Source organism: Mesorhizobium sp. M0701 (assembly GCF_040320365.1).
Taxonomy (GTDB): Bacteria; Pseudomonadota; Alphaproteobacteria; order Rhizobiales; family Rhizobiaceae; genus Mesorhizobium.
Genome location: NZ_JAMYPO010000024.1, coordinates 55,138 through 100,418 on the forward strand (window position 1 = coordinate 55,138; position 45,281 = coordinate 100,418).

The following is a 45,281-nucleotide window of genomic DNA, read 5'->3' on the forward strand; positions in this document are numbered from 1 at the left end:
CAACTTCGCTAGTGCAAACCGCCAAAAGAGACAAGCGCAAAGCCGCAGGCGCCGACGCGGCACAGGCCCGCACCTGCCGCGACGAACTGCGATAGCAGCTTGAAAATCGACCTGTCGGCAACCCGGCCGCCGTCACCTATGCCGTGGCGATGTAGGCCCTGATCTCCTCGGCCTCGCGCTCGACATCCTCGATGCGGCGCTTGACCACGTCGCCGATCGACACGATGCCGTCGAGCAGCCCGTTCTTTTCCACCGGCAGATGGCGGAAGCGGCCCTTGGTCATGATCTCCATGACCTCGTTGACGGTGTGGTTCTCATTGCAGATCTTCACCTTGGGCGTCATCGCCGAGCGGATGGCAAGGTCGAGCGCCGCCGCCCCCTCCTTGGCGAGAACCCGCACCACATCGCGCTCGGAAAGAATGCCGACGATCTTGTGATCGCCGTTGGTGATGACCAGCGCGCCGATCCTGTGTTCGGAAAGCATGCGGATGGCTTCGCTGAGCTTTTCGTTCGGCCCGAGCGTCACCACGCCGTGGCCTTTTGCCTCGAGAATTGCCTTAACAGTCATGGCGTCCTCCTCTGCATTTCCTGCCGGCTCCTGCCCTGGCCGGCTTTCCCTGGGATGAACATGGTGCGCCGCGATCGGTTGCTTTTCAAGTGCGGCGGTCTCAGGTCTCCGGCTCGTCCGCCTGCCGGGGCACCTGCTCTCGTCGATCAAAAAACCGCAGGCCGAAGAAGCCGGCAAGAAAGCCGCCAATATGGGCTTCCCAGGCGATCTGGCCGTCAATGCCAGGCGCCAGGCCGAAGAGGCCGGTCGCGAGGTTGATCACCATCCACATGGCGAGAAAGGTGACGACGCCGCGCGAGCGCAGCACCGCCGCCATCGGCAAAGGCCGGCCGGCGAAGGCGGCCTTGCCCGACGAGCGGTCGATGCGGAAGCCGTAGCGTGCCGCCGCGCCCATCATGCCGGAAATCGCGCCGGAGGCGCCGACCAGCGGCGCCTCGCCAAGCGGGTGCATGGCCCAGAACAGCGCCACCGCCGCCAGTCCGGTCGCGGCGAAGAACAGGCTGAAGCGCAGGGCGCCGAAGCGGTTGGCCAACGGTGAGCCGAAGGCCGCGAGCCACACCATGTTGATGGCAAGATGGGCAAAGCCGCCATGCAGGAAGGCATATGTAAAGGGCCGAGAAAACAGGAACCAGTCGAAGCCGTATTGGCCAGTGTAGAGAACAGGAATGAAGGCCCCGTCGTACAATAGTGTCAGCTGCTGGTCTTGGCTAAGCACATACTGCTGCATCAGAAAGACGACGACGCAGATGGCGATCACCGCCAGCACCACGGGCGGCAGGTTGAACACCGGCTCGCGGCGCTGCTCCGGTTCGCGGGCGACAGGCCCACCCTGGCCCTGCTCGATCTCCGGTGGGCTTTCTGGGTCGCTCATATGGCTTGCACTCAGTCGCTGGATTGGACTTGGCGAGCATGTAGATCACGGCCAACCGAATCACAAACGGCGAATCAGCAGCCCCGAATCAAAAAAGAAGCCGTCCAAGGTTTCCCTTGAACGGCTGGTCGAGCCCCCTTGCTCCCCCTGAACTCTTGACTGAAGTGCTGCCGATCGTCGCAAAACGACCGCTTCTGGAGTGGTTTTGGTGTGCCACAGGGCTGGCAGGCGCGCAACGTAAACCAGTTGTTAACCTTAACCGCCCCGACCCGTGAACAAGTATTAACGATGCTGGCACGCATCCTGCTCCGCAACGCATGTAGGTCTTCGGAGGGCGCCCTTCTGTTCACCGATGGGACATCAGAAGACAGAATGCGCGGAGCAGCATTAGCATGAACCAGACCGGATCGATCACGCTGTTCCATTATTGGAACCGGTTGCGTGACGGACGCCCTGCCCCGAAGCGCTCGGAAGTCGAACCGGCCGATATCAAGTCGCTGCTGGCCGACACGTTCATCCTGGAAAAGGACACGCGCGGCGAAGCGGTGTTCCGGCTCGCCGGCACCAGGCTCTGCGCGGTCTATGGCCGCGAACTCAAGGGGTTTTCATTCCCTTCGCTGTGGCGCGAGAAGGACCAGCGACTGATTTCGAAGCTGACCGATGGCGTCTTCGACCTGAAATCGGTGATGCTCATCACCTATGAGGGTTTCAGCCGCAACGGCCGGTCCAACAGGTTCGAGCTGCTCGCGCTGCCGCTCGACGGCGGTGTCGAGAGCCCGCGCTGCCTCGGCGTGATAAGCGCCGTCGAAAAACCTTTCTGGCTGGGTGCCGACCCGGTTCTCGACGCCTTGATCGATTCGATCCGTGTCGTCGATCCCGACAAGGAGCCGATGTTCCCGGGGAACCGGCCGGCGATAGAGGTTCCCTCGCTCGCCCCGTCGGAATTCGACCCGCCCGAGACGATTTCGGCGCTCGGCCAGGCCCGCCGCATCCGTCACCTGGTCGTCTTCGACGGCGGACGCGAGGAATGATGCCCAAAGCTTAAAGCAACAGCGCCGGGCTTTGCCCTTTGTTAACCTGCTTTGTTGTAGTTTTCCGCTGAAATTCCCCGCATCCATGCGCGGAATGCCGAACGGGGTATGGCAGTGATGAGGTCAGCGGCGGTCGACCATGCGCCGTCCCAAGCTGAAAGGCGTAACTTTCAGCGCGTCCGCGTGAAAATTTACGGACGTTTCATGCTGGAAGACCGCACCGAACATCCCTGCCAGGTGGTCGACATGTCGCCCGGCAACGTTGCGTTGCGCACCGAGCGCACCGGCCTGGCTGGCGAAAAGGTCATTGCCTATATCGATCACATCGGCCGCATCGAAGGCGTCATCACCCGCACTTTGCAGGATGGCTTTGCGATGACCGTCATCGCGTCGGAGCGCAAGAGGGACAAGCTCGCCGCGCAACTGACCTGGCTTGCCAACAAGCACGAGCTCGACCTGCCGGAAGACCGCCGCCATGAGCGCGTCGCACCGCGCAACCCGACGAGCGTGCTGCAGCTTGCCGACGGACGGCAGTACCAGTGCCGCATCATCGACCTGTCGCTGTCGGGCGCGGCGATCGAGATCGACGTCAAGCCGGCCATCGGCGTCCAGGTGATGCTGGGCACCATGCGCGGCCAGATAGTGCGGCATTTCGAAGATGGCGTCGCCATCGAGTTCGCCGTCATCCAGCGGCCGGAAACGCTCGATACCGAATTCAGCTCATCGCGCGGCTGACGCCGAAGCGTTAGCACTATCGGGAAGAGAGGCTGGCGATCCTTCGCGCCCCCTCTGTCCCGCCATCCCAGCTGTTCGAACGGTGCGACGAAGCATGGGAACATGGCCGGCTGGAATCCTTAAACAATTCTATATTCAATTGCGTCAAATTTTATGTTTATTCTATTGGCGTTTTACTTAATGTCTACTTCGCGCTTTTGCGTCAAATAAATCCAGCCGTGTCATTGTCTCCTCAAACGGGGAGACTGAATAATGAACAGGATGAGGGGCAAGCTGTTGCTGGCGGCAATAGCGATGCAGCTTTTCGGTTGGGGGACTGTAAACGCGGCGGAGCCGGCCTTCATGCACACCGGCGGCCGCACCACGCAGCCGGTCGGACACTACGAATTGTGCCAGCAGCTTCCGCAGGAATGCAATCAGAGGACGCCTGGCCGGGCACCCGTCGAGCTGACCCGCAAGCTGTGGGCGACGATCGTCAAGATCAACAATTCGGTCAACAGCAGGGTCGCGCCGCGCACCGACATGGAAATGTGGGGCAAGGAGGAAGTCTGGTCCTTTCCCAATAGCGGCTTCGGCGACTGCGAGGACTATGCGCTGGAAAAGCGCCGCGAGCTGATGAGCATCGGCGTGCCGGCCGGCGATCTGCTGATGACGGTGGTGCGCCAGCGCAATGGTGACGGCCATGCGGTGCTGACCGTGCGCACCAGCCTTGGCGAGTTCATCCTCGACAATCTCCAGCCCAAGGTGCTGTCCTGGACCAATACCGGCTACACCTACCTGAAGCGCCAGTCCGAGCGGAATTCCGGCGCCTGGGTGACGATCAACGACGGCCGCTCCGACGCGGTCGCCAGCGTCCGCTGAGGACGCCAAGGCATGTCGCCCAAAAGCGCGTAGCGGTTTTGGGCGACATGCATAAAGCAGAGGTTAAGTGCGTCGCATGACTTCGCGCTTTAGGAGAAACCCGGTCGAGTCCCCACCCTCCCCGTCCCCAACGACCGGGTTTAAGGAGCCGGCCCCGTCCCCGGGCCGGCTCCACCATTTCTGGCGGAACACATCTCGATACAGTTATCTCGGCTTTGCCTCCAACTGCGCTTCGTCATCCAAGCTGTCTCACGATCGTTTGTGGGATACGAGCTGCCGTTTGCCGTCGAAACGCTGTTACTTGCCCCTGATACGGAACGCGTCGACAAAGGCGGAAAACGCCGGAGAGGGATGGCGCCGGCTTGGATAGTACAGGTGGTAACCCTGGAACGTTGGGCACCATTTGGTCAGGACTTCCTGGAGAAGGCCACTCTCAATGTGTGGAAGGACGAGTTCGCGCGGCAGATAGGCCAAGCCCACTCCGTCAAGCGCGGCCTGGATCGCCGGCCCCATGTTGTTAAGCGTCAGTTGCCCCTCGACCCGAGCACTGAACTCGCGCGCTCCTTCCCGCAATTCCCAGGCATAGACCGATCCTGACGTCGGCAGCCGGTAGTTGATGCAGTTATGGTCGGTCAGCTCCTGCGGCGTCTCCGGCGGTGTCCGGTGGGCGAAGTAATGGGGTGAGCCGACCACAGTGTAGGTCACGTCGGCTCCGATGCGCACGGCTACCATATCCCGGGCAATGGACTCGCCCAGACGCACGCCGGCATCGAACTGGCGCTCGACGATGTTGGTGAAGGCGTTGTCGACCACCAACTCGACATTGATATCGGGGAAGTCGCTCAGGAACTTTGGCAGCCGGGCGCGGAAGACAATGTCGACCGAATCGTCGGTGCACACCAGGCGAATGTTGCCGGACGGCCTGTCGCGAAGGACGCCGAGAGCGCTGACCTCAGCCGCGATGCCTTCGAAATGCGGTTCGATGCCTTCCTTGAGGCGTTGACCGGCCGCCGTCGGGGCCACGTCGCGCGTGGTGCGAGACAGAAGACGGACGCCAAGCCGCGACTCCAGCGACTTGATGGTGTGGCTAAGGGCCGAAGGAGTGACCCCGAGCTTGGCGGCTGCTCGGGTGAAGCTCCGCGTCCGGGTGATCTCCAGGAACGCGCGCATTTCGGCGAACTCGTCGCGTGGCATTGATGAGCCTCATTCACAACCACATCAAAATTATACCCGCTAGTCGCATTTAGCCAGCCCGACTACTTAGTTCGGGAACGGACAGGAGACTGCCCTTATGACCATCGATTTCGTGCTGGACGAGGCCACTGCTGCTGACAGCGGGACGACCCCATGGTCTGCGGTGGTCTGCCTGTCGCTGCTGACCTTCCTTCTGGTCGGACTGGAGTTCCTGCCGGTGAGCCTGCTCACCCCGATCGCTCAGGATCTGGCCGTCTCCGAGGGTCAGGCAGGCCAGGCAATCGCGGTATCCGGATTCTTCGCCGTGGTTACCAGCCTCTTCGGCAACTCGCTGTTGCGAAACGTCGATCGACGGACGGTGGTTCTGGTCTATACGGCAGTGCTGGCCGCATCGAGCCTGGCGGTGGCGCTTGCTCCCAACTTCCTGGTCTTCCTGGCCGGGCGGGCGCTGGTCGGCACCGCGATCGGCGGTTTCTGGTCACTGTCGACGGCCATTCTGGCCCGCCTGGCCGCGGGACCCGACCTGCCCAAGGCCATTGCCTTGCTCCAGGGTGGCACTGCCTTCGCATTGGTGATCGCCGCGCCCGTCGGCAGCTTCCTCGGATCGCTGATCGGATGGCGGGCAACCTTTTTCGTCACTGTCCCCATCGGCCTTGCGGCGCTCGTGTGGCAGTTGGCCGTTCTCCCGAAGATGCCGCCGATAGAGATCGCCTCGGTGTCGAGCATGTTCGGCCTGCTGCGGAATCGCAGATTCGCCATCGGCATGGGCGCGACCGGGCTCGCTTTCATCGGGCAGAACGCGCTCTCGATCTATCTGCGGCCGTTTCTGGAAAACGTGACGGGCCTTGAGGTCAATACCCTCTCACTGGCTCTATTGGGCGTCGGCCTCGGTGGCGTGGCGGGACTGTCGATTGTCGGCTTCATACTCCGGCGGCACCTCACAGCCGTGCTGATCGGGCTGCCGAGTGCACTCGCGGTCTTCGCTCTACTGCTGATTGCCTTTGGACCGTTTGCACGCGCCACGGCCGGCCTGCTGGTTCTTTGGGGACTGTTCGCGACCCCGATCCCGGTGGCGTGGAACACCTGGATGACCACGCTCATCCCTGAAGACCTGGAGGCCGGGGGCGGACTCCAGGTCGCCCTGATCCAGTTCGCGATCGCAGGCGGCGCTATTGCAGGAGGCCTGCTGTTCGACGTGGCCGGCTGGTGGAGCGCCTTCCTTCTCGCCGCCGTCCTGCTCACGGGATCGGCCTTGCTCGCCGCCTCGGCCGGCCCCCACACCTGAAGTCTTTCAATTCTTGTCTAGGAGAATCTCATGTCCGAAGGAATCGAGAACAAGGTCGTCGTCATCACCGGTGCCAGCAGCGGCCTCGGTGAAGCGACGGCACGCCATCTTGCCGCACGAGGCGCTTCCGTGGTCCTGGGTGCACGCCGGTCACACCGCATCGACGCCCTTGTCCAGGAACTGACCGGCGCTGGGCACAAAGCCAAGGCCGTTACTACGGACGTCACCGATGCCGGCCAGGTCCAGAACCTGGTGAACACGGCGGTCCGGGAATTCGGCCGCATCGACGTGATGCTCAACAATGCGGGCCTCATGCCGTTGGCCCCGCTCGAACGGCTCAAGGTCGACGAATGGGACCGGATGATCGACGTCAACATCAAGGGCGTCCTTTACGGCATCGCGGCCGCGCTTCCGTACATGAAGGAGCAGCGATCGGGGCACATTATCAATGTCTCGTCCGTATACGGCCATGTGGTCGACCCGGGTGCGGCGGTCTATTGCGCCACCAAGTTCGCGGTGCGTGCGCTATCCGAGGGTCTGCGGAAAGAGGTGAAACCCTACAATATCCGTACCACGGTGATCTCGCCGGGCGCTGTCAGCACAGAGTTGCTCGAGCATATCAGCGAGAAGGATATCCAGCAGGGGACCAGGGACTTCGTGAGCAAGATCGCCGTGGGGCCAGATACGTTTGCCCGAACGGTCGCCTTCGCGATCAACGAGCCCGACGACGTCGATATCAACGAGATCTTGTTCCGGCCGACCACCCAGCCGGTTTGACTTGGAAGGGGTTATGCTTCGATATCTTGAGGCCCGGCTCCGCCATTTCCGGGTCGGCTAGACCTTCCTCAGCCCCGCCCTAAACCGCCTGCCGTTTGCCACATAATGCGCGGCCGAGGCGCGCAGCCTGGCGACTGCGTCCTCGTCGAGCATCCTGACGACGCGCGCGGGCGAGCCGACGATCAGCGAATTGTCGGGAAATTGCTTGCCTTCGGTGACCAGCGCGCCGGCACCGACCAGCGAGTTGTTGCCGATCTTCGCCCCATTCAGCACGATGGCGCCCATGCCGATCAGGCTGTTGTCGCCGATCGTGCATCCGTGCAGCAAGGCACGGTGGCCGATCGTGCAGCCTTGGCCGACGGTCAGCGGAAAGCCGGCGTCGGTGTGCATGATTGTGTGCTCCTGCACGTTTGTGTCGGCGCCGACGACGATCGGCTCGTCGTCGCCGCGGACGACGACGCCGAACCAGAAGCCGGCATTGCGGCCGATCCTGATATTGCCGATCAGGGTGGCATCGGGCGCGATCCAGTTGCTGTCGGCGTCCTCGAAGGCGGGCGCTTTTCCGTCAATCGCGTAGATCGGCATTGCTGTCTCCAAATCGTCTCACACCTACAAGCTGCCAGACCCTAGAAGCGAAGCCGCCCCGGACGCAATGGCGATCACCACCATGCCCAGCGCCAGCGCCCAGATGGTCGCCGTACAGCCGCAGGAGATCAGCCCCAGCACCGAGATGCGACGCTCGCGCCAGGCGTCCAGCGCCTCGTTGGCGAACATCAGCGGCCCGGCGCAAGCCGTCGCGGCGAGCGAGCGCAGCATGTGCTTCGACGATACATAGGGCTGGACGAAGGCAAGCTTGCGGCCGGCGATCAGCTCCATCGCCGATCCGGTCAGGCCGCAAGCCGTCAGCCCAGCCATAAAACTGAATATGATTTGTTCGACCGGGCCCATCTTTACCCTCCGTTTACCATGAAATCGCACAGTCGCCCGCAAAGCTGCGAAGCAAGAGCCGTGCCGCGCCGAGATGTGCCGCTCAGGCACACCCGATGGACGGCAAATGAGGGTCGCGATGAAGCAGGCAGCCGCCACAGGGGGCCCGCAACTCAGCGTTGTCGATTCGACGCTGATGAGGCGGGTGCTTTATGCATTCGCGACGCTGGCGCTGCTTTCGGTGGCGATCAGCCTTGGCGGCAAATGGTTCGGCCGCTCGATCGCCATGGCCGGGTACACCGACGACACCACGGTCCACAAGGTCGTCATCGGCAACAACGTCATAGCCGTGCCGGCCAATGTCATCCGCTTTGCCCAGGCCCGGCGCGACGGCATCGCCTCGCGACTCGACCTCTATCTGCGCTATCCCGAGATGGACGGCTACAGCGAGGCTGCCCGCAACGACTTCAACCACACCGGACCCAGCAAGGACATCGTCTTCCTGTCGTTCGAGCCGCAGATGATGTCGCGCGACATGAGCGGCCGCTTCGCGCCGATCTACAGCGCGCTGATCGCCAAGCCGGGTACGCCCGGCCCTGGCGGCACGACGCTTTACGCCTTCAGCGAAAAATCAGGCTATCTCAACGAAGTGCTGGCGGTGGCAAACCGCCCCGGCAAGGATCCGTTCGTCGCACGCTGCCTGAGCGGCCCGAGCGCGGACGAATCGCTGGCGCCCTGCGAACGCGACATCCTGGTCGGCGACAATCTCAGCCTTACCTACCGCTTCCCCCGGGAATTCCTGGGCGACTGGCAGGGGCTCGACGCGGCGATTTCTGCCGAAGCAGCGCGTGTGCTGAAGACCGGGCGGTAAGCAACGAAACGAGCCGTTCCGTAGCGATCCTTCGCGCCCCTCTCTGTCCTACCGGACATCTCCCCCACGAGGGGGGAGATCGGCCGTCATCTTGGCTTTCGCCAATCTCCAATGTTGCAGGAAGAGTGCAGCGCCGAGGCTGCCAATCTCCCCCTTCGTGGGGGAGATGGCCGGCAGGCCAGAGGAGGGCGCTGTCCCGCCGCCGTCCTGTAGGGTTCCGTACCGCCGCAGCGCTTGAGGCGTAGCGGCCAGCTAAACTCCCGACTCAGGCCAGGTCGATGTCGAGGATCGCCATCGAGAAATTATAGTCCCCGTCGTCCTCGTCCTTGAAGACGATGCCAAGGAACTCGTCGCCGACATAGACCTCGGCCGAATCTTCCTTGCGCGGCCGCGCCTTCACTTCGAGTTTAGGGTTCTGGAAGGTGCGCTTGAAATAGGCGTCCAGCTTTCTGATTTCGTCCGGCTTCAACAGTCTTCTCCGATCGTCGCTTGCTAAAGTGCGTCGCGTCTGAAGAGACGATGCGACGCGCTTTAAATCTTGCTTCATGCATGTCGCTATCCCAAAAACCGCTGGGCACTTTGGGCGACATGCATTGGTGAGCGCGCTTCTGGCACGTCGACAATGGCCATGTAAAGGCAAGCCGGCATGGGGGGCAGGAATTCAGCCCCTGCCCGAGCACTCAGATGTCGAAGCTGACGACGTGGTCCATCGTCTGCGATGGCAACAGCTGGTCCATCTGCCGCGAAGGCTGGTCGCAGCCGGTCTCGCCGACGACGCGGGCCGGCACGCCGGCAACCGTCTTGTTGTGCGGTACCGGCGACAGCACCACCGAGCCGGCCGCGATCTTCGAGCAATGGCCGATCTCGATGTTGCCGAGGATCTTGGCGCCGGCGCCGATCAGCACGCCGTAGCGGATCTTGGGATGGCGGTCGCCGCCGGCCTTGCCGGTGCCGCCCAGCGTCACGCCGTGCAGGATCGACACGTCGTCCTCGATCACCGCCGTCTGGCCGACGACGAGGCCGGTGGCGTGGTCGAGGAAGATGCCCTTGCCGATGCGGGCAGCCGGATTGATGTCGGTCTGGAACACCGAGGACGACCGGCTCTGCAAATACAGCGCGAAGTCCTGGCGGCCCTGGTTCCACAGCCAATGCGCCAGCCGGTGCGTCTGGATGGCGTGAAAACCCTTGAAGTAGAGCACCGGCATGATGAAGCGGTCGCAGGCCGGATCACGGTCGTAATAGGCCTGGATATCGACGCGCACCGTCGTCGACCAGTCCTTGTCGTCGGCCGCCATCGCCTTGAACGTCTGGCGGATGAGGTCGGAGCCGATGTCCTGATGGGCGAGGCGCTCGGCCAGCCGGTGAATGACCGCTTCTTCCAGGTTTTCCTGATTGAGGATGGTCGAATAGAGGAACGCCGCCAGCAGCGGATCGCGGTTGACCGCTTCCATCGCTTCGTCGCGGATCGAACGCCAGATCGGATCTACCGGCTGCACCCTGGTGGGACGGGAAATCGTAACGCTGTTCATCTGATGTCTCCGGCCATCCAATGTCTCGGCCATCCAATGTCTCGGTTGGCGGCTTGCCTATTCTCCGGCCGCACCTATAAGCCAGATCATAGCACGGGTGAACTCAATTTTCCTTAGTGCTTCGTGAAATGGATTTGGTTGGCGGAATTTCAAGCAGCCATGGAAAACGCAACCTTGATGGACGAGACCCTGAAGCGCGAGCTTTCCGCGCTCTATGAGGCCGAAGACCGCCACTACCATGACCTTGGCCACATCGAGGCGACGCTGGCGCTGGCCAATGATTACAAGGCGTTGTTGCATGATCCTGAAGCAGTCGAGGCAGCGATCTGGTTTCACGACGCGATCTACGACAGCCGCGCCAAGGACAATGAGGCGAGGAGTGCCGCACTTGCCGAGGAAAAGCTCGCCGGTCGCGCCGATGCACAACGCCTCGGCCACATCGCGGCGATGATCACTGCCACCGCCGGCCACGAATTGCCGCACCTTGGCGACCAGCATTCGGTTCGCGACGCGGCGCTGTTCCTCGACATGGACCTGGCGATCCTGGGTGCTGCGCCCGACGTGTTCGACGCCTACGAGCAGGCGGTCCGCCGCGAATATCAGTGGGTCGATGAGCCGATGTGGCGGGCCGGCCGTGCCGCAGTGCTAGAGGGCTTCCTCGCGCGTCCGCATATCTTCCACAGCGAGGAATTCCGCCGGCGCTTCGAAACCCAGGCCCGGCATAACATGGCGCGCTCGCTCAGGGCGTTGGGGCACAGCCCGCGCCGATCGTAGCCCGACGCGTCGGCCACTTGCGTCCGGAAGATTTGCCCGAAATCACGTAAACGCGCCTATGGTCGATGCCATGGCCCACAGCATAAACACCCCGGCGGCAAGCGACGCGCCGTTGACCACGATGCCAGCCAGGCCGAGCAAACGATTGTCGTTTGGACGACCCAGCGCCATCAGCCCGAAGACCGCGCCGGTAAGATGCGCCAATGGCCCGACCAGGAAAAATACCGCCATGAAGAAGCCCGTCACACTGTGCTGGATAAGCACGGACGCGTCGCTCGGCATTGCCATCAACGCGGTGATCGCTATCGCGCCTGCCACCAATGCAGCCAGCCCTAGAACAACGGACCATTCGCCGAACCTGCTTTTCGCAACGACGCCCAGCAAAGCGGCGTCGCTTCTTCCCCATTGTGCCATCGTACCCTCTGCCCCTCGTTCAGCGCGTGGCGGGTTTGAACCGATCCACACGTCACGCTTAGTTACCCCCGTATCGTTGCAAAACCGCTAAGAACCCCAGCTTCAGGCCCGATCGCCGCTTTTTGGGGAGCCATCCATCAGAGCGGATGCTCGGCATAAAACTCCAGCACACGCTGCTTGAAGGTCTTGTCGCCGACCGCCAGCATGTGGTCGCGACCTTCGATGTGAAACGCCCTGGCGCTCGGCATCAAGGCGGCGAGCTCATCCGGCGAGCCGCCGATGTCGTCCTTGGTGCCGACGGCGATCAGCGTCGGCTGGGCAATGCGGGCAAGATCGGCCTCGCTCAGCAATTCGCGGGAGGTGGCGATGCAGGCAGCGAGCGCCCGGCGATCGCTGCGGGTCTGATCGGCGAAGGCACGGAACGAGCGGCCGCGCGGATCGCTGGTGCCTGCCGGATCGTCGGCCAGAAGGGCGTCGGCTATCGGATCCCAGTCGCCGACGCCGTCGACCATGCCGATGCCGAGACCGCCGAAGACCAGCGTCGCCACCTTGTCCGGGTCGGAGAGCGCCAGGAAGGCCGATATGCGCGCGCCCATCGAGTAACCCATGACATGAGCGCGTTCGATGCCGAGATGGTTCAAAAGCGCTGCCGCGTCCGACGCCATTTTTGCCGGCGTGTAGTCGGCTTCGTCATAGCTCTTCGACGACGAGCCATGGCCGCGATTGTCAAAGGCGATGGCACGGTAGCCGGCATCGTTCAGCGTCTTGAACCAGCCGGGCGACACCCAGTTGACGTAGTGGCTCGAGGCAAAGCCGTGGATCATCAGCACCGGATCGCCCTGCCCCGATGCCGGCTGGCGGTCAAGGAAAGCAAGGTCGAAACCGTCATGGGAGAAGAACTGCATCGGCCGAAGATCCTGCCCGTTCAGTCGGAATCGACATTCGGCGCATCGCCCTTGTCGGGCGGCGGCATGGCCGGCCCCGGCGCCGTGCCGATGGCCGGATGGCGCAGCAGGTCGCCGTCCTCAATGCCCTTTTTGGCGGCCGTGCCCGCCTTGAGCTCGAGCACGAAGCGCACCGGTTCGTCCGGCGAGATGATCGCCTCCGACTGCGGCTCGCCTTGCCTGATCGCCCGGATCCGGCCGTCCTGGCCGACGAAGATCAGGTCGAGCGGCATCGGCGTGTTCTTCATCCAGAAACTCACATCCTGCGGCGCGCCGAACACGAACAGCATGCCGTGATTGTCGGCCATGTGGCGGCGGAACATCAGGCCGGCTTCGCGCTCGGCGGGCGTATCGGCGATTTCGACGGAAAAAGAACGCTCGCCGGCCTTCGTCACCGCGACCAGCGGCGCCGGATCGACGGGAAGGATCATCGCCTTGCCGTCGGCGGAACTCGGTTGCTGAAAATAGAAGAAGGCGCTTGCGGCGACGATGAGGAAAATCCCGGCGCAGAGCGCGCCCGCCGTCAGCCGGTTCCTGTGAGCCATATGAAATCCTCGGCCGGAACTAATGCGAGACCGGCAAGGTACCCATATCGGGGTGAATTTCGGCAGCCATAAGGCCTTTGTCGCCGCGCCCGAAGCGGACCAGCACCACCTGGCCCGGCCGGAGTTCGGTGATGCCGTAGCGGCGCAGCGTCTCCATGTGGACGAAAATGTCCTCGGTGCCCTCGCCCCGGGTCAGAAAGCCGAATCCCTTGGTGCGGTTGAACCATTTGACCAGCGCCCGTTCGAGGCCGCTTTCCGGCGTCACCGCGACATGGGTGCGCTGCTCCTGCAGCTCCGCCGGATGCACCGCTGTGGTGACATCCATCGAGAGCACGCGGAAGGCCTGCAGCCCGCGCTCGCCCTGCTTGACCAGGCAGACGACACGGGCGCCTTCCAGGGCGGTCTGAAAACCGTCCTTTCGAAGGCATGTCACATGGAGGAGGATGTCGCCCGAAGTACCATCATCGGGAAGGATGAAACCGTAGCCCTTGGCCACGTCGAACCATTTGATGGCGCCGGCGATTTCGACGAGATCGGCCGTATCGGCGCTCTCATCCCGCTTCAACGCATCGTTACCGGCCCCGTCCCGCCCCATGAAAGAGGCCTTTTCCCCCATAAGAACGCCCCCTTTTTTCAACAAACACCGCAACTGATTCTTGGTATCAGATTAACACCGCGGCTTCCGGTGTGTGCAAGACCTGACGTGCCTTTTTTCACGGTTCCATACAGGAATAGCGGATTTGCCGTTTGCCGGCGCCGCAAAACGTGGCCAATTGCCCTTTGGCCGGGCCGCCCCTATGTTGCGCCGCAACGCAACATAAGGAGGAAATCATGCGCTATCTGCACACCATGGTCCGTGTCGCCGACATCGATGCTTCGCTCGATTTCTACTGCAACAAGCTTGGCCTCAAGGAAGTGCGCCGCCATGAAAACGAGCAAGGCCGCTACACGCTGATCTTCCTCGCCGCCCCCGAAGACGAGCAAAGCGGCATCAGCGAGAAAGCGCCGCTGGTCGAGCTGACCTACAATTGGGACCCGGAAGACTACAAGGGCGGCCGCAATTTCGGCCATCTCGCCTATGAGGTCGACGACATCTACGCCACCTGTCAGCGGCTGATGGACAATGGCGTTACCATCAACCGGCCGCCGCGCGACGGCAACATGGCGTTCGTCAAATCGCCGGACGGCATCTCGATCGAGCTTTTGCAGAAAGGTCCGGCCAAGCCGAAGGCCGAGCCGTGGGCGTCGATGCCGAATACCGGCAACTGGTAACCGATCACGCCATGTTGAACGGACGCAGGCGGGCCCTGGTTCGGTTTTCGCGTCCGCATTCCCCAGGAGAATTCATTCATGCCGGCCAGCCATATCGACGTCGCCACCGAACATGCCAGCCGCTATCTGCAGCAGCTGTGCAAACATTGGGCGCACAAGTTTCCCGTCGAATTCGACCCGAACCACGGCACCATCGATCTGACGCTCGGCCGCACGGTTCTCGATGCCGACCCGGCTGCGCTGCACATTGCAGTGACGACCGATGAAGTCGGCTCGCTCGAGCGCCTGGAAACGGTCGTCGCCGAGCACATCAAGCGCTTCGCCTTCCGTGAAGAGCTGGCATTCGACTGGAAACGCGCTCCGGCCGCGTAGACGACCTGTCAACCGCCGGCCTTGGCCATGTCCAGCAGCATCAGCACGGTGCGCCAATTGCGCGCCGTGCCCGGCACCTTCAGAACGCGCGGAATGAGATTGGCAAACACCGATTTGCCGAGCCCGTCAGGCGCATGCAGGTAGAGCACGTCGCCCTTGATCTCGAAGCGTTCGGGCCCGGTGCATTTTTCCGCCAGCCGGGCGACCTCCTCGGCGGTCGGCCGGCGCTCCAGCGCATAGGCATGCAGCTTGGTCGGCTCGCCGGCCACTTCCGGATAGGGATTGTCCGCAGCCAGCCGCTCGAGCCAGCCGAGATCGCGCACCATGATGCGTGAATGGAACCCCCATTTCTTCTCGAATTCCGCTTCCAACCGCTTGGTCAGCGTCGCCGCATCGCCATCTGGCGACCGGAACACGGCGTTGCCGCTCTGCACATAGGTGGCGACATCGGAGAAGCCGAGCTGCTCGAAAAATGACCTGAGTTCCGCCATCTTGACGATGCGGTTGCCGCCGACATTGATGCCGGAAAACAGCGCAATAAAAACGTTCGCCGGAGCGTTCGGAAGATCGTTGCTGCTCATATGATGAACTCGGCGAGCGTCTCGTTGTCTGTGATGTCTTGGTAATGGACGCTCTCGGCGTCGAAATTCGCCTTGAGCAGGTCGAAATTGCGGCGGTCCTTGGTTTCGATACCGATCAGCACCGAACCGAAATTGCGCGCCGATTTCTTCAGATATTCGAAGCGGGCGATGTCGTCGTCGGGACCCAGCAATTCGAGGAAATCGCGCAGCGCGCCGGGCCGTTGCGGAAAGCGGATGATGAAGTATTTCTTCAAGCCCTCGAAACGCAGCGCCCGTTCCTTCACATCCGGCAGCCGCTCGAAATCGAAATTGCCGCCGGACACCACGGCGATGATGGTCTTGCCCCTGATTTCCTTCCTGGAAAAATCCTTGAGAGCATCGATCGCCAGCGCGCCGGCCGGCTCGAGCACGACGCCTTCGACATTGAGCATTTCGATCATGGTCGCGCAGAGCCGGTTTTCCGGGATCAGCCGCACGGTGTCGGCGGCAAACTCCCTGAGGTGGCGCAGCGGCTCGCGGCCGATCTCGGCCACCGCTGCGCCGTCGACGAAATTGTCGACCTTGGCGAGCTTGACCCGCTTTCCGGTGGCGAGGCTCTCGCTCAGGCTCGGGGCGCCGGCCGGCTCGCAAAAGACGAAACGTGTTTCTCGCTGCTGGTCGGCGAAATAATGGGTGACGCCGGCGGCCAGGCCGCCGCCGCCGACCGGCAGCATGACGATATCAGCCATGCGCGCACCGGGCATCTGGCCTGATATCTCGTAGGCGACGGTCGCCTGCCCTTCGATAATGTCCTTGTGGTCGAACGGCGGCACCATGTGGGCGCCGGCAGTTTCGGTGAATTCGAGTGCGGCGCGGTAGCAGTCGTCGAAAAAATCGCCGACCAGCCTGATCTCGACGAAGACGCCGCCGAACAGCCGCGTCTTGTCGATCTTCTGCTGCGGCGTGGTCACCGGCATGAAGACGACGCCCTTCTTGCCGAAATGGCGGCAGACGAAGGCAAAGCCCTGCGCATGATTGCCGGCCGAAGCGCAGACAAACAGCTCGGCAGCGTTGCCGGCGGCGAGCGCCTTGCGGAAGAAGTTGAAGGCGCCGCGGATCTTATAGGAGCGCACCGGCGTCAGGTCCTCGCGCTTCAGCAGCACCCGCGCGCCGGTCTTCTTCGACAGATAGTCGTTTTCCTGCAGCGGCGTCTCCGGAAGAATCTCGCGGATCGCCGCAGCGGCGGCAGCGACGCGAGAGGAGAAACTGGTCATGGCAAGAGCACCCCACAGGCTACGCGAGTTCGGTCCCGCTATTGCATATCCGGCCTCGCGAAGCCATTGTCCGGCCGCCCCGAAGGGGCATTTCCGGAATCAACGTAAGCATTTGGGGGCGTTTGCTCATGCCTGTCGCATCGGTTGCCCGGAAAACCGTGTCGCTGCCGGAGTTCGGCGAGCCGACGGTGATGCCGCTGGTTACGCGCGCCACCTATGAGGTCCGCATCGCGGCACTGGTCGCGCGCGGCGGGTTCGATGCCTTCGTCGTCTATGGCGACCGCGAACATGCGGCCAATGTCGCCTATCTCTGTGGCTACGATCCGCGCTTCGAGGAGACGCTGCTGGTCATCGTTCCCGGCAAGCCGCCGAAACTGCTGGTCGGCAATGAGGGCTGGGGCTATGCCGAGATCTGCGATGGGCCGTACGAGCGCGTGCTCTATCAGACGTTTTCGCTGCCGGCACAGCCGCGCGACCGCCCGCAGGCGCTTTCCGACATCCTTGCCGATTGCGGCCTGAAGACCGGCCAGCGTATCGGCGCCATCGGCTGGAAACCGCTCGGCCGCGGCGATGCCGGCTTTGGCGAAACGACGCTCGACCTGCCGTCCTTCATCGCCGACACGCTGCGTACCCTTGCCGGCGATAGGGGCACGGTCGTCAATGCGGCGAACCTTTTGATGAACCCCGCCGACGGCCTGCGCGCCATCAATGAGGCCGACCAACTGGCCGCGTTCGAATTCGCCGCGACCTATTCCTCGCAGGGCCTGCGCAACGTCCTGCAAGGCATCGAACCCGGCATGACCGAATTGCAGGCGGCGCGGCTGATGGGCATCAACGGCCTGCCGCAATGCTGTCATCCGATGCTGTCGGCCGGCAAGCGGGCGCCCTATGGCCTGCCAAGCCCGCGGCTCGAAATCATCAAGCGCGGCGACCCGATCACCATGGCCTATGGCATCCAGGGCTCGCTCAATGCCCGCGCCGGTTTTCTGGTCGAGGACGCGGCCGAGCTTCCAAGGGGCATCCAGGACTATGTCGAGAAACTGGTCGCGCCCTATTTCTGCGCCGTCGTCGACTGGTATGAGACGGTCGGCATCGGCGTTCCCGGCGGCGCGCTGTGGCAGGCGGTGCACGACCGCATCGGCGATCCGTTCTTCGGCGTGTCGCTCAATCCCGGCCATCTCATCCATATCGACGAATGGATGCATTCGCCGGTATTTTCCGGCTCCGACATCAGATTGAAGTCGGGCATGGCCTTGCAGGTCGACATCATCCCGGCGACCGGCACCGATTATTTCACCACAAACATCGAGGACGGCATCGCGCTGGCCGACGAGGCGCTGCGCGAAGAGATCGCCGCGCGCTATCCCGAAGCCTGGCGCCGCATCGAGGCGCGCCGCGCCTTCATGGCCGACGTGCTCGGCATAAGGCTGAAGCCGGAAGTGCTGCCGTTTTCCAACATTCCGGCGTTCCTGCCGCCGTTCTGGCTTTCGCGCAACAGTGCGATGGCAGTCGCGAGGCGCTGAGCGCATTTCGGCGCCTGCGACTTACTTCCGCCGCACTTGGCCTGTCCGGGAGGTGCGGCGGAGGTGGATGGGCCTTTGGTCAGGCCGGAGTGGAATTGCTTAAGTGCCCTTGAAGACGATTTGCATCATTCTCATTGCCGCGCTGCTCGCCGGCTGCGGCGGCCGCCAAACCGAGGAACTGCTCGGCAGCGCCATGATGGCGGTGCCGGTGACGGAAATCGCCGGCAATCACTCGATCTTCATCGCCACGACGCGCAAGCGCTCCGACGATCCCAACAAGGTCTTCGACGGCGAGCGTTCGGCGACGCTGAACTATGCCCGCGTCAACGTCACCGTCCCCGGCATCCACAAGACAGGCCAGATCGAGCGGCGCTCGCGCGGCAAGTCGGACGATCCGGCCAAATACTTCATGGCTTCCGAGGTCGTCGGCTACGACACCCAGCCGAAATTCTCCAGCGCCCTCAGCGCCGACATCGCGGCGCGCGGCGGCCGCGTCATGGTCTTCGTCCACGGCTATAACACCGGCTTCGACGACGCCGTCTACCGCGTCACCCAGATCACCCATGATTCCGGCTATCCGGGCACGCCGGTGCTGTTTTCCTGGGCGTCGGGCGCCAAGACCACCGATTATGTCTACGACAAAGAAAGCGCCAGCGTTGCCCGCGACCAGCTCGAAGTGACGCTGAGAATGCTGGCGCAGACCGGCGCGCGGCGCATCGACATCGTTGCCCATTCGCTGGGAACCTGGGTCACCATGGAGGCGCTGCGCCAGCTCGCCATCACCGGCGACCGCGATCTCGGCGGCAAGCTAGGCGACGTCGTGCTGGCCTCGCCCGATATCGACGTCGACGTGTTCAAGAGCCAGATGCGCCGCTACGGCAAGCCGGACAAGCCGTTCATCCTGCTGCTCTCCGACGACGACCGGGCGCTGCGGCTCTCCGGCCTGATCGCCGGCGCGCGGCCGCGCGTCGGCGACTACAAGGACGCCGCCGACCTCGCCAGCTATGGCGTGTCGGTCGTCGATCTCTCCAGCGTCAAGGGAGCCGACCGCTTCAACCACACCAAATTCGCCGATAATCCGGAATTGGTGCAGTTGATCGGCCAGAAGCTGCGCGAGGATGACGGGTTTGCCAGCGACCGCGAGGTGACAGACCGCATCGCCTCGGTCGGACAATAGCTGCATTGCGCGGCAGTGATTGTTGACCATTGCCGCACCATCGGAACAGTTTGAACTGGACCGTGCCGGCCTCTGCCTCTATCGAATAGGCCAAGACGTCTCCGGCTCGACGTCGCCTTTGCGGGAGCCCGCGTGACCGTGCCTTCGAAGATCTTTCTCGTCGTTGCGTTCGCGCTCGCGGTTACCGGCTGCGCCGGCCAGAACACGCACGATCTGCTCAACAAGACGACGATCACCGTGCCTGCTGCCGATATCGCGGCGACGCATCAAATCTTCGTCGCAACGACCCGGCAAAAGGCAATGAAAGCGCCCCGGCAGGTGTTCGACGGCGACCGTTCGCCGACCACCAGCTTTGCCAGCGTCGAGGTGACGGTGCCCAAAATCCACCAGCTCGGCGCCATCGAGCGGGTCAAGGGCTCGGCCAACAGCAATCCGGCGAAGGATTTCACGGCGACCGGCGTCACCTTCTACGAAGGCGCGCCGCAATTCGCCAAGGCGGTCGGCGCCGACATCGCCATGCGCGGCGACCGCGCGCTGGTTTTCGTGCACGGCTTCAACAACGGCTTCGATGACGGTATCTACCGGCTGACGCAGATCGCGCACGACACGAAATACCCAGGCACGCCGGTGCTGTTTTCGTGGGCGTCGAGCGGCAAGACGACCGGCTACATCTACGACAAGGAAAGCGCCAATGCGGCGCGCGACGATCTCGAAGCGACGCTGCGCATGCTCGCCAAGAGCCGCGCCAAGAGCATCGACATCATTGCCCATTCGATGGGGACCTGGGTGACCATGGAAGCGTTGCGCCAGCTTGCCATCACCGGCGACCGCGACCTCGGCGGCAAGCTCGGCTACGTCATCCTGGCCTCACCCGATATCGACGTCGACGTGTTCAAGAAGCAGATGATCCGCTACGGCAAGCCCGACAAGCCGTTCGCCGTGCTGCTTTCGGGCGACGACCGGGCGCTCAGGCTGTCGACCCTGATCTCCGGCGACAAGCCACGCGTCGGCGACTATGGCGACGCGGCCGACCTCGCCAGCTATGGCGTCTCGGTGGTCGACCTGACCAAGACCAAGGGCGGCGACCGGCTGAACCACGCCAAATTCGCCGACAACCCGTTCCTGGTGCAGCTGCTCGGCGACCGCCTGCGCGCCCCGGCGGGCCTCGCCTCCGAAGAGACCGCGCCGGCCCAGCTCGACAATCTCGGCCAGGGCCTCGGCAAGGCCGTCGGCTCGGTCGCCGAAATCGTCATCACCACGCCGTTCAAGGTGCTGACCATCGCCACCGGCGGGTGAGCGATCGCTGAGCGGTCACTGTTGACGTCAGTTCGGAACAAAGCGCACGGCAGCGATCCTTCGCGCCCCCCTCTGTCCTGCCGGACATCTCCCCCTCTAGTGGGGAGATTGGCCGCCACTTTCGGCTTTCGCCAATCTCCAACTCTGACGAACAACGCGCTGTCGACGAAACTGCCAATCTCCCCCCTTGAGGGGCAGATGTCCAGCAGGACAGAGGGGGGCGCTGTCCCTCCAGGGTTCAGTGATTCTTCAAACGAACAAATCAACCTTCTGAAAAGTTGTCACGTCGATCAGGCCGACGTCGGAAATTCTGAGCTCGGGGATGACGACCAGCGCCAGCAGCGAGTGCTGCATGTAGGCGTTGTTCAGCGAGCAGCCCATCTGGCGCATGGCGTCGCTGAGTTTGTCGGCCTTGGCGGCGACGATTTCGGCGCGCTCGTCCGACATCAGCCCGGCGATCCGCATTTCGACCAGCGCCAGCTCCTTGCCGTTGGAAAACAGCACGACGCCGCCGCCGACCTCGCCCAGCCGGTTCACGGCCAGAGCCATATCCTGCTTGTTGGTGCCGACGACGATGATGTGGTGGGCATCGTGGGCCACGCTCGACGCCATGGCGCAGTCGCCGATATAGCCGAAGCCTGAGACGAAGGCGTTGGTGACGCCGCCGGTGCCCTTGTGGCGTTCGACCAGCGCGATCTGGCAGACATCGTTGCGGCGGTCCATGGCGACCAGCCCGTCCTCGACGGCAAGATCGGCCTCGAGCGCCCGCGTCGGCGCCTGATTCTCGATGACGCCGATGACGCGCACCCGCACCTCGTTGGCGCCCAGGGGTGCGGCGATATCGAAATCGCCGGGCTTGAGCTTCCTGCCGAGCTTGACGGTGTTCTTCGCCGTCTTCGGATAGTCGTAGGCTGGAATGTCGATTTCGAGCTTGCCGCCCTTGGCCAGCCTGACGCCGCGGCCATAGACCTCGTCGATGGTCATTTCGGCGAGGTCGGAGACGATCAGCAGATCGGCGAGCCGTCCCGGCGCGATCGAGCCGATCTCGCGCTCCAGCCGGAAATGCTGGGCGGTGTTGAGCGTCGCCATCTGGATCGCCGTCACCGGCTTCAAACCCTGGCTGATGGCGTGGCGGACGACCCGGTCCATATGGCCTTCGTGCACCAGCGTGCCGGAATGGCTGTCGTCGGTGCATAGGATGAAGTTGCGCGGGTCGAGCCCGCTCTCCGTCACCGCCTTGATCTGCGAGGCCACGTCGTACCAGGCCGAGCCCAGCCGCAGCATTGCCTTCATGCCCTGGCGGACGCGCGCGATGGCGTCCTCGGCGCGCGTGCCTTCGTGGTCATCCTCGGGGCCGCCGGCGACATAGCCATGGAACGGCAGGCCGAGATCGCGCGAGGCATAATGCCCGCCGACGGTCTTGCCGGCCCTCACCGTCGCCGCGATCTCGCCCGACATCACCGGATCGTTGGCGGCGACGCCGGGAAAATTCATCACCTCGCCGAGCCCGATGATGTTTTCCCAGCTCATCGCCTCGGCAACGTCGGCGACGGTCAGCTCGGCGCCGGCATGCTCCAGCCCCGGTGCCGAAGGCACGCAGGACGGCATCTGCACAAGCACGTTGACCGGCATGGCAACGGCCTCGTCATGCATCAGCCGCACGCCCGGCAGGCCGAGCACATTGGCGATCTCATGCGGATCGATGAACATTGAGGTGGTGCCGTGCGGGATCACCGCGCGGCAGAATTCCGTCACCGTCACCATGCCGCTCTCGACATGCATATGCGCGTCGCAAAGCCCCGGCACCAGATAGCGGCCGCCGGCATCGACCACCTTGGTGCCCTGGCCGATGGCATGGCCGGCGTTCGGGCCGCAATAGGCAAAGCGGCCGCCGGCAATGGCGATGTCGGTGCCGGCGATGATCTCGCCCGAATGGACGTTGACCCAGCGCCCGTTGCGGATGACGAGATCGGCGGGCTTGCGGCCCATGGCGACATCGACCAGATGCGTCGCCATCTCGGCCCAGGGTTTTGGTTTCGTCGCATTGGCGGTCTTCGGCATCAACAGGCTCCTCTTTGCCCGACTGTGCCAAGCCGCGAGGAGTTTGACCAGCGGGGAAGTAAGCGCGGACGGCGAAGTTGCAGATCTCCCCCCTCGAGGGGGAGATGTCACCGAAGGCGACAGAGGGGGTCGGGACGTCCTGACGCGAACCTTTACCGCGAACAAAACAGGCTGGCGCTCGACGCGCGACGACCCCCTCTGGCCTGCCGGCCATCTTCCCCTCAAGGAGGGAGATCGATGCGCCATGGCTTTCGCCAATCGTCAAGGGCATTTTGTGCCGGCCGCAGCAACTTTGTTCTTGCTTTGTGCCGGCAGCTATGCTACTAACTTGGGTATGGTGCCAATTGGCTCCAACGACCCGTCCTCCCGAGGCGGGTTTTTTGTTATTGCGCCATTCATGGCAAATGGCCCAGGCGGAATACGATTCCGTTGCGGCCAATCAGCTTTCGTCTCGTTAGAGGATCCTTCTGAATCGACGGTCGCGGAGTTTGACGCACTCCATCGTTCGAGCCTTCGGCCGGTTCACTCAATTCGATCCCGAACTGTCACTTCTTGCTTGGATCGTCTGCCGGGTTGACGTAGGTGATCTTGAATGGCCCCTCGCCATGAACCTGGATGATCGTATCGCTTGTCGTCCAGGCGAAGTGATTCATTCCGGCCGGCGCGACGCCGAAGCCGCCAGCAGTCAGTTCGACACCTTTCGCCTCGTCGAGCTTATCGCCCATTCCAATATGGAAGTTGCCGGAAAGCACCGTTACGTATTCCGTGGTGGGATGATTATGTGCGGCAATTTTGTAGCCGGCGGGTGTCTTCAACCGCAGCACATAGGCGCCCTCCTTTGAGGGGTCTCCAGCGACAACAGCCATTTCCGCGCCAGCGGGAATGACAGCTGGAGCAGGACCCCATTTGATGTCTTTGGCGTTCATCGGCATCTCATCGGCAAACAGAGGCGCCGTCCCAACAAGCAGCAGTGCCAGGGCAGAGGCAAGCTTGAGCATGACAATCTCCCAATGTCTGTAGAGGACGGCGTCGAGTATCGGCGCGCCGATCCACTTGCCAATTGGAGTCTATCAGGGCAGAGCGCCCGAACGCATCCTGCGAACGGGGGACGCGCATTCGCGGTAGCCGCGGAAGCTGCCGCTAAAAACATTTCCAGGTGAAACGATTTTGTTTGTATCACTGTAGGTGATCGGCCTCGCTAGCTTCCAGATTTCTCTAGGGCAGAAGACGGCTTGACGGCCCCTGCCCGGCATCTGAAAAGGACTGGCCTGCGGACGTGGCGGAATTGGTAGACGCAAGGGACTTAAAATCCCGTCCTAGTCCTTTGCACCCTCGCAACTAACCCCTCAAGGCTTGTAATTCCCCGGTTTGCGCCGGGGTTTGCATTTCATTTTAAGCTCTCCACTCGTGCAGCGGATTTTGTGGGAAACACGCCGTTGTGGGAAATCGTGTGGGAAAAGGAGAACAGACGTTCATGACCAAACCAATCCATATCAATCTGCAGGCCGGCACCGACGACGAGTTAGACAACTACGCCAAGGGTGGTTCCAGAAGAGGAAATCGAATTAAATCAGCACAATCTTAGAGGTGCGTGAGGCGGTTTCTCAAGCACCAGCACATGACTGCCAAGAGGTGATGTGTGAGTGCTCTTAACCTTGAACCCCTCGTCAGAAAGCGTTTCGATGAATTCGCCATCCGTTCCAGGCGGAACGCGGGCAACGACGTTCGAGGTGCGCCTCACAATATTGGAAAGCACCCTTCGCGCCTTGCCTGGGCCGATGTTGCGCTGCATGTGCTGGTAGACGGCCAGCAGCAGGACGATATCGTATTTCGGTAGAAGGATATTGCCGAGGCGCCGGCTGCCAAGATTCAGGCGATCGAACCGGGCATGCACCGGGGAGCCACTCAACAACATCTTTGCAGTCTCGATATGCGGCTTGGCAACGTCGATCCCGTGGATCGAGCTGGGTTTCAGCTTGGATATCTCATAGGCGACAACACCCATATTGCAGCCAACATCGAGAATGGATTTCCCAGCATAGTCGATCTCCAATGAGAATATCCCGTCCAGTCTATCCTCCCATGTTCCTGCAAAACCTCTTTTGAACCTTGACCACCACAAATCATATACTCCTAATATTAGAGGTCGCCGAACTATAGCGCTCGTTACCTTCTACTATTCATAAGTCGTGGCCAAGAAAAGCCTGCCCTCCACAAAAACACAGAAAAACATCATGGACACCACGTTCAAGGGCGCTGCGAGGCGCCTTGCTGATCTCAACTTGCGGAAACTAGGCGCCCGCATTGGAGTAGGAGAGGACGGTGTTTAGGACATCGCCTTCAAAGCTAGTCCAGCCAACACCATTACGCATCACGACCACGATCTCCCGGCAGTCGCCTGATGACTCAGAACCGCAAGGGCATCCACCGTCTGATGCAGCACAGCGACCTCTGCGACATCGGCAAGTGGGAGGTCATAGAGGTGTGGCGCAGCATCCGCGAACACATCCCAGGGCTGTCCGACACCGTGGTCTACACGACGCGGCATACGTGCTGCTCGTGGCAGATCATCCGTGGCATCGACATCCGGCGCGTCCAAATCTGGATGGGCCACAAGTCGACCCAGACCACCTGAACTACGCCCACCTCGCACCCAATCACTTGCTCGACAACCTGACCGCGCTCGAAGGTGGCGCGGCTCCGAGGCTCGTGGTAGTGAACGGCAAATCCTAAGCCGACCGTGTGGGAAACCATGTGGGAGACCGGTGGGATTTCCCCACAATGTGGGAGGTGGGCGTGGCGGAACTGGTATACGCAGCAGACTTAAAATCTGCCGGTGTTTCAAGCACTTACGGGTTCAAATCCCGTCGCCCACACCAAGCCTCGCAACGGACTTAAAATCCCTCGATCTCTGATCGTACGGGTTCGATTCCCGTCGTCCGCACCAGCAACATCGGCGCCATTGCGGCCTAAAGCGTGTCGCGTTCGATCGGCCTCATGCGACGCGCTTTAGGTTCTTGTTTTTATGCATGTCGTTATCGCAAAACCGCTGCACACTTTTGCGCGACATGCATTAAGCAAGAGCGTGAACTCGCCGAATACAGGCTGCCACATGCCATTTCTCGACCAGGAGCCGGCGAGCCGATGCGGGATCTGCGATATGCGTATCCGGTGTCCGCATGTTCGTTTGCCAGCTTCCAAAGCGCACTCAGGCAACGGCGGCGGTATCGGTCGCGCGCATCGCCAGCAATTTCGATATGATTTTGTCACATCGGCTGCTATATGGTGGAAAAGGAGTCCGCCCATGCGAACCACCCAGCCGATAAGTATCACCCTCCCGCGCGACATGGCCGAGGCCGTCGCGCGCAAGGTCGAATCCGGCGCCTACGCCTCCGTCAGCGAAGTGCTGCGCGAGGGCGTGCGCGCGCTGCTCGACCGCGACGCCGCCGTTGAACGCTGGCTGCGCGAGGAAGTCGCCCAGAGCTACGACGAGTACAAGGCGAATCCGTCCAGCGCCATCCCTGCTGAGCAGGTCATGCTGCGTATCCGCGACCGCGCCGCCGCGCGACGCGATGATGCCAATAAGGAATGACGCGCACGGTTGTATTTTCCGCGCAAGCGGAGCGCCAGTTGGATGCGCTGTATCGCTACATAGAGGAATATTCCTCCACAGCCCGTGCGGAATCGTTCGTTGGCGGCATCGTGGCCTATTGCCACGCGTTCGAGCCGTTTCCCGAGCGCGGAACGCGCCGCGACGATATTCGTCCCGGCCTCCGCGTTCTAGGCTACCGCCGCCGCGTCAGCATTGCCTTCACGGCCGAAGCCGACACCATCGCCGTCCTCGGCGTCTATTACGGCGGGCAGGAACATGAAGCGGACCTCAAGGACGAAGGCTAACGGGCGTAACGATCGGGCGATAAGACCTCTGCCCCAGTGGAGCCTCGCCGATCGCGCCGGCAAAAGAAGTCTGTTCAGCCTCCAGCCTCCAGCCGCAACCAGCGTCGCCTTGTCCCAGCCCCGCAAGTCGGCCTGGTGGAAGGGGTTCCGGCCGGGCGCTTCCTCGCAGGGTGCAGCTTCCGGCATGGCTCACCTCCCGATCGGGTTCAGCTTCAGGTGCTGGATTAAAATAATCGTTTTGGCGTCGATGATGCGACCATCGTGGATGCCGGCCAGCGCCTCGTCGAGCGACATCTCCAGAACCTCGATGTCCTCGCCTTCGTCATGCGCTCCGCCGCCTTCCGAAATGCGGTCGGCGGGCGAGTAGCGGGCGACGAAGAACCAGAGCCGCTCAGTGACGCTGCCGGGGCTCATATAGGGCGAAAACAACCGCTGCACGTCCTTCAGCCGATAGCCGAGTTCCTCCTCGGCCTCCTTGCGGATGCAGGTTTCGGGATCGTCTTCGTCGAGCAGGCCGGCACAGGCCTCGATCAGCGGCTCCTTGTGGCCGGTTGCGTAGGCCGGGTAGCGGAACTGCCGCACCAGAAGCACCGTCGAACGCTCCGGATCGAAAGGCAGGATCACCGCGCCGTCGCCGCGATCGTAGGTCTGGCGGGTGTGCGTTTCCCATTTGCCGTCGCGCCGGCGGTAGTCGAAGACGGTCTTTTTCAAAACCGCCCACTCGTCGGAAAGGACTTCCTCAGAGCGGATGCGAATGCGATCTTCCATGGTGGACTCCCTGCTGCCGCGGCAAGGCGTAGCCGCGAACGGCGGTTCGTGCAATCGGGTCACCAATTGGTCCAGAGCGCCGGTTCACCGTCTCGTGTCTGGCGCTGGCACAATCGGCTGCATAAATAGCGGCAACCCTTTCCGGAGTTTTTTATGACCTCATCGCTTTTCCAGCCGATCACCCTCGACGGCCTGACCTTCCCCAACCGCATCGCGGTCGCGCCGATGTGCCAGTATTCGGCCGAGGACGGCTCGGCCAGCGATTGGCACCTCTATCACTGGATGAACCTGGCGATGTCCGGCGCCGGCATGGTCACCGTCGAGATGACCGATGTCGAACGGCGCGGCCGCATCTCCCATGGCTGTCTCGGCCTCTATTCCGAGGACAACGAGGCGGCCGCGCGACGCACGCTGGATGCAGCCAAGCGTGTCGCCGCACCGGGCACGAAATTCGGCACGCAGCTTGCCCATGCCGGCCGCAAGGCCTCGAACCGCAAACCTTGGGAGGGCGGCGGCCCGCTGCATGCCGATCAGGATCCGTGGCCGATCGTGTCGGCCTCGGCGATCGCCTACGACACCGGCTGGCAGGTGCCGCGGGCGCTGGAGGATGACGAGATCCTGCAAATCATCGAACGCTTCGCAGAAGCGGCACGGCGGGCCGAGCGCGCCGGCTTCGACTTCATCGAGCTGCATGCCGCGCATGGCTATCTGATCTTCCAGTTCCTGTCGCCGCTCTCCAACCGGCGCACCGACCGCTGGGGCGGCTCGCTGGAAAACCGCATGCGTTTCGCCGTCGAGATCGCCAAGGCGGTGAAGAAGGCGGTGCCCAGGCTGATGCTGGGCGCGCGCCTGTCGATTAAGGAATGGGTCGATGGCGGCTTCGAGGTCGAGGATGCGATCGAAGTGGCAAAAGGGCTGAAGGAAGCCGGCGTCGCCTATCTCTGCTGCTCGAGCGGCGGCAATTCACCGTTGCAGAAGCTGCCCTCCGGGCCCGGCTACCAGGTTCATCTGGCCGAAGCGGTGCGCAAGGCCGTCGGCATCCCGACGCGGGCCGTCGGCCTGATCGACGATCCGAAACAGGCCGAGGCGATCGTCGCCGACGGCCGCGCCGACATGGTGGCGCTGGCGCGCGCCTTCCTTGCCGATCCGCGCTGGGGCTGGCGCGCCGCGGCCACCTTCGGCGAAAAAATCCACCCGGCGCCGCAGCTTGCCCGCTCGGTGACGACGATGCAGCACTGGATGAAAGCGGCGAACTGAAGGGGCGGGTTCTCACCTCACTGGGCAGGTATCACAGCTTCGCATTGATCCACTGCCGGTGTAGAATGGCCGGGGGCCGCGGCTGGGCGCGGCGGGTTGGGGGAGCAGAGACATGCCGTTCAGGGGGAATTCCATTGCGGCTGCTGCCGCGGTGTTGGCCGGGCTGTCGTTCGCCGCACCGACGCCGGCCGGGGCGCAATATTGCGAAGGCACGGTGCACGGCCTTTCCAGGCACTACAATCTGGCGACGGGAAGCGGCTTTCTCGCCGTTCGAGCCCGACCGAACTCGTCGTCGCGCATGATCGGGCAATTGTTCAACGGCGACCAAACCGAGATCTTCGACCGCCGCGGAAGCTGGTACAAGGTCGATTTCGGCGGCCGCACCGGCTGGGCGAATGCACGCTGGCTGCGCAACGACTGCGGCTATTGAGCTATTTTCGCCTGAGCTAAAATAGCAGTTGCAACCAAATCGGCCGCTCCGCGTTGGCGGCGATGATGGACAGCAAGCCATTTGAAAAGCCGGTCGTGGTCGAACTCGGCCATGTCGGCAAATATCGGCAGATCCGCAGCGCCCAGGAGGCGGCGGAGTGCTTGATGACGGTCTGGCCACTCAATCGCGGGCCGCGTCATCGTGATGCCCTCGACACTTGCCTAAAAGTGCTGGAAGGTTATCGTTCGACGGCGGATGCGCGCCGCGCACTGATCGAAGCCGCCAGGGAATCGGACGTGCTGGTCACAGACGACAGGCTGCCGGACGACAGACTGGCCGACGACAGGCTGCATTGAGGCAACGGGCTTTCAACCGGAGGGTTTCATGGCGAAACTGACCTACAAGATCGTCGAGCACGACGGAGGCTGGGCCTACAAGGTCGGCTCGACATTCTCCGAAACGTTCCCCACCCATCAGGACGCCTTGCGCGCCGCCGAGATCGCTTCCGCCGAACAGCAGGTCGCCGGCAACACCGATGGCATCCAGTACGAGGACGCCGACGGCAAATGGCACGACGAGCTCGCGGACGGCCGCGACCGGCCGCAGACCGAGGTTTCGGATTAGGGTGTGCCGATATCCCAGTGATGCCGGCGTGCTTTACAGGTCGGTTTGGTAGCGCTACCGTCTCACATCGCGCGTGACCGGGGAGGAGCCTGGCGCTGTCGCGGGCCAGGCAGGAAAGCGGTTTCCTTCGAAGTCGTTGCAGGAATCAATCGGGAGGAGATCGATGGCGTCTGTCGCAATCGGCGATGTCTACAAATCATTTGGGACCGTCGAGGTCCTGCACGGGGTCAGCGTCGATATAAACGACGGCGAGTTCGTCACGCTGGTCGGTCCTTCGGGTTGCGGAAAGTCGACCCTTCTCAGGATGATCGCCGGCCTGGAAAAGATCTCGCGCGGCCAAATCGCGATCGGCAAACGTGTCGTCAATAACGTTGCGCCAAAGGAGCGCGACGTCGCCATGGTCTTCCAGAACTATGCGCTCTACCCGCATATGACGGTCGCCGAGAACATGGCGTTCTCGCTGATGCTCAAGGGCGTTCCCAAGACGGAGAGCGATGCCGGCGTGCGGCGCGCGGCCGAAATCCTGGGACTGGTGCCGCTGCTCGACCGCTATCCGCGCCAGCTTTCCGGCGGGCAGCGCCAGCGCGTTGCCATGGGCCGGGCGATCGTGCGCGACCCGCAGGTTTTCCTGTTCGACGAGCCGCTATCCAATCTCGATGCCAAGCTCCGGGTGCAGATGCGCGCCGAGATCAAGGAACTGCACCAGCGCCTGAAGACGACGACGGTCTACGTCACCCACGACCAGATCGAGGCGATGACAATGGCCGACAAGATCGTCGTCATGCATGACGGCATCGTCGAGCAGATCGGGCCGCCGCTCGAACTCTACGACCGGCCGAACAATCTTTTTGTCGCCAGCTTCATCGGCTCGCCCGCCATGAACATGCTCAGGGGCGAGATCGTAAGCGACGGCTCGCCGTCATTTCGCGGCGCCGGAGGGATTTCGGTCCCGTTGGCCTCGGCACTTTCCATCGGCAATGGTGAGCCGGTCGTGCTGGGGATACGGCCCGAGCATTTACGGCTGTCCGACCATCAGGGCATCCCGGTCACCGTCGTGGTGGTCGAGCCGACAGGGTCCGAAGTGCAGCTCATCGGCCGCACCGCCGGCGGCGAGGAGATCGTCGCAAATTTCCGCGAACGCCATTCCTTCACGCCAGGCGAAACCATCCGGCTTACGGCCGAGCCTGGCCTCATCCATCTCTTTCACGGCAAAACCGGACAGCGGTTCGAAACACCCATCGAGCAGTAGGACGGCAATGACAATAAGCAGGAGGAAGCGAGCATGAAATTCACCAGACGCGACGTGATCCGCACCACCGCCGGTGCGGCGGCGGGAGCCTTGGGAAGCCGGCTCATCGGCTCTCCCGCCTTTGCCCAGGAGGGGTTGAAATACAAGCCCGAGGACGGCGCCAAGCTCAGGCTGTTGCGCTGGTCGCCTTTCGTGAAGGGCGACGAGGACCAATGGCTGGCCAACACCAAGCGCTTCACCGAAGCGACCGGTGTCGAGGTTCGCGTCGACAAGGAAAGCTGGGAGGACATCCGCCCCAAGGCGGCGGTCGCCGCCAATGTCGGCTCCGGCCCGGATCTCATGTTGGTCTGGTTCGACGACCCGCATCAATATCCCGACAAGCTGCACGACGTGACGGAATTGGGTGAATATCTCGGCTCGAAATATGGCGGCTGGTACGACGGACCGCACCAGTATGCGACGCGGGAGGGCAAATTCCTCGGCCTGCCTCTCGCCACCATCGGCAATGCCATCGTCTACCGGGAGAGCTGGGTGAAAGAAGCGGGTTTTTCGGAGTTTCCCAAGGACACTCAAGGCTTGCTCGAACTTTGCAAGGCGCTGCAGGCGAAGGGACATCCGGCCGGCTTCACGCACGGCCACGGCGTCGGCGACGGCAACAACTACGCTCACTGGCTGCTGTGGAGCCACGGCGGCCAGATGGTCGACGAGAGCGGAAAGGTAACGATCAACAGCCCGGAGACGCTCAAGGCGATCGAATACGCGCAGCAACTCTACAAGACCTTCATTCCCGGCACCGAAAGCTGGCTCGACGTCAACAACAACCGCGCCTTCCTGGCCGGCGAAGTCAGTGTCATCGCCAATGGGATTTCCGCGTACAACACGGCCAAGATCAACAAGGACAATGATCCGAAGCTGGCTGAAATAGCCAAGGACATTCGCACCACCAACCTGCCGATCGGCCCGGTCGGGAAATCCGTCGAGCTGTTCCAGGTGACCACGGCCGTGATCTTCGACTACACGCCCTATCCCAACGCCGCCAAGGCCTACCTGCAGTTCATGTTCGAGGATCCGCAAATGTCGCAGTGGATCACGTCGTCGGCAGGCTATTGCTGCCAGACGCTCAAAGCCTTCGACAACAACCCGGTGTGGACGGCCGATCCGAACAATGCCGCCTACGCCAAGGCCTCGGCGACGCTGCGGCCCAACGGCTATGCCGGCCCGCTTGGCTATGCCTCGGCAGCGACCATGGCCGACTATGTGCTGGTCGACATGTTCGCCAAGGCGGTGACAGGCCAGGCGACACCGCAAGAAGCGATGGAAGAAGCCGAGAAGCGCGCAAACCGCTACTATCGCGTTTGAGCCGGGTTCAGCCGGGCAGCCATGCTGCCCGGCTTCGAATCGCGCATGGCCGCCCGCCGTTCAATGAGACCTTAGAGGAGCCGACCCATGGCCGTGACCTCCACTGCCGCTCAGCCACGCCGGTCGGCGCTGTCGCGCATTATGACGTTCGTGTCCGAAAGTCATAACGCGCTTGGCTTCGGCTTCATGCTGCCGGCGGCGGCGCTGCTACTGGTCTTCCTGACCTATCCGCTCGGGCTCGGCGTCTGGCTCGGCTTCACCGATGCCCGCATCGGCCGCCCCGGCATCTTCATCGGTATCGAGAACTACGAATATCTGTGGGATGACGCCGTCTTCTGGCTCTCGGTCTTCAACACCTTGCTCTACACGATCAGCGCCTCGGTCCTGAAGTTTGCGCTCGGCCTGTGGCTGGCGCTTATCCTCAACCAGAACCTGCCGTTCAAGTCGTTCTTCCGCGCGATCGTCCTGCTGCCCTGGGTGGTGCCGACGGTGCTGTCGGCGATCGCCTTCTGGTGGATCTACGATTCGCAATTCTCGATCCTGTCCTGGGCGCTTATGGAAATGGGCCTGATCGACCATCGCATCAACTTCCTCGGCGATCCCGAGAATGCGCGGGCTTCGGTCATCGCCGCCAATGTCTGGCGCGGCATTCCTTTCGTGGCGATCACGCTGCTTGCCGGCCTGCAGACGATTCCGCAGTCGCTCTACGAGGCCGCCACGCTCGACGGCGCCAGCCGCTGGCAATTGTTCCGCTATGTGACGCTGCCGCTGCTGACGCCGATCATCGCCATCACCATGACGTTTTCGGTGCTGTTCACCTTCACCGACTTCCAGCTGATTTATGTGCTGACGCGCGGCGGGCCGGTGAACGCCACGCATCTGATGGCGACGCTGTCGTTCCAGCGCGGCATTTCCGGAGGCCAGCTTGGCGAAGGCGCCGCGATCGCAGTTGCCATGATCCCGTTCCTGCTGGCGGCGATCCTGTTCAGCTATTTTGGCCTGCAGCGTCGCAAATGGCAGCAGGGCGGCGGAGATTGACATGACCGCGATCGAAACGAGCAAACGCCCGGAACTCGACGAAGGCGGCATGGGCTACCTGCAGAGTTTGCCGCGGCGCGTGGTGACGGTCTACCTGCCGTTGCTGATCTTCGTCATCGTGCTGTTGTTTCCGTTCTACTGGATGACGATCACGGCGGTTAAGCCCAACCTCGAGATGACCGACTACGCCAATTTCAATCCGTTCTGGGTGGTGCATCCGACGCTCGAGCATATCCGCTACCTGCTCTTCGAGACGTCTTATCCGGGCTGGCTGCTCAACACGATCATCATCTCGACCGCCGCCACGTTCCTGTCGCTGCTGGTTGCCGTGTTCGCTGCCTATGCGATCGAACGCTTGAGGTTCTCCGGGGCGCGGCAGGTCGGCCTCGCGGTGTTCCTCGCCTATCTCGTGCCGCCGTCGATCCTGTTCATTCCGCTCTCGGTGATGGTGTTCAACCTTGGACTTTACGACACGCCGTTCGCGCTCATCCTCACCTATCCGACCTTCCTGATCCCGTTCTGCACATGGCTGCTGATGGGTTATTTCCGCTCGATCCCGTTCGAGCTGGAAGAATGCGCGCTGATCGACGGGGCGAGCCGTTGGCAGATCCTCACCAAGATCGTGCTGCCGCTGTCGGTGCCGGGCCTGATTTCCGCCGGCATCTTCGCATTCACGCTGTCATGGAACGAGTTCATCTACGCCTTGACCTTCATCCAGTCGTCCGAAAACAAGACTGTGCCGGTCGGCGTGCTCACCGAGCTGGTGCGCTCGGACGTCTATGAATGGGGGGCGCTGATGGCGGGAGCGCTGATCGGCTCGCTGCCGGTCGTGGTGCTCTATTCGTTCTTTGTCGAGCACTATGTTTCCTCGATGACCGGAGCCGTGAAGGAATAGCCAGCATCGTGATTGGGTTCGGAGGTATTCCCGGCGGCCGGGATGCCCGGGGCGGGCACCCTGCCGGCCGAGACCGCGTTCCGGAAGGGTGTCAGCTGCCGGTGTCGGACTTCGGCGCAAATGCGCGGTCGGCAATGCGTTCGATGAAAGCGACGACCCGTTCCGGCTCGACGAATTGCGGCATGTGGCCAAGCCCCTCGACAGCCTCGAAATCGAGCCCCCTGATCTTTTCCACCACCGGCCAGCCTTGAATATCGATGCCCAGCACGAGATCGGAAGCACCAAACAGAATGCCGGCCGGCATGGTGATCTCACCATAGCGTGGCTCGATGCGGCCAAGGTCGTGCTCAATGGCCACGACATCGGTCGACGTTGCATAGAAATGGGTTGGCCTCAGCCCGCACCAGCCGCCGCCCTCGACCATATAGTCGGCCGGCGCCGTCTGCGGCGCGAAGATGAAGGCAAGCGTCGCTTCGGCATATTTGAGAGCCGCCGGGATCGCCACCGTATGAGCCATGATCCGGCGCCGCAGCGGCGACTTGATGTACAGCGGGCCGAACTTCTGGCGCGCGTCCGGCTCCAGATGGGTCAGCGGTGCCAGCAAGGCGATGCCGGAAATCGCCGTGGGATGCTCGATAGCCAGCGTCAGCGCGATGGCGCCACCCAGCGAATGACCGACGACCAGAGGCCTTTCCAGCCCAAGCGCGTCGATAAAATGCCGCACGACCTCGGCCTGCTCGGACAGCCGTCCGCTGGCGCCCCTGGCCCGCACCGAATAGCCGGAGCCCGGACGGTCGAGCGCGATCAGCCGATAGTTCGGGCCGAACCGTCCGAACAGCGTGTGGCCGAATTGATGAAGCTGCGCGCCGAGGCCGTGCAGGAAGACGATCGGCCGCCCCTCGCCCGTCTCGACATAATGGATGCGGTTGCCGTCGATCTCGATGAATTTGCCACTGGCCGGCACCAGCCTTTCGGCCTTCGCCGCGATCCGCAGCGTCGCCAGCATCGGATAGGCTGCCACGACGAGCGCCAGCAGAAACAGCGCGCCGGGTAGCCATAGCAGAATCGATGCCGGCATGTCTTGCTCAGGGCTCCAAACCGGCACGCAGCATCACCCGCCAACGGGTGTACTGCAAGGGAGGTGGCACAGGTAGATCCGTCGTTTGGCGGCATTGCCGCCGGCCGTTTGCCGCGCTATCTCAGGCGACCCGTTTGCCGGAGCCAGTCATGACCGAAATCGTCACCGCCGCCATGCTCGTCATCGGCGACGAGATTCTGTCCGGCCGCACCAAGGACAAGAACATCGGCCACCTCGCCGACATCATGACGGCGATCGGCATCGACCTGAAGGAAGTCCGCATCGTTCCCGACGAAGAAGACGAGATCGTCGCTGCGGTGAATGCGCTGCGCACCCGCTATACTTATGTCTTCACCACCGGCGGCATCGGCCCGACGCATGACGACATCACCGCCGATTCGGTTGCCAAGGCCTTTGGCGTGCCATGCGAATACGACGCCAAGGCCTACGCCCTGCTGGAGGCAAGCTACGCCGCCCGCGGCATCGAATACACCGAAGCGCGCAAGCGCATGGCGCGGATGCCGCGCGGGGCAGACCACATCGATAATCCAGTGTCGGTTGCACCGGGCTTTCGCATTGGCAACGTCCATGTCATGGCCGGCGTGCCGGCGATTTTCCAGGCGATGCTCGACAATGTCGTGCCGACATTGCGGGCCGGCACCAAAATGCTGTCGGCAACCGTGGAATGCCCGTTCGGCGAAGGCCTGATCGGCGGGCCGCTGGGCGACATCCAGAAGGCGCATCCGGACACGATCATCGGCTCCTACCCGAAATATGGCGACGGCAAGTTCTGGACGGAACTGGTGGTGCGCGCCCGCAGCCAGCAGGCGCTGGACTCCGCACGCGCCGACGTAGAGGCTATGGTGGCGGGCTTGATCAAGGCAAGCCGAGTGGGCTGATCGGCCGGCCTGACGGAACCAGCATCGCGCAGTGACGTTTGTCACGGATGGGATCGCCGTAAGAAGTGAGGGACTGCCATGCGCTTCAAGACCATCGTCGCCATACTACAGAACGAACAGGACGCCGAGCGCGTCCTCGACTGCGCGATCCCGCTGGCCGGCCGGTTCCAGAGCCATCTGATCGGCATCCATGCCGAGGCGCTGCCCGTGCCCTACACCTCTGCCACCGGCTTTCCGGACACCGAGTTCCTGCAGGTTTCCGCCGATATGAACCGGGAGCGCGCCGAGAAGTTGCAGGCCGCCTTTCACAAGCGCATCGAGAATTCCGGCCTGTCGTTCGAGTGGCGCAGCCTCGAGAGTTTTTCCGGCGACAGTGCGCTGACCGGCATCTCGACCGTTCGCACCGCGGACCTGATCATCGCCGCGCAGCGCGAATCGGGCAGCGACCCGAGCGCCGACGTCGACACGCTGGTCTACGATGCCGGCCGGCCGGTGCTGGTGGTGCCGCATTCGGGTCCGTTGGTGACCAGCTTCAAGCACGTGCTGCTCGCCTGGAACGGCAGCAAGGAAGCCGCGCGCGCGGCCTTCGATGCCCTGCCCTTCATCATCGAGGCCGAGAAGACGGACATCGTCGTCATCGACCCGCCGGATACGCTCGACGAGGCGCCGGAAACGGCCGGCGCAGAGATCGCCGCCTCGCTGTCCAGGCACGGCGCGACCGTCAGCGTCTCGGTGCTGAGGTCCGGCGGCGCCTCGGTCGACGACATCATCCAGACCAGGGTCGCCGAGTCGGGTGCGGACCTGCTCGTGCTCGGCGCCTACAGCCATTCCTGGCTGCGCCAGCTGCTGTTCGGCGGGGTGACGCGAACGGTGCTGCGCACCGCACCCGTGGCGGCCTTTCTGTCGCGGTAGGTTCACAGGGATAGCTGGCAGGACAATAGCTTTGCCGCGCCCTTGCCAAAGCCAAGCCTTTCCAGTTAATTCCGCGCGCATTCCATAGTGTCTGCGCGCGATGCGCGCTTTGCGGAGTGCGCGAAAGATGTCCCTGCCCGAAAAAGCCTTCCCGGTCTCCTGGGACCAGTTCCACCGCGATGCGCGCGCGCTCGCCTGGCGGCTTGCCGGCGCCAACAAGGGGCAATGGAAGGCGATCGTCTGCATCACGCGCGGCGGCCTGGTTCCGGCCGCCATTATTTCGCGCGAGCTTGGCATCCGCATCATCGAGACGGTCTGCGTCGCCTCCTACCACGATTATACCAGCCAGGGGCAATTGCAGGTGCTGAAGGAGGTCACGCCGGCGCTGCTCGCCGATGACGGGGCCGGCGTGCTGATCATCGACGACCTGACCGACACCGGCAAGACGGCAGGCATCGTGCGCGCGATGATGCCCAGGGCGCATTTCGCCACCGTCTATGCCAAGCCGAAAGGCAGGCCGATGGTCGACACTTTCGTCACCGAGGTCAGCCAGGACACCTGGATCTATTTTCCCTGGGACATGGGCTTCACCTACCAGAAGCCGATCGCCGACGACCACGCCGGCTGATTCGCGGCAACGCCGCTTGATGCACCGAGTCCGCCCAGGGGACCTCCGCACACCGATAAAGGCGTGGCGCGACGCTGCTGCAGTCGCGCCATTAGGCTGAGATCGGCGCAGATTGACGGAATCTGGCCGATCCGTGAAACATTTTTTACTTTCATTGCTTATAATTAGCCGTAAGATTCGTGAGACGGCAAATGATTCTGGAAGCTGGGGCAAGCTTCTCCGATGTTGACGAGGCCAACGACGCACAACCATAAGGCCGAAAGGGTCCGGCGACTCTTCGGCGCGGTGCCCTCCCGCCTGCAGGTTGCAGCGCTGCCCTGGCGCGATAGCGGCGACGGCGTCGAAATCATGCTGATTACCAGCCGCGATACCGGCCGCTGGGTGCTTCCCAAGGGCTGGCCGGAAGCAAAGGAGCCGCTTTGCGAAGCGGCGGCACGCGAAGCCGGCGAGGAGGCCGGCCTGAGCGGCACAATCTCGCATCACGAGGCCGGCCGCTATTTCTATGCCAAGCTGCTGGCTACCGGCGAGGAAGTGCCGTGCGAGGTCCTGGTGTTCCCGCTGCAGGTCGACAAGGTCGCCGACCGGTGGAAGGAAAAGCGGGCACGCAGCCGCAAATGGGTCAGCGCCGCCGAGGCTGTGCGCATGGTCAACGAACCCGACCTCAGCCAGATCATCGCCCATTTCTGCGCCGATCCGCATCGGTTCTCCTGAGTCTCAGTCGCGCATAGCCTATCGCTCAGGTGCTGTGAACGTCGTTGCCGAAGCGCCTCCACCCAGAGCCGACCCTTCCTTGCGCTCCGCTTCTATCCCCGTTATCCACATGTGTGACACACAAGATGTGGGGGTCATAAAAGCTACGCAAACGAATCCTTGACGGCGCAAAACGAGTCGCCTTTTATAGGCCATGCGCTCCTGTTGAGAGTGCGACCGGAAAAGTTTCGAGGCCGGTCTTTTTCCCGGAATATGTGCGTTTTGAGCCGCATTCCCGCCTGTTTACGAGGCCGGCGAAGGCGTGGGATTTTGAAGCCTTGGGGGGCGAAAGGGGAGGATTGTCGGACTTGAATAAATTGTCTGTTAATACTATATTTAGTGTTTGCAGGCAGGTTCGACGCTAGATAATGTGAAGCTCCCTCGACCGAGGGCGTTACAAAAAGTTTTCAGTTTTGAGGGACCCACAGGGTCCGTGAGCGCGTTGACAGCGGCCTCGCAAGAGGTTCGACCGGCAGGGCGGCGGAGACTGTGATGATGAGAGCCGGCGGGTTTCGAACGCCGGCAGACGGCGGACATGCGCGTTTCCTCAAGAGGGCAGAAATCCTCTGGGAAAAGCGCTATATGTAGACAAAAGGGACCGGACCAATGCGCATCGAGCGTCGTTTCACCAAGCCAGGGCAATCAGCTTACGCGGAGATCGAATTCCGCAAGGCGCTTTCCGAGATCAAGAATCCGGATGGATCGGTGGTGTTCCGCTTGGACAACATCGACGTGCCGGCGCAGTTCTCCCAGGTTGCCGCCGATATCCTGGCGCAGAAATATTTCCGCAAGGCGGGCGTCCCGGCACGGCTGAAGAAGGTCGAAGAGACGCAAGTCCCCTCCTTCCTGTGGCGCTCCGTCGCCGACGAGGCTGAACTGGCCAAGCTGCCGGAAGCCGAGCGCTACGGTTCCGAGATCGACGCCCGCCAGGTCTTCGACCGGCTTGCCGGTACCTGGACCTATTGGGGCTGGAAGGGCGGCTACTTCAAGTCGGAGGAAGACGCGCGCGCCTTCCGCGACGAGCTCGCCTATATGCTGGCCACCCAGCGCGTCGCGCCGAACTCGCCGCAATGGTTCAACACCGGCCTGCACTGGGCCTATGGCATCGACGGCCCGAGCCAGGGCCACTTCTATGTCGACCCGTTCACCGGCAAGCTGACCAAGTCGAAGTCTTCCTACGAGCATCCGCAGCCGCATGCCTGCTTCATCCAGGGCGTGCAGGACGACCTCGTCAATGAAGGCGGCATCATGGACCTGTGGGTGCGTGAGGCGCGGCTGTTCAAATACGGCTCCGGTACCGGCTCCAATTTCTCGTTCCTGCGCGGCGAAGGCGAAAAGCTGTCGGGCGGCGGCCGCTCGTCGGGGCTGATGAGCTTCCTCAAGATCGGCGACCGCGCGGCGGGCGCCATCAAGTCGGGCGGCACGACGCGTCGCGCCGCGAAAATGGTCATCGTCGACGCCGATCATCCCGATATCGAGGAATTCATCGACTGGAAGGTCAATGAGGAGCAGAAGGTCGCCTCGCTGGTCACCGGCTCGAAGATCGTCAAGAAGCATCTCGAAGCGATCATGAAGGCCTGCATCAACTGCGAAGGCAATGGCGACGACTGCTTCGACCCGGCGGTCAACACCGCGCTGAAGCGCGAGATCAAGGCGGCCAAGAAGGACGCGGTGCCGGAGAACTACATCTACCGCGTCATCCAGTTCGCCAGGCAGGGCTACACCTCGATGTCGTTCAAGACCTACGACACCGACTGGGATTCGGACGCCTATCTCACCGTTTCCGGCCAGAATTCCAACAATTCGGTGTCGCTGAAGGATGATTTCCTGCGCGCCGTCGAGCAGGACGGCGACTGGCATCTCACCGCCCGCAAGGACGGCAAGGTGCTGAAGACACTGAAGGCGCGCGATCTCTGGGAAAAGATCGGCTATGCCGCCTGGGCATCGGCCGATCCGGGCCTGCATTTCAACACGACGATGAACGACTGGCACACCTGCGCCTCGGCCGGTGCGATCCGGGCGTCCAACCCGTGCTCGGAATACATGTTTCTCGACGACACCGCCTGCAACCTGGCCTCGATCAACCTTCTGCCCTACCGCAATGCCGACGGCACGATCGACATCGCTGCCTACGAGCACACGGTGCGGCTGTGGACCATGGTGCTGGAAATCTCCGTCATGATGGCGCAGTTCCCGTCGAAGGAGATCGCCAAGCTTTCCTACGAGTACCGCACGCTCGGCCTCGGCTACGCCAATATTGGCGGCCTGCTGATGACCTCGGGCATTCCCTATGATTCCGACGAGGGCCGCGCCATCTGCGCCGCCCTCACCGCGATCATGACCGGCACGGCCTATGCCACCTCGGCTGAAATGGCCGCCGAGCTCGGCGCCTTCCCCGATTATGACCGCAATGCGCAAAACATGCTGCGCGTCATGCGCAACCACCGCCGTGCTGCCTATGGCGAAAGAGACGGCTATGAGAAGCTTGCCGTCAACCCGGTGCCGCTGGTCGCCTCCGATCTCAAGCAGCAGGAACTTGCCGACCATGCCAAGGCCGCCTGGGACCGCGCCATCGAGCTCGGCGAGGAGCATGGCTACCGCAACGCGCAGGCAACGGTGATCGCACCGACCGGCACGATCGGCCTGGTGATGGATTGCGACACCACCGGCATCGAGCCCGACTTCGCGCTGGTGAAATTCAAGAAGCTGGCCGGCGGCGGCTATTTCAAGATCATCAACCGCGCGGTGCCCGAAGCGCTGCGCACGCTCGGCTATTCCGAGAGCCAGATCGCCGAGATCGAGGCCTATGCGGTCGGCCACGGCAATCTCAACCAGGCGCCGGGCATCAATCCTGGCTCGCTCAAGGCAAAAGGCTTTACCGACGAAAAGATCGCCGCGCTCAATGCGGCATTGAAGTCGGCCTTCGATATCAAGTTCGTCTTCAACCAGTGGACGCTGGGCTCTGACTGGGTGAAGGAGACGTTCGGCTTCACCGACGAGCAGCTCAACGATTTCTCATTCGAGATGCTGCCGGCGCTTGGTTTTTCGAAGAAAGATATCGAGGCCGCCAACATCCATGTCTGCGGGGCGATGACGCTGGAAGGCGCGCCGTTCCTGAAGGCCGAACACCTGCCGGTGTTCGACTGCGCCAGCCCGTGCGGCAAGATCGGCAAGCGTTCGCTGTCGATCAACAGCCACATCATGATGATGGCGGCGGCGCAGCCCTTCATCTCCGGCGCCATTTCCAAGACCATCAACATGCCGAACGACGCGACGGTGGAAGACGCCAAAGGCGCCTACATGCTGTCGTGGAAGCTGGCGCTGAAGGCTAACGCGCTCTATCGCGACGGCTCGAAGCTGTCGCAGCCGCTCAATGCCTCGCTGCTCGCCGACGTCGAAGACGACGAGGACGAAGCCATCGAGCAGCTGATCGCGGCGCCGGCCGCACAGCGCGCCGTTCAGGTGACCGAGAAGATCGTCGAGCGCGTCGTCGAGCGTCTCTACCGTGACCGCGAGAAGCTGCCGAACCGCCGCAAGGGCTATACCCAGAAGGCGGTCGTCGGCGGCCACAAGGTCTATCTGCGCACTGGCGAGTTTGATGACGGTCGTATCGGCGAGATCTTCATCGACATGCACAAGGAAGGTGCGGCCTTCCGGGCGATGATGAACAACTTCGCCATCGCCATCTCGCTCGGCCTGCAATATGGCGTGCCGCTCGAGGAATTCGTCGAGGCCTTCACCTTCACCAAATTCGAGCCGGCTGGCATGGTGCAGGGCAATGACGCGATCAAGAACGCCACGTCGATCCTCGACTATGTCTTCCGCGAACTCGCCGTCTCCTATCTCGGCCGCCACGACCTCGCCCATGTCGACCAGTCGGACTTCGACAAGACTGCGCTCGGGCGCGGCATCAACGAAGGCAAGGCAACGCCCTTCTCCAAGGGCCTGACCCGCGGCGCCTCGCCGGTCAAGCTGGTGTCGGGCGCCGAGCCGAAAGGCTTTGCGGGTTCCGGCTCCGGAACTCCAGCCCGTACCGCCCCGACCGCCTTCTCCGGCTCCAACGTGCTGACGCTGAAGCCGGCCAGCGACGAAGCCATCGCCTACAAGCGCGACTACGAGGAGCGCGCCAGGGAACTGGTCGAGGACATCGTCTACGCGGAAGCCTCCGACCCGACGGAGCTGTTCACCGACGAGGCCGCGAAAGAAGCAGCCGAAGCCAAAGCGCTCGCCGCCAACCGGCGCCAGCAATCATTGATGCAGGGCTACACCGGCAACGAATGCTCGGAATGCCATAACTTCACGATGGTGCGGAACGGCACTTGTGAGAAGTGCGATACGTGTGGGGCTACGAGCGGGTGCAGCTGAGGTATGGCTAGCGTGTTTAGTTGGACGTGCCCTTATTGCGGGCACGTCCAAACGGTCACGGACAATAAATACTCTGTAGACAGAGCAGATGTCTCCGTTGAAAGCAAAAACTACCCTTCCTTGGCGGTGCAAATATCCGCAATAGGCTGTGCGAACCAGGAATGTGATCAGGTTCAAATAACAGCCACAGTTGGCCGATATTCGGCGCCGGCAAGCGGAGGCAGCTATGCGTTTAGAGACCCCATTTCAATCCATCAGCTTCGCCCTGAAAGTCAGGCGAAGCCGCAGCCAAAATACATTCCTAGGCCAATAGTAACAGACTACGAGGAAGCCTGTCGCATCAGAGACCTTAGTCCAAAAGCATCAGCAACGCTAGCGAGACGCTGCTTACAAGGTATGATTAGAGATTTTTGCGGCATAGCCAAAAGCCGTCTTGTAGATGAAATAAATACACTACGGGATTCTGCGACGGGTGGGACGGCCCCACAAGGTGTTTCAATTGATAGCATCGATGCAATCGACGGGTTGCGTAAGATTGGCAATATCGGCGCGCACATGGAGAAAGACATCGACGTGATTGTCGATGTCGACCCAAACGAGGCACAAGCCTTGATTGAGTTGATAGAGAGCCTTTTCGAAGAATGGTACGTAGCTCGAGACAAACGTCAACGACGTTTCGCGCGAGTTGCTGAGGTTGCAACTCAAAAAAATGAAGCCAAAACCCCGAAACCTGACAAGGGTGGCGAAACTGAAGCAATAGAGCGAAGCGAGGCCGGATGAAGGGTGTTCCAGCTTGGCACCCTCGGCATTCCGTCCAACAACCCTCAACCATCGCAGCGCTGCGCGCCGATCCACCTTTCCCACAAGGGGAGAAGGGAAGACCGCTCCTCACCCTACTCTGCGTCGACCAATTCCTATCCTCCGCCAGCTCAAGCCCGCCAGGCGTTCTCGTCGCCGTGGAAGACGTTGAGGTCGATGCGGCCCCTCACCTTGCGACAGGCTGGGGTCGGACTATTGCGAGGACCATTTGCGGTCGAGATAAACCTTTGAGGAGGTGCGCCGCCACCGATTGCAACCAAAGGCAGTCATCGCCAACATAATCATGAAATCAAAGCCGGCCGCGTCACGGTGGCCGGCAAGCCGTCTGAAGAGGTTGCTCCAGGAACCCTGAACAGTATCCTCAAGCAGTCCGGTCTGAAGGAGTGATGACATGCGATACGCGGTGGTGATTGAAAAAGCCGGAAACAATTTTTCCGCTATGTGCCGGATCTGCCCGGCTGCATCGCCACCGGTGCGACGGTGCCTGAAGTGGAAACCGAAATTCGTGACGCAATACGCCTTCATATCGAAGGCCTGCGGGCCGATGGGCTGGATGTGCCCAAAGCTGTCAGCCTGGCGGAATATGTCGAGGCATAGAGCCGGGCTGTGGTGCTGCAGGGTTGCGGCGTCCCGCTTCGAGTGTCAGAGTCCCGCGATGGTGCGGAATGATTGATCACATAACGGTTGCAGTGAGCGATCTGCAGAAGTGCAAACTCTTCTACGAAAGAGCTTTTGGACCTTTGGGATATCGCCTTTCCTTTGGTAAGCAGGGGGTGTTTTGGGCTTTTGATGTCGGCAGCGGCAGCTTGTTCGAGATTCAACATTCGGACAGCAAACCACCGCTGACCCGTGTGCACGTCGCTTTCCGGGTAAATGGCAGGGCAGCGGTTGACGCGTTCTATCGAGCTGCCCTCGACGCAGGTGGCGCAGACAATGGTGTACCCGGCCCGCGTCCGGAATATGCAGAGAATTACTATGCCTGTTTTGTACTTGATCCCGATGGCTACAACATTGAAGCCATGCTCAATGAGCCAGTGAAGGAATGACGAGGGGCAATCCTCTCGTCGTCATCCTAGGGCGGAGCAGGAGCGAAGCGACGTCGCGGAGACCCTAGGATCCATGCCGTGCCTTCCGAGCAGCGCGGCAGTGCAGAAGGTGCGAAACGCCGGCGGGACAGCGCCCTGCCGGGCATTTCCCCCAGAGAGACCGGCTTCGCCAATCTTCGACGTCGTGAAAGGGCGCTGCCAATCTCGTGGATGGGAGCGAGGAGCGGAAGCCATTGCTTGGCTTTCCGAGCGACGAATGTCCGGCAGAGCAGAGGGGGCACCGGCACTCGTTCTGCATCGCTGCATTCTTAGGCGACCATCACGGCATGATGGGGTGGACGGCGCCCGACGGCATCGGATGTGCCAGAATGAGTTCGTTGAGATCTCAAACAAGGGAGCCGTCCGT

The 45,281-nt window shown here is 62.4% G+C and carries 48 protein-coding genes, 1 tRNA gene and 1 pseudogene; 32 read left to right on the forward strand and 18 right to left on the reverse strand.

Annotated features, from left to right (window positions below; translation table 11 throughout):
• Positions 1–136: 136 nt before the first annotated feature.
• Both NKI24_RS21620 and NKI24_RS21625 read right to left on the reverse strand, forming a co-directional pair.
• Positions 137–568 carry a CBS domain-containing protein gene (locus tag NKI24_RS21620; RefSeq protein ID WP_352451102.1) on the reverse strand — a complete coding sequence of 144 codons (432 nt, stop codon included), beginning with the start codon at positions 566–568 and terminating at the stop codon, positions 137–139.
• A gap of 100 nt (positions 569–668) precedes the next feature.
• On the reverse strand, positions 669–1,439 hold the full coding sequence (locus tag NKI24_RS21625; RefSeq protein ID WP_352451103.1) for a rhomboid family intramembrane serine protease: 771 nt from the start codon (positions 1,437–1,439) through the stop codon (positions 669–671).
• Positions 1,440–1,831: 392 nt separating this feature from the next.
• Here NKI24_RS21625 and NKI24_RS21630 point away from each other — a divergent pair, with 392 nt between their 5' ends.
• The 3 genes from NKI24_RS21630 to NKI24_RS21640 all read left to right on the forward strand — a co-directional run bounded on the left by NKI24_RS21630 (position 1,832) and on the right by NKI24_RS21640 (position 4,066).
• A complete protein-coding gene (locus NKI24_RS21630) occupies positions 1,832–2,470 on the forward strand; it encodes a PAS domain-containing protein (protein WP_352451104.1) in 639 nt (212 codons plus the stop codon).
• Positions 2,471–2,587: 117 nt separating this feature from the next.
• Complete coding sequence (locus NKI24_RS21635; protein WP_352748136.1) at positions 2,588–3,205, forward strand: PilZ domain-containing protein; 618 nt, start codon at positions 2,588–2,590, stop codon at positions 3,203–3,205.
• Between the two features lie 261 nt (positions 3,206–3,466).
• Positions 3,467–4,066 (forward strand): transglutaminase-like cysteine peptidase, encoded by a 600-nt coding sequence (locus NKI24_RS21640; protein WP_352451124.1) that lies wholly within the window; start codon positions 3,467–3,469, stop codon positions 4,064–4,066.
• A 297-nt stretch (positions 4,067–4,363) separates the two neighbouring features.
• On the opposite strand, the gene NKI24_RS21645 is transcribed toward NKI24_RS21640, so the two are convergent.
• Complete coding sequence (locus NKI24_RS21645) at positions 4,364–5,260, reverse strand: LysR family transcriptional regulator (RefSeq protein WP_023674806.1); 897 nt, start codon at positions 5,258–5,260, stop codon at positions 4,364–4,366.
• 97 nt (positions 5,261–5,357) lie between these two features.
• On the opposite strand from NKI24_RS21645, the gene NKI24_RS21650 reads away from it, so the two are divergent.
• Positions 5,358–6,545 carry an MFS transporter gene (locus NKI24_RS21650; protein ID WP_352748138.1) on the forward strand — a complete coding sequence of 396 codons (1,188 nt, stop codon included), beginning with the start codon at positions 5,358–5,360 and terminating at the stop codon, positions 6,543–6,545.
• A gap of 30 nt (positions 6,546–6,575) precedes the next feature.
• Positions 6,576–7,322 carry an SDR family oxidoreductase gene (locus tag NKI24_RS21655; RefSeq protein WP_352748141.1) on the forward strand — a complete coding sequence of 249 codons (747 nt, stop codon included), beginning with the start codon at positions 6,576–6,578 and terminating at the stop codon, positions 7,320–7,322.
• 57 nt (positions 7,323–7,379) lie between these two features.
• Here NKI24_RS21655 and NKI24_RS21660 read toward each other — a convergent pair whose 3' ends face one another.
• Positions 7,380–7,907 (reverse strand): gamma carbonic anhydrase family protein, encoded by a 528-nt coding sequence (locus NKI24_RS21660; protein ID WP_352472744.1) that lies wholly within the window; start codon positions 7,905–7,907, stop codon positions 7,380–7,382.
• A gap of 24 nt (positions 7,908–7,931) precedes the next feature.
• Positions 7,932–8,270 (reverse strand): DUF6949 family protein, encoded by a 339-nt coding sequence (locus tag NKI24_RS21665; RefSeq protein ID WP_352748143.1) that lies wholly within the window; start codon positions 8,268–8,270, stop codon positions 7,932–7,934.
• 118 nt (positions 8,271–8,388) lie between these two features.
• Between NKI24_RS21665 and NKI24_RS21670 the strand changes: the two genes are divergently transcribed.
• Positions 8,389–9,120, forward strand: coding sequence for a hypothetical protein (locus NKI24_RS21670; protein WP_352748145.1), 732 nt, complete (start codon positions 8,389–8,391; stop codon positions 9,118–9,120).
• 265 nt (positions 9,121–9,385) lie between these two features.
• Here NKI24_RS21670 and NKI24_RS21675 read toward each other — a convergent pair whose 3' ends face one another.
• Both NKI24_RS21675 and cysE read right to left on the reverse strand, forming a co-directional pair.
• Positions 9,386–9,589 carry a DUF3126 family protein gene (locus NKI24_RS21675; protein WP_023674799.1) on the reverse strand — a complete coding sequence of 68 codons (204 nt, stop codon included), beginning with the start codon at positions 9,587–9,589 and terminating at the stop codon, positions 9,386–9,388.
• 211 nt (positions 9,590–9,800) lie between these two features.
• A complete protein-coding gene (gene cysE / locus NKI24_RS21680; protein WP_023717455.1) occupies positions 9,801–10,649 on the reverse strand; it encodes a serine O-acetyltransferase in 849 nt (282 codons plus the stop codon).
• A 159-nt stretch (positions 10,650–10,808) separates the two neighbouring features.
• On the opposite strand from cysE, the gene NKI24_RS21685 reads away from it, so the two are divergent.
• Positions 10,809–11,423: an HD domain-containing protein gene (locus NKI24_RS21685; protein WP_352748148.1), complete on the forward strand. Its 615-nt coding sequence runs from the start codon at positions 10,809–10,811 to the stop codon at positions 11,421–11,423.
• A 42-nt stretch (positions 11,424–11,465) separates the two neighbouring features.
• On the opposite strand, the gene NKI24_RS21690 is transcribed toward NKI24_RS21685, so the two are convergent.
• The 4 genes from NKI24_RS21690 to NKI24_RS21705 form a co-directional block, all read right to left on the reverse strand.
• The gene (locus NKI24_RS21690) at positions 11,466–11,837 is read right to left on the reverse strand and encodes a hypothetical protein (protein ID WP_352620829.1); all 372 of its coding nucleotides are present in this window, start codon (positions 11,835–11,837) and stop codon (positions 11,466–11,468) included.
• A gap of 137 nt (positions 11,838–11,974) precedes the next feature.
• A complete protein-coding gene (locus NKI24_RS21695; RefSeq protein ID WP_352451114.1) occupies positions 11,975–12,742 on the reverse strand; it encodes an alpha/beta fold hydrolase in 768 nt (255 codons plus the stop codon).
• 20 nt (positions 12,743–12,762) lie between these two features.
• On the reverse strand, positions 12,763–13,326 hold the full coding sequence (locus NKI24_RS21700) for a DUF192 domain-containing protein (protein WP_352451115.1): 564 nt from the start codon (positions 13,324–13,326) through the stop codon (positions 12,763–12,765).
• A gap of 19 nt (positions 13,327–13,345) precedes the next feature.
• Positions 13,346–13,942 (reverse strand): cold-shock protein, encoded by a 597-nt coding sequence (locus tag NKI24_RS21705; RefSeq protein ID WP_502899021.1) that lies wholly within the window; start codon positions 13,940–13,942, stop codon positions 13,346–13,348.
• A 215-nt stretch (positions 13,943–14,157) separates the two neighbouring features.
• Between NKI24_RS21705 and gloA the strand changes: the two genes are divergently transcribed.
• Both gloA and NKI24_RS21715 read left to right on the forward strand, forming a co-directional pair.
• On the forward strand, positions 14,158–14,598 hold the full coding sequence (gene gloA, locus NKI24_RS21710) for a lactoylglutathione lyase (RefSeq protein WP_352748153.1): 441 nt from the start codon (positions 14,158–14,160) through the stop codon (positions 14,596–14,598).
• A 78-nt stretch (positions 14,599–14,676) separates the two neighbouring features.
• On the forward strand, positions 14,677–14,970 hold the full coding sequence (locus tag NKI24_RS21715) for a DUF2218 domain-containing protein (protein ID WP_352748156.1): 294 nt from the start codon (positions 14,677–14,679) through the stop codon (positions 14,968–14,970).
• Positions 14,971–14,978: 8 nt separating this feature from the next.
• Here NKI24_RS21715 and NKI24_RS21720 read toward each other — a convergent pair whose 3' ends face one another.
• Complete coding sequence (locus NKI24_RS21720; protein ID WP_031211246.1) at positions 14,979–15,551, reverse strand: DUF1697 domain-containing protein; 573 nt, start codon at positions 15,549–15,551, stop codon at positions 14,979–14,981.
• Complete coding sequence (gene ilvA, locus NKI24_RS21725; protein WP_352748159.1) at positions 15,548–16,804, reverse strand: threonine ammonia-lyase IlvA; 1,257 nt, start codon at positions 16,802–16,804, stop codon at positions 15,548–15,550. The genes NKI24_RS21720 and ilvA overlap by 4 nt, the downstream gene beginning before the upstream one ends.
• Before the next feature lie 128 nt (positions 16,805–16,932).
• Between ilvA and NKI24_RS21730 the strand changes: the two genes are divergently transcribed.
• The 3 genes from NKI24_RS21730 (at position 16,933) to NKI24_RS21740 (ending at position 20,800) form a co-directional block, all read left to right on the forward strand.
• The gene (locus tag NKI24_RS21730) at positions 16,933–18,327 is read left to right on the forward strand and encodes a hypothetical protein (protein ID WP_352748161.1); all 1,395 of its coding nucleotides are present in this window, start codon (positions 16,933–16,935) and stop codon (positions 18,325–18,327) included.
• Between the two features lie 103 nt (positions 18,328–18,430).
• Positions 18,431–19,504: an alpha/beta hydrolase gene (locus NKI24_RS21735; RefSeq protein WP_352748164.1), complete on the forward strand. Its 1,074-nt coding sequence runs from the start codon at positions 18,431–18,433 to the stop codon at positions 19,502–19,504.
• Between the two features lie 132 nt (positions 19,505–19,636).
• A complete protein-coding gene (locus tag NKI24_RS21740; protein ID WP_352748166.1) occupies positions 19,637–20,800 on the forward strand; it encodes an alpha/beta hydrolase in 1,164 nt (387 codons plus the stop codon).
• Between the two features lie 249 nt (positions 20,801–21,049).
• Here NKI24_RS21740 and ade read toward each other — a convergent pair whose 3' ends face one another.
• From ade to NKI24_RS21755, 3 genes are all read right to left on the reverse strand, one after another.
• The gene (ade, locus tag NKI24_RS21745) at positions 21,050–22,861 is read right to left on the reverse strand and encodes an adenine deaminase (RefSeq protein WP_352453476.1); all 1,812 of its coding nucleotides are present in this window, start codon (positions 22,859–22,861) and stop codon (positions 21,050–21,052) included.
• Positions 22,862–23,406: 545 nt separating this feature from the next.
• Entirely contained in the window at positions 23,407–23,859 is a 453-nt protein-coding gene (locus NKI24_RS21750; RefSeq protein ID WP_352593811.1) for a cupin domain-containing protein, read from the reverse strand.
• Positions 23,860–24,431: 572 nt separating this feature from the next.
• On the reverse strand, positions 24,432–24,914 hold the full coding sequence (locus NKI24_RS21755) for a class I SAM-dependent methyltransferase (RefSeq protein WP_352748169.1): 483 nt from the start codon (positions 24,912–24,914) through the stop codon (positions 24,432–24,434).
• Between the two features lie 348 nt (positions 24,915–25,262).
• On the opposite strand from NKI24_RS21755, the gene NKI24_RS21760 reads away from it, so the two are divergent.
• From NKI24_RS21760 to NKI24_RS21775, 4 genes are all read left to right on the forward strand, one after another.
• On the forward strand, positions 25,263–25,496 hold the full coding sequence (locus tag NKI24_RS21760) for a site-specific integrase (protein WP_352748171.1): 234 nt from the start codon (positions 25,263–25,265) through the stop codon (positions 25,494–25,496).
• A 155-nt stretch (positions 25,497–25,651) separates the two neighbouring features.
• Positions 25,652–25,740 (forward strand) — tRNA-Leu (locus NKI24_RS21765).
• A 425-nt stretch (positions 25,741–26,165) separates the two neighbouring features.
• Positions 26,166–26,453, forward strand: a complete 288-nt coding sequence (locus NKI24_RS21770) for a ribbon-helix-helix domain-containing protein (protein ID WP_352748173.1) — start codon at positions 26,166–26,168, stop codon at positions 26,451–26,453.
• Positions 26,450–26,758 carry a type II toxin-antitoxin system RelE/ParE family toxin gene (locus tag NKI24_RS21775; RefSeq protein ID WP_352748176.1) on the forward strand — a complete coding sequence of 103 codons (309 nt, stop codon included), beginning with the start codon at positions 26,450–26,452 and terminating at the stop codon, positions 26,756–26,758. Before NKI24_RS21770 ends, NKI24_RS21775 begins: the two co-directional genes overlap by 4 nt.
• A gap of 189 nt (positions 26,759–26,947) precedes the next feature.
• Here NKI24_RS21775 and NKI24_RS21780 read toward each other — a convergent pair whose 3' ends face one another.
• A complete protein-coding gene (locus NKI24_RS21780) occupies positions 26,948–27,526 on the reverse strand; it encodes an NUDIX domain-containing protein (RefSeq protein ID WP_352748177.1) in 579 nt (192 codons plus the stop codon).
• A gap of 153 nt (positions 27,527–27,679) precedes the next feature.
• Here NKI24_RS21780 and NKI24_RS21785 point away from each other — a divergent pair, with 153 nt between their 5' ends.
• The 8 genes from NKI24_RS21785 (at position 27,680) to NKI24_RS21820 (ending at position 34,378) form a co-directional block, all read left to right on the forward strand.
• Positions 27,680–28,783, forward strand: a complete 1,104-nt coding sequence (locus tag NKI24_RS21785; protein WP_352748180.1) for an NADH:flavin oxidoreductase/NADH oxidase — start codon at positions 27,680–27,682, stop codon at positions 28,781–28,783.
• 112 nt (positions 28,784–28,895) lie between these two features.
• Positions 28,896–29,213: an SH3 domain-containing protein gene (locus tag NKI24_RS21790; RefSeq protein ID WP_352458599.1), complete on the forward strand. Its 318-nt coding sequence runs from the start codon at positions 28,896–28,898 to the stop codon at positions 29,211–29,213.
• Positions 29,214–29,275: 62 nt separating this feature from the next.
• The gene (locus NKI24_RS21795) at positions 29,276–29,569 is read left to right on the forward strand and encodes a DUF982 domain-containing protein (RefSeq protein WP_031211240.1); all 294 of its coding nucleotides are present in this window, start codon (positions 29,276–29,278) and stop codon (positions 29,567–29,569) included.
• A gap of 28 nt (positions 29,570–29,597) precedes the next feature.
• Positions 29,598–29,837, forward strand: coding sequence for a DUF2188 domain-containing protein (locus tag NKI24_RS21800; RefSeq protein WP_023674770.1), 240 nt, complete (start codon positions 29,598–29,600; stop codon positions 29,835–29,837).
• 163 nt (positions 29,838–30,000) lie between these two features.
• Positions 30,001–31,086 (forward strand): ABC transporter ATP-binding protein, encoded by a 1,086-nt coding sequence (locus tag NKI24_RS21805; protein WP_352453485.1) that lies wholly within the window; start codon positions 30,001–30,003, stop codon positions 31,084–31,086.
• A 33-nt stretch (positions 31,087–31,119) separates the two neighbouring features.
• Positions 31,120–32,445: an ABC transporter substrate-binding protein gene (locus NKI24_RS21810; RefSeq protein WP_352748185.1), complete on the forward strand. Its 1,326-nt coding sequence runs from the start codon at positions 31,120–31,122 to the stop codon at positions 32,443–32,445.
• Between the two features lie 141 nt (positions 32,446–32,586).
• Entirely contained in the window at positions 32,587–33,483 is an 897-nt protein-coding gene (locus NKI24_RS21815) for a carbohydrate ABC transporter permease (protein ID WP_352453492.1), read from the forward strand.
• 1 nt (position 33,484) lies between these two features.
• On the forward strand, positions 33,485–34,378 hold the full coding sequence (locus NKI24_RS21820) for a carbohydrate ABC transporter permease (RefSeq protein WP_352748188.1): 894 nt from the start codon (positions 33,485–33,487) through the stop codon (positions 34,376–34,378).
• A 91-nt stretch (positions 34,379–34,469) separates the two neighbouring features.
• On the opposite strand, the gene NKI24_RS21825 is transcribed toward NKI24_RS21820, so the two are convergent.
• Positions 34,470–35,456 (reverse strand): alpha/beta fold hydrolase, encoded by a 987-nt coding sequence (locus tag NKI24_RS21825; protein WP_352748191.1) that lies wholly within the window; start codon positions 35,454–35,456, stop codon positions 34,470–34,472.
• Between the two features lie 149 nt (positions 35,457–35,605).
• Between NKI24_RS21825 and NKI24_RS21830 the strand changes: the two genes are divergently transcribed.
• From NKI24_RS21830 to NKI24_RS21870, 8 genes and pseudogenes are all read left to right on the forward strand, one after another.
• Positions 35,606–36,355, forward strand: a complete 750-nt coding sequence (locus NKI24_RS21830; protein WP_352748193.1) for a competence/damage-inducible protein A — start codon at positions 35,606–35,608, stop codon at positions 36,353–36,355.
• Positions 36,356–36,433: 78 nt separating this feature from the next.
• Positions 36,434–37,267: a universal stress protein gene (locus NKI24_RS21835; RefSeq protein WP_352699960.1), complete on the forward strand. Its 834-nt coding sequence runs from the start codon at positions 36,434–36,436 to the stop codon at positions 37,265–37,267.
• A gap of 127 nt (positions 37,268–37,394) precedes the next feature.
• Entirely contained in the window at positions 37,395–37,895 is a 501-nt protein-coding gene (gene gpt / locus NKI24_RS21840) for a xanthine phosphoribosyltransferase (protein ID WP_352481145.1), read from the forward strand.
• A gap of 222 nt (positions 37,896–38,117) precedes the next feature.
• Positions 38,118–38,606: an NUDIX hydrolase gene (locus NKI24_RS21845; RefSeq protein ID WP_352748196.1), complete on the forward strand. Its 489-nt coding sequence runs from the start codon at positions 38,118–38,120 to the stop codon at positions 38,604–38,606.
• A 645-nt stretch (positions 38,607–39,251) separates the two neighbouring features.
• On the forward strand, positions 39,252–43,010 hold the full coding sequence (locus tag NKI24_RS21850; protein ID WP_352748197.1) for a vitamin B12-dependent ribonucleotide reductase: 3,759 nt from the start codon (positions 39,252–39,254) through the stop codon (positions 43,008–43,010).
• A gap of 3 nt (positions 43,011–43,013) precedes the next feature.
• The gene (locus NKI24_RS21855) at positions 43,014–43,790 is read left to right on the forward strand and encodes a DUF4145 domain-containing protein (RefSeq protein WP_352453490.1); all 777 of its coding nucleotides are present in this window, start codon (positions 43,014–43,016) and stop codon (positions 43,788–43,790) included.
• A 430-nt stretch (positions 43,791–44,220) separates the two neighbouring features.
• A pseudogene (locus tag NKI24_RS21865) lies at positions 44,221–44,426 on the forward strand (type II toxin-antitoxin system HicB family antitoxin).
• A gap of 68 nt (positions 44,427–44,494) precedes the next feature.
• On the forward strand, positions 44,495–44,875 hold the full coding sequence (locus NKI24_RS21870; protein ID WP_352453491.1) for a VOC family protein: 381 nt from the start codon (positions 44,495–44,497) through the stop codon (positions 44,873–44,875).
• Positions 44,876–45,281 lie beyond the last annotated feature (406 nt).

Excerpts from the sequence above, each read along its gene's own strand:
- NKI24_RS21620 (WP_352451102.1), bottom strand. The coding sequence starts at position 568 with ATGACTGTTAAGGCAATTCTCGAGGCAAAAGGCCACGGCGTGGTGACG.
- NKI24_RS21625 (WP_352451103.1), bottom strand. The coding sequence starts at position 1,439 with ATGAGCGACCCAGAAAGCCCACCGGAGATCGAGCAGGGCCAGGGTGGG.
- NKI24_RS21630 (WP_352451104.1), top strand. The coding sequence starts at position 1,832 with ATGAACCAGACCGGATCGATCACGCTGTTCCATTATTGGAACCGGTTG.
- NKI24_RS21635 (WP_352748136.1), top strand. The coding sequence starts at position 2,588 with ATGAGGTCAGCGGCGGTCGACCATGCGCCGTCCCAAGCTGAAAGGCGT.
- NKI24_RS21640 (WP_352451124.1), top strand. The coding sequence starts at position 3,467 with ATGAGGGGCAAGCTGTTGCTGGCGGCAATAGCGATGCAGCTTTTCGGT.
- NKI24_RS21645 (WP_023674806.1), bottom strand. The coding sequence starts at position 5,260 with ATGCCACGCGACGAGTTCGCCGAAATGCGCGCGTTCCTGGAGATCACC.
- NKI24_RS21650 (WP_352748138.1), top strand. The coding sequence starts at position 5,358 with ATGACCATCGATTTCGTGCTGGACGAGGCCACTGCTGCTGACAGCGGG.
- NKI24_RS21655 (WP_352748141.1), top strand. The coding sequence starts at position 6,576 with ATGTCCGAAGGAATCGAGAACAAGGTCGTCGTCATCACCGGTGCCAGC.
- NKI24_RS21660 (WP_352472744.1), bottom strand. The coding sequence starts at position 7,907 with ATGCCGATCTACGCGATTGACGGAAAAGCGCCCGCCTTCGAGGACGCC.
- NKI24_RS21665 (WP_352748143.1), bottom strand. The coding sequence starts at position 8,270 with ATGGGCCCGGTCGAACAAATCATATTCAGTTTTATGGCTGGGCTGACG.
- NKI24_RS21670 (WP_352748145.1), top strand. The coding sequence starts at position 8,389 with ATGAAGCAGGCAGCCGCCACAGGGGGCCCGCAACTCAGCGTTGTCGAT.
- cysE (WP_023717455.1), bottom strand. The coding sequence starts at position 10,649 with ATGAACAGCGTTACGATTTCCCGTCCCACCAGGGTGCAGCCGGTAGAT.
- NKI24_RS21685 (WP_352748148.1), top strand. The coding sequence starts at position 10,809 with ATGGAAAACGCAACCTTGATGGACGAGACCCTGAAGCGCGAGCTTTCC.
- NKI24_RS21690 (WP_352620829.1), bottom strand. The coding sequence starts at position 11,837 with ATGGCACAATGGGGAAGAAGCGACGCCGCTTTGCTGGGCGTCGTTGCG.
- NKI24_RS21695 (WP_352451114.1), bottom strand. The coding sequence starts at position 12,742 with ATGCAGTTCTTCTCCCATGACGGTTTCGACCTTGCTTTCCTTGACCGC.
- NKI24_RS21700 (WP_352451115.1), bottom strand. The coding sequence starts at position 13,326 with ATGGCTCACAGGAACCGGCTGACGGCGGGCGCGCTCTGCGCCGGGATT.
- NKI24_RS21705 (WP_502899021.1), bottom strand. The coding sequence starts at position 13,942 with ATGGGGGAAAAGGCCTCTTTCATGGGGCGGGACGGGGCCGGTAACGAT.
- gloA (WP_352748153.1), top strand. The coding sequence starts at position 14,158 with ATGCGCTATCTGCACACCATGGTCCGTGTCGCCGACATCGATGCTTCG.
- NKI24_RS21715 (WP_352748156.1), top strand. The coding sequence starts at position 14,677 with ATGCCGGCCAGCCATATCGACGTCGCCACCGAACATGCCAGCCGCTAT.
- NKI24_RS21720 (WP_031211246.1), bottom strand. The coding sequence starts at position 15,551 with ATGAGCAGCAACGATCTTCCGAACGCTCCGGCGAACGTTTTTATTGCG.
- ilvA (WP_352748159.1), bottom strand. The coding sequence starts at position 16,804 with ATGACCAGTTTCTCCTCTCGCGTCGCTGCCGCCGCTGCGGCGATCCGC.
- NKI24_RS21730 (WP_352748161.1), top strand. The coding sequence starts at position 16,933 with ATGCCTGTCGCATCGGTTGCCCGGAAAACCGTGTCGCTGCCGGAGTTC.
- ade (WP_352453476.1), bottom strand. The coding sequence starts at position 22,861 with ATGCCGAAGACCGCCAATGCGACGAAACCAAAACCCTGGGCCGAGATG.
- NKI24_RS21750 (WP_352593811.1), bottom strand. The coding sequence starts at position 23,859 with ATGCTCAAGCTTGCCTCTGCCCTGGCACTGCTGCTTGTTGGGACGGCG.
- NKI24_RS21760 (WP_352748171.1), top strand. The coding sequence starts at position 25,263 with ATGACTCAGAACCGCAAGGGCATCCACCGTCTGATGCAGCACAGCGAC.
- NKI24_RS21770 (WP_352748173.1), top strand. The coding sequence starts at position 26,166 with ATGCGAACCACCCAGCCGATAAGTATCACCCTCCCGCGCGACATGGCC.
- NKI24_RS21775 (WP_352748176.1), top strand. The coding sequence starts at position 26,450 with ATGACGCGCACGGTTGTATTTTCCGCGCAAGCGGAGCGCCAGTTGGAT.
- NKI24_RS21780 (WP_352748177.1), bottom strand. The coding sequence starts at position 27,526 with ATGGAAGATCGCATTCGCATCCGCTCTGAGGAAGTCCTTTCCGACGAG.
- NKI24_RS21785 (WP_352748180.1), top strand. The coding sequence starts at position 27,680 with ATGACCTCATCGCTTTTCCAGCCGATCACCCTCGACGGCCTGACCTTC.
- NKI24_RS21790 (WP_352458599.1), top strand. The coding sequence starts at position 28,896 with ATGCCGTTCAGGGGGAATTCCATTGCGGCTGCTGCCGCGGTGTTGGCC.
- NKI24_RS21795 (WP_031211240.1), top strand. The coding sequence starts at position 29,276 with ATGATGGACAGCAAGCCATTTGAAAAGCCGGTCGTGGTCGAACTCGGC.
- NKI24_RS21800 (WP_023674770.1), top strand. The coding sequence starts at position 29,598 with ATGGCGAAACTGACCTACAAGATCGTCGAGCACGACGGAGGCTGGGCC.
- NKI24_RS21805 (WP_352453485.1), top strand. The coding sequence starts at position 30,001 with ATGGCGTCTGTCGCAATCGGCGATGTCTACAAATCATTTGGGACCGTC.
- NKI24_RS21810 (WP_352748185.1), top strand. The coding sequence starts at position 31,120 with ATGAAATTCACCAGACGCGACGTGATCCGCACCACCGCCGGTGCGGCG.
- NKI24_RS21815 (WP_352453492.1), top strand. The coding sequence starts at position 32,587 with ATGACGTTCGTGTCCGAAAGTCATAACGCGCTTGGCTTCGGCTTCATG.
- NKI24_RS21820 (WP_352748188.1), top strand. The coding sequence starts at position 33,485 with ATGACCGCGATCGAAACGAGCAAACGCCCGGAACTCGACGAAGGCGGC.
- NKI24_RS21825 (WP_352748191.1), bottom strand. The coding sequence starts at position 35,456 with ATGCCGGCATCGATTCTGCTATGGCTACCCGGCGCGCTGTTTCTGCTG.
- NKI24_RS21830 (WP_352748193.1), top strand. The coding sequence starts at position 35,606 with ATGACCGAAATCGTCACCGCCGCCATGCTCGTCATCGGCGACGAGATT.
- NKI24_RS21835 (WP_352699960.1), top strand. The coding sequence starts at position 36,434 with ATGCGCTTCAAGACCATCGTCGCCATACTACAGAACGAACAGGACGCC.
- gpt (WP_352481145.1), top strand. The coding sequence starts at position 37,395 with ATGTCCCTGCCCGAAAAAGCCTTCCCGGTCTCCTGGGACCAGTTCCAC.
- NKI24_RS21845 (WP_352748196.1), top strand. The coding sequence starts at position 38,118 with ATGTTGACGAGGCCAACGACGCACAACCATAAGGCCGAAAGGGTCCGG.
- NKI24_RS21850 (WP_352748197.1), top strand. The coding sequence starts at position 39,252 with ATGCGCATCGAGCGTCGTTTCACCAAGCCAGGGCAATCAGCTTACGCG.
- NKI24_RS21855 (WP_352453490.1), top strand. The coding sequence starts at position 43,014 with ATGGCTAGCGTGTTTAGTTGGACGTGCCCTTATTGCGGGCACGTCCAA.
- NKI24_RS21870 (WP_352453491.1), top strand. The coding sequence starts at position 44,495 with ATGATTGATCACATAACGGTTGCAGTGAGCGATCTGCAGAAGTGCAAA.